General features: G+C 50.1%; 60 protein-coding genes and 1 pseudogene (2 of these 61 only partly in view). 46 read left to right on the forward strand and 15 right to left on the reverse strand.

Features of this window, described 5'->3' with window-relative positions; genetic code table 11:
* A protein-coding gene (locus tag WFO70_RS06655) for a hypothetical protein (protein ID WP_337015278.1) crosses the window boundary here: on the forward strand, positions 1-157 show its 3' portion. The gene continues 59 nt to the left of window position 1, outside the view; only the last 157 of its 216 coding nucleotides appear in the window; the start codon falls outside the window, past its left edge; it ends in the stop codon at positions 155-157.
* A 54-nt stretch (positions 158-211) separates the two neighbouring features.
* Here WFO70_RS06655 and WFO70_RS06660 read toward each other — a convergent pair whose 3' ends face one another.
* The 4 genes from WFO70_RS06660 to WFO70_RS06675 all read right to left on the reverse strand — a co-directional run bounded on the left by WFO70_RS06660 (position 212) and on the right by WFO70_RS06675 (position 2,565).
* On the reverse strand, positions 212-811 hold the full coding sequence (locus tag WFO70_RS06660; protein WP_337015279.1) for a hypothetical protein: 600 nt from the start codon (positions 809-811) through the stop codon (positions 212-214).
* Entirely contained in the window at positions 801-1,022 is a 222-nt protein-coding gene (locus WFO70_RS06665; protein WP_337015281.1) for a hypothetical protein, read from the reverse strand. The genes WFO70_RS06660 and WFO70_RS06665 overlap by 11 nt, the downstream gene beginning before the upstream one ends.
* Positions 1,022-1,579: a hypothetical protein gene (locus WFO70_RS06670; RefSeq protein ID WP_337015282.1), complete on the reverse strand. Its 558-nt coding sequence runs from the start codon at positions 1,577-1,579 to the stop codon at positions 1,022-1,024. The genes WFO70_RS06665 and WFO70_RS06670 overlap by 1 nt, the downstream gene beginning before the upstream one ends.
* A 116-nt stretch (positions 1,580-1,695) precedes the next feature.
* Positions 1,696-2,565 (reverse strand): phage antirepressor KilAC domain-containing protein, encoded by an 870-nt coding sequence (locus WFO70_RS06675; RefSeq protein WP_337015283.1) that lies wholly within the window; start codon positions 2,563-2,565, stop codon positions 1,696-1,698.
* A gap of 1,219 nt (positions 2,566-3,784) precedes the next feature.
* Here WFO70_RS06675 and WFO70_RS06680 point away from each other — a divergent pair.
* The 23 genes from WFO70_RS06680 (at position 3,785) to WFO70_RS06790 (ending at position 27,932) form a co-directional block, all read left to right on the forward strand.
* Positions 3,785-4,684: a hypothetical protein gene (locus WFO70_RS06680; RefSeq protein WP_337015285.1), complete on the forward strand. Its 900-nt coding sequence runs from the start codon at positions 3,785-3,787 to the stop codon at positions 4,682-4,684.
* A 36-nt stretch (positions 4,685-4,720) separates the two neighbouring features.
* Complete coding sequence (locus WFO70_RS06685) at positions 4,721-5,194, forward strand: endonuclease domain-containing protein (RefSeq protein ID WP_337015286.1); 474 nt, start codon at positions 4,721-4,723, stop codon at positions 5,192-5,194.
* A 15-nt stretch (positions 5,195-5,209) separates the two neighbouring features.
* Positions 5,210-7,123: a terminase gpA endonuclease subunit gene (locus WFO70_RS06690; protein ID WP_337015287.1), complete on the forward strand. Its 1,914-nt coding sequence runs from the start codon at positions 5,210-5,212 to the stop codon at positions 7,121-7,123.
* A 42-nt stretch (positions 7,124-7,165) separates the two neighbouring features.
* Positions 7,166-7,666, forward strand: coding sequence for a hypothetical protein (locus WFO70_RS06695; RefSeq protein WP_337015288.1), 501 nt, complete (start codon positions 7,166-7,168; stop codon positions 7,664-7,666).
* 2 nt (positions 7,667-7,668) lie between these two features.
* The gene (locus tag WFO70_RS06700; RefSeq protein WP_337015290.1) at positions 7,669-9,168 is read left to right on the forward strand and encodes a phage portal protein; all 1,500 of its coding nucleotides are present in this window, start codon (positions 7,669-7,671) and stop codon (positions 9,166-9,168) included.
* Positions 9,169-9,170: 2 nt separating this feature from the next.
* The gene (locus WFO70_RS06705) at positions 9,171-11,051 is read left to right on the forward strand and encodes a phage major capsid protein (RefSeq protein WP_337015291.1); all 1,881 of its coding nucleotides are present in this window, start codon (positions 9,171-9,173) and stop codon (positions 11,049-11,051) included.
* A gap of 75 nt (positions 11,052-11,126) precedes the next feature.
* Positions 11,127-11,420: a hypothetical protein gene (locus WFO70_RS06710; protein ID WP_337015292.1), complete on the forward strand. Its 294-nt coding sequence runs from the start codon at positions 11,127-11,129 to the stop codon at positions 11,418-11,420.
* A complete protein-coding gene (locus WFO70_RS06715; RefSeq protein ID WP_337015293.1) occupies positions 11,413-11,826 on the forward strand; it encodes a hypothetical protein in 414 nt (137 codons plus the stop codon). The genes WFO70_RS06710 and WFO70_RS06715 overlap by 8 nt, the downstream gene beginning before the upstream one ends.
* Before the next feature lie 3 nt (positions 11,827-11,829).
* A complete protein-coding gene (locus WFO70_RS06720) occupies positions 11,830-16,398 on the forward strand; it encodes a tail fiber domain-containing protein (RefSeq protein WP_337015294.1) in 4,569 nt (1,522 codons plus the stop codon).
* Between the two features lie 90 nt (positions 16,399-16,488).
* Positions 16,489-17,016, forward strand: coding sequence for a hypothetical protein (locus WFO70_RS06725; RefSeq protein ID WP_337015295.1), 528 nt, complete (start codon positions 16,489-16,491; stop codon positions 17,014-17,016).
* 96 nt (positions 17,017-17,112) lie between these two features.
* A complete protein-coding gene (locus tag WFO70_RS06730; RefSeq protein ID WP_337015296.1) occupies positions 17,113-17,421 on the forward strand; it encodes a cytochrome in 309 nt (102 codons plus the stop codon).
* 50 nt (positions 17,422-17,471) lie between these two features.
* A complete protein-coding gene (locus WFO70_RS06735; RefSeq protein ID WP_337015297.1) occupies positions 17,472-17,825 on the forward strand; it encodes a hypothetical protein in 354 nt (117 codons plus the stop codon).
* Positions 17,812-19,995, forward strand: a complete 2,184-nt coding sequence (locus tag WFO70_RS06740; RefSeq protein ID WP_337015298.1) for a hypothetical protein — start codon at positions 17,812-17,814, stop codon at positions 19,993-19,995. The genes WFO70_RS06735 and WFO70_RS06740 overlap by 14 nt, the downstream gene beginning before the upstream one ends.
* A gap of 51 nt (positions 19,996-20,046) precedes the next feature.
* Positions 20,047-20,616 carry a hypothetical protein gene (locus tag WFO70_RS06745; protein WP_337015299.1) on the forward strand — a complete coding sequence of 190 codons (570 nt, stop codon included), beginning with the start codon at positions 20,047-20,049 and terminating at the stop codon, positions 20,614-20,616.
* Positions 20,616-21,272 carry a hypothetical protein gene (locus WFO70_RS06750; protein ID WP_337015300.1) on the forward strand — a complete coding sequence of 219 codons (657 nt, stop codon included), beginning with the start codon at positions 20,616-20,618 and terminating at the stop codon, positions 21,270-21,272. Before WFO70_RS06745 ends, WFO70_RS06750 begins: the two co-directional genes overlap by 1 nt.
* On the forward strand, positions 21,251-21,685 hold the full coding sequence (locus tag WFO70_RS06755) for a DUF6950 family protein (RefSeq protein ID WP_337015301.1): 435 nt from the start codon (positions 21,251-21,253) through the stop codon (positions 21,683-21,685). The genes WFO70_RS06750 and WFO70_RS06755 overlap by 22 nt, the downstream gene beginning before the upstream one ends.
* On the forward strand, positions 21,685-25,116 hold the full coding sequence (locus WFO70_RS06760; RefSeq protein ID WP_337015303.1) for a fibronectin type III domain-containing protein: 3,432 nt from the start codon (positions 21,685-21,687) through the stop codon (positions 25,114-25,116). Before WFO70_RS06755 ends, WFO70_RS06760 begins: the two co-directional genes overlap by 1 nt.
* Before the next feature lies 1 nt (position 25,117).
* Positions 25,118-25,390 carry a hypothetical protein gene (locus WFO70_RS06765; protein WP_337015304.1) on the forward strand — a complete coding sequence of 91 codons (273 nt, stop codon included), beginning with the start codon at positions 25,118-25,120 and terminating at the stop codon, positions 25,388-25,390.
* Positions 25,390-26,022 carry a hypothetical protein gene (locus tag WFO70_RS06770; RefSeq protein WP_337015306.1) on the forward strand — a complete coding sequence of 211 codons (633 nt, stop codon included), beginning with the start codon at positions 25,390-25,392 and terminating at the stop codon, positions 26,020-26,022. Before WFO70_RS06765 ends, WFO70_RS06770 begins: the two co-directional genes overlap by 1 nt.
* Positions 26,023-26,070: 48 nt before the next feature.
* Positions 26,071-26,376 (forward strand): hypothetical protein, encoded by a 306-nt coding sequence (locus WFO70_RS06775; RefSeq protein WP_337015308.1) that lies wholly within the window; start codon positions 26,071-26,073, stop codon positions 26,374-26,376.
* Between the two features lie 135 nt (positions 26,377-26,511).
* Positions 26,512-27,072 carry a hypothetical protein gene (locus tag WFO70_RS06780; protein ID WP_337015309.1) on the forward strand — a complete coding sequence of 187 codons (561 nt, stop codon included), beginning with the start codon at positions 26,512-26,514 and terminating at the stop codon, positions 27,070-27,072.
* Entirely contained in the window at positions 27,069-27,386 is a 318-nt protein-coding gene (locus WFO70_RS06785) for a hypothetical protein (protein ID WP_337015311.1), read from the forward strand. Before WFO70_RS06780 ends, WFO70_RS06785 begins: the two co-directional genes overlap by 4 nt.
* Positions 27,387-27,566: 180 nt before the next feature.
* Complete coding sequence (locus WFO70_RS06790) at positions 27,567-27,932, forward strand: M15 family metallopeptidase (RefSeq protein WP_337015313.1); 366 nt, start codon at positions 27,567-27,569, stop codon at positions 27,930-27,932.
* Positions 27,933-28,041: 109 nt separating this feature from the next.
* Here the strand turns inward: WFO70_RS06790 and WFO70_RS06795 are convergent, their stop codons facing one another.
* Complete coding sequence (locus WFO70_RS06795) at positions 28,042-28,680, reverse strand: hypothetical protein (protein WP_337015315.1); 639 nt, start codon at positions 28,678-28,680, stop codon at positions 28,042-28,044.
* Positions 28,681-28,838: 158 nt separating this feature from the next.
* On the opposite strand from WFO70_RS06795, the pseudogene WFO70_RS06800 reads away from it, so the two are divergent.
* The 3 genes and pseudogenes from WFO70_RS06800 to add all read left to right on the forward strand — a co-directional run.
* Positions 28,839-29,306 (forward strand): annotated as a pseudogene (locus tag WFO70_RS06800) (glucose PTS transporter subunit EIIB); the annotation flags it as partial.
* Positions 29,307-29,355: 49 nt separating this feature from the next.
* On the forward strand, positions 29,356-30,528 hold the full coding sequence (locus WFO70_RS06805; protein WP_337015317.1) for a MalY/PatB family protein: 1,173 nt from the start codon (positions 29,356-29,358) through the stop codon (positions 30,526-30,528).
* 96 nt (positions 30,529-30,624) lie between these two features.
* Complete coding sequence (add, locus tag WFO70_RS06810) at positions 30,625-31,626, forward strand: adenosine deaminase (protein WP_337015319.1); 1,002 nt, start codon at positions 30,625-30,627, stop codon at positions 31,624-31,626.
* 30 nt (positions 31,627-31,656) lie between these two features.
* Here the strand turns inward: add and WFO70_RS06815 are convergent, their stop codons facing one another.
* On the reverse strand, positions 31,657-32,697 hold the full coding sequence (locus tag WFO70_RS06815) for an oxidoreductase (protein ID WP_337015321.1): 1,041 nt from the start codon (positions 32,695-32,697) through the stop codon (positions 31,657-31,659).
* A 245-nt stretch (positions 32,698-32,942) separates the two neighbouring features.
* Here WFO70_RS06815 and blr point away from each other — a divergent pair, with 245 nt between their 5' ends.
* The 12 genes from blr to gstA all read left to right on the forward strand — a co-directional run bounded on the left by blr (position 32,943) and on the right by gstA (position 43,136).
* Positions 32,943-33,101, forward strand: coding sequence for a division septum protein Blr (blr, locus tag WFO70_RS06820; RefSeq protein WP_337016633.1), 159 nt, complete (start codon positions 32,943-32,945; stop codon positions 33,099-33,101).
* Positions 33,102-33,302: 201 nt separating this feature from the next.
* Positions 33,303-33,518: a transcription modulator YdgT gene (gene ydgT / locus WFO70_RS06825; RefSeq protein ID WP_032617854.1), complete on the forward strand. Its 216-nt coding sequence runs from the start codon at positions 33,303-33,305 to the stop codon at positions 33,516-33,518.
* An 84-nt stretch (positions 33,519-33,602) separates the two neighbouring features.
* Positions 33,603-34,043: a DUF2569 domain-containing protein gene (locus WFO70_RS06830; RefSeq protein WP_337015323.1), complete on the forward strand. Its 441-nt coding sequence runs from the start codon at positions 33,603-33,605 to the stop codon at positions 34,041-34,043.
* Positions 34,044-34,119: 76 nt separating this feature from the next.
* Positions 34,120-34,701, forward strand: a complete 582-nt coding sequence (gene rsxA / locus WFO70_RS06835) for an electron transport complex subunit RsxA (protein WP_142489255.1) — start codon at positions 34,120-34,122, stop codon at positions 34,699-34,701.
* Complete coding sequence (gene rsxB / locus WFO70_RS06840; RefSeq protein ID WP_337015325.1) at positions 34,701-35,279, forward strand: electron transport complex subunit RsxB; 579 nt, start codon at positions 34,701-34,703, stop codon at positions 35,277-35,279. Before rsxA ends, rsxB begins: the two co-directional genes overlap by 1 nt.
* Entirely contained in the window at positions 35,272-37,293 is a 2,022-nt protein-coding gene (rsxC, locus tag WFO70_RS06845) for an electron transport complex subunit RsxC (RefSeq protein WP_337015327.1), read from the forward strand. The genes rsxB and rsxC overlap by 8 nt, the downstream gene beginning before the upstream one ends.
* Positions 37,294-38,346, forward strand: a complete 1,053-nt coding sequence (gene rsxD / locus WFO70_RS06850; RefSeq protein WP_337015329.1) for an electron transport complex subunit RsxD — start codon at positions 37,294-37,296, stop codon at positions 38,344-38,346.
* Between the two features lie 10 nt (positions 38,347-38,356).
* The gene (gene rsxG / locus WFO70_RS06855) at positions 38,357-38,977 is read left to right on the forward strand and encodes an electron transport complex subunit RsxG (RefSeq protein ID WP_337015330.1); all 621 of its coding nucleotides are present in this window, start codon (positions 38,357-38,359) and stop codon (positions 38,975-38,977) included.
* 2 nt (positions 38,978-38,979) lie between these two features.
* A complete protein-coding gene (locus WFO70_RS06860; protein ID WP_032617845.1) occupies positions 38,980-39,666 on the forward strand; it encodes an electron transport complex subunit E in 687 nt (228 codons plus the stop codon).
* Positions 39,663-40,298: an endonuclease III gene (gene nth, locus WFO70_RS06865; RefSeq protein WP_337015332.1), complete on the forward strand. Its 636-nt coding sequence runs from the start codon at positions 39,663-39,665 to the stop codon at positions 40,296-40,298. The genes WFO70_RS06860 and nth overlap by 4 nt, the downstream gene beginning before the upstream one ends.
* Positions 40,299-40,913: 615 nt before the next feature.
* Positions 40,914-42,422, forward strand: a complete 1,509-nt coding sequence (dtpA, locus tag WFO70_RS06870; protein ID WP_337015334.1) for a dipeptide/tripeptide permease DtpA — start codon at positions 40,914-40,916, stop codon at positions 42,420-42,422.
* A 108-nt stretch (positions 42,423-42,530) separates the two neighbouring features.
* Positions 42,531-43,136 (forward strand): glutathione transferase GstA, encoded by a 606-nt coding sequence (gene gstA, locus WFO70_RS06875; RefSeq protein WP_142489247.1) that lies wholly within the window; start codon positions 42,531-42,533, stop codon positions 43,134-43,136.
* A gap of 75 nt (positions 43,137-43,211) precedes the next feature.
* On the opposite strand, the gene pdxY is transcribed toward gstA, so the two are convergent.
* The 5 genes from pdxY to anmK form a co-directional block, all read right to left on the reverse strand.
* Positions 43,212-44,072, reverse strand: a complete 861-nt coding sequence (gene pdxY / locus WFO70_RS06880; protein ID WP_337015336.1) for a pyridoxal kinase PdxY — start codon at positions 44,070-44,072, stop codon at positions 43,212-43,214.
* Positions 44,073-44,135: 63 nt separating this feature from the next.
* A complete protein-coding gene (gene tyrS / locus WFO70_RS06885; protein ID WP_337015338.1) occupies positions 44,136-45,410 on the reverse strand; it encodes a tyrosine--tRNA ligase in 1,275 nt (424 codons plus the stop codon).
* A gap of 126 nt (positions 45,411-45,536) precedes the next feature.
* Positions 45,537-46,193, reverse strand: coding sequence for a pyridoxamine 5'-phosphate oxidase (gene pdxH, locus WFO70_RS06890; protein WP_337015339.1), 657 nt, complete (start codon positions 46,191-46,193; stop codon positions 45,537-45,539).
* A 57-nt stretch (positions 46,194-46,250) separates the two neighbouring features.
* Complete coding sequence (gene mliC / locus WFO70_RS06895) at positions 46,251-46,574, reverse strand: C-type lysozyme inhibitor (RefSeq protein WP_337015340.1); 324 nt, start codon at positions 46,572-46,574, stop codon at positions 46,251-46,253.
* 96 nt (positions 46,575-46,670) lie between these two features.
* Entirely contained in the window at positions 46,671-47,795 is a 1,125-nt protein-coding gene (gene anmK, locus WFO70_RS06900; RefSeq protein WP_337015342.1) for an anhydro-N-acetylmuramic acid kinase, read from the reverse strand.
* Between the two features lie 284 nt (positions 47,796-48,079).
* On the opposite strand from anmK, the gene slyB reads away from it, so the two are divergent.
* Together slyB and WFO70_RS06910 are read left to right on the forward strand one after the other, a co-directional pair.
* The gene (gene slyB / locus WFO70_RS06905; RefSeq protein ID WP_337015344.1) at positions 48,080-48,547 is read left to right on the forward strand and encodes an outer membrane lipoprotein SlyB; all 468 of its coding nucleotides are present in this window, start codon (positions 48,080-48,082) and stop codon (positions 48,545-48,547) included.
* Positions 48,548-48,741: 194 nt separating this feature from the next.
* On the forward strand, positions 48,742-50,103 hold the full coding sequence (locus WFO70_RS06910; RefSeq protein WP_337015345.1) for a GGDEF domain-containing protein: 1,362 nt from the start codon (positions 48,742-48,744) through the stop codon (positions 50,101-50,103).
* Positions 50,104-50,139: 36 nt separating this feature from the next.
* On the opposite strand, the gene slyA is transcribed toward WFO70_RS06910, so the two are convergent.
* Complete coding sequence (slyA, locus tag WFO70_RS06915) at positions 50,140-50,580, reverse strand: transcriptional regulator SlyA (RefSeq protein ID WP_337015347.1); 441 nt, start codon at positions 50,578-50,580, stop codon at positions 50,140-50,142.
* Positions 50,581-50,767: 187 nt separating this feature from the next.
* On the opposite strand from slyA, the gene WFO70_RS06920 reads away from it, so the two are divergent.
* The 3 genes from WFO70_RS06920 to WFO70_RS06930 are packed head-to-tail and all read left to right on the forward strand — an operon-like array spanning position 50,768 to position 53,885.
* The gene (locus tag WFO70_RS06920; RefSeq protein WP_333849897.1) at positions 50,768-51,004 is read left to right on the forward strand and encodes a DUF1656 domain-containing protein; all 237 of its coding nucleotides are present in this window, start codon (positions 50,768-50,770) and stop codon (positions 51,002-51,004) included.
* A gap of 8 nt (positions 51,005-51,012) precedes the next feature.
* Positions 51,013-51,870, forward strand: a complete 858-nt coding sequence (locus tag WFO70_RS06925) for an HlyD family secretion protein (RefSeq protein WP_337015349.1) — start codon at positions 51,013-51,015, stop codon at positions 51,868-51,870.
* The gene (locus WFO70_RS06930) at positions 51,867-53,885 is read left to right on the forward strand and encodes an FUSC family protein (protein WP_337015350.1); all 2,019 of its coding nucleotides are present in this window, start codon (positions 51,867-51,869) and stop codon (positions 53,883-53,885) included. The genes WFO70_RS06925 and WFO70_RS06930 overlap by 4 nt, the downstream gene beginning before the upstream one ends.
* Here WFO70_RS06930 and sodC read toward each other — a convergent pair.
* From sodC to WFO70_RS06945, 3 genes are all read right to left on the reverse strand, one after another.
* Positions 53,864-54,382 carry a superoxide dismutase [Cu-Zn] SodC gene (gene sodC, locus WFO70_RS06935; protein ID WP_337015352.1) on the reverse strand — a complete coding sequence of 173 codons (519 nt, stop codon included), beginning with the start codon at positions 54,380-54,382 and terminating at the stop codon, positions 53,864-53,866. The two genes, WFO70_RS06930 and sodC, sit on opposite strands and share 22 nt — an antisense overlap.
* Before the next feature lie 81 nt (positions 54,383-54,463).
* Positions 54,464-55,360 (reverse strand): aldo/keto reductase, encoded by an 897-nt coding sequence (locus WFO70_RS06940; RefSeq protein ID WP_337015354.1) that lies wholly within the window; start codon positions 55,358-55,360, stop codon positions 54,464-54,466.
* Positions 55,361-55,408: 48 nt separating this feature from the next.
* Positions 55,409-55,648, reverse strand: a complete 240-nt coding sequence (locus WFO70_RS06945) for a DUF1289 domain-containing protein (protein ID WP_337015356.1) — start codon at positions 55,646-55,648, stop codon at positions 55,409-55,411.
* A 148-nt stretch (positions 55,649-55,796) separates the two neighbouring features.
* Here WFO70_RS06945 and eptA point away from each other — a divergent pair, with 148 nt between their 5' ends.
* Positions 55,797-57,425, forward strand: a complete 1,629-nt coding sequence (gene eptA, locus WFO70_RS06950) for a phosphoethanolamine transferase EptA (protein WP_337016635.1) — start codon at positions 55,797-55,799, stop codon at positions 57,423-57,425.
* Between the two features lie 38 nt (positions 57,426-57,463).
* Positions 57,464-57,671 carry the 5' end (the start) of a TetR/AcrR family transcriptional regulator gene (locus tag WFO70_RS06955; protein WP_337015358.1) on the forward strand. It continues 392 nt past the right edge of the window, so only the first 208 of its 600 coding nucleotides appear in the window; its start codon is at positions 57,464-57,466; the stop codon falls past the right edge of the window.

A 57,671-nucleotide genomic window follows, 5' to 3' on the forward strand; every position in this document is an offset into this window, starting at 1 on the left:
ACAGGACAACAATAACCTTGTTTCGATGCTTGCCCGTGCTAATGCAACCAAGCAGTATTATCTGAACCTGGCTAACCAGTACGCTGAACAGCTAAACCAGATGCAGGCGAAAGCCCCTGAACCCGAATTCGAAGAAGTAACCGAACCAGTTAAATAAGAGCCTTAGACATCTCTTACCTTTAGCCCCTGCTTAACCGTAGGGGCTTTTTTATTACCATTGTACCTGATGAACGTTTTCATACTGGTTGCGTTGTTTGAGTTGGTTACGTTTCTTCTGTTCCCGTTCCTGAACCATGATCCGGGTGTTGTCTCCTTTTGAGATCCACTGGCACGTTTCCGGGCTGTACCGTTTACGTTCTCCTGACAAGATATCTTTATCCAGAGAGATTTCTTTCTCAGTCATGAACCGTTCATAGCCGGGTAATCTGATCACGTCGTTCGCGAAGTTGCTAAAGCAGTACCACGATGGATCCAGCTCAACGGTTGCATACGTTGGAAACTTTACCCGGTCGGTAAGTCTGATCAGCATGTTCCGCCATACATGGTACAGCTTCGCTCGTTCGTCTCCTTTGACCGTACACCCATCACCGATATAGCCAACTCCGCAAACGGTCTTTTTAAACTTATCCTTCACCTGTTTTGCTCTGATGTTGATCATCGTACAGAACGTGGTATACCCGGACTCACAGAAACGCACCAGAACCCGCTTGTTTGAGTTGTACTGGATAACCTCGATCATTCCATCGTTCACTTCAAAAAACGCGCCTACGAGCGATTCAGCGCGGTTCCGTTTGACATCTTCATTCGACATCGGCTTTAACCTTACGCTTGCGGATTTTCGCTGGATCCTTAACTGTTCCTTGCCTGATCCGGTAAACGGTACTCTTAACAAGAGAACCAGTATCTTTGAATTCAACAATCAGGTTTCGGGCATCAGCAATCATTACAACCTCAAATTCACCGTGTTTGCTCTGGTAGGTCTGCCCGATTCTTACAAAGATTTTCTTTTCTTCTGTCATCATTATTTCCCTCTGTACGCTAACGGTTTTTCGTATTCTCGTTTTGTACAATCAATGTTAATAAAATATTTGTCGTTATTACTTCTGTGATAGTTCCATTGCCCCTGGTAGTAATCGCAACGATTACCATGAACGAAGTGGTTCTCTTCGATTACGGAATCAACTGAACTGATGATTACCCTACCCTGTTCAATGCCTGTCATTGCGCCTGTATGAACTCCTAAGCACACGATCACCATCGGTTTACTCATTGCGTTATTGAAGTGGAAATAAACGCGGTAGATTGATTCTCCCGGCATCATCAGTTCGTTGATCTTCTTTTCAATTGCAGAGAAGCGAACTTTAAGCGCGGCGGTCATTTCTAATTGCGGGTTGTTTTCTTTCTTATATTCAGTACGGATGTTCTTTTTAACATCTTTGAAAGACTCGCCATAAATACATACAGGTGATAAAGAAGTTACCTGTTCAATTGAATCCTTATTTGTACTATTGATATAATAGTAACAAGGGCGGTCGTTGTAGTAGCTGTGACCGTCTTTAATACGTAAATTGAATTTCATTCGAATACCTTTGTTGTAATTATTAGTGGTACTCGTAATACCACTATCAGTTAGTAAGTTGTTTTGACATTATATTTTCCTCATGAAGCCCCTGTTGACGCAGTGGCTTTTTGTTTTTACATCGCGGCGGCTAATGCGGCATCAAGATCGTTTGAATATTTCGCTTTGATCTCTTCGATGCACCATTCTTTTTTAGATGCTGAAATTAGATTATCTTTAACCATTCGGGTTAATAACCATTTTGCACTTGAACACTTCAACAGTGGTGTATTGCGTACACCTCGAATCAAGAAATGTTTCATATATTGCTGGTATGGTTCGTTCCCGTTACTGTGCATCATCACGCCAGAATTACGCAGGTATTCGAACATTTGTTTTTCACCGAATACCCCGGTAATTTTTGCGAACGTTCTAATCTTGATGGCTTTATCTTCATCAAAGAACATATCCATAAAGGTTTCATGTTCTGTTTCCTGTTGGATTAGCAACTGTTCTTTTTCTTTGTTCTCTAATTCCAACTGAACCCGTTCCGCTTCCAGTTTAGCCGCTAACATTAGCGCTTCTCCGAAAGTCTGCGGGATTGCAAAAGCTGGTTTCTGTTGCGCTTCCAATTCTTCCAGACGTTCGATCACACCCATTCGGATCGCGGCGCTGTATCCACCAACCAGACATTGCGAATGTTTTTTGTCTAACAAATATTCTTGTTTGTATCCGCGATAGTCAGTTACAACAATGACGCCGGGTATTAATGTAAGTTGTTGATTTTTCTCATGACACAAATTTGTGTCATGGCCTAAGTTATTCAACATCGTGTCGATGGCACGAATAACTGTACCGTGTTTAATCTCATTCGGTACTTTCTCATGATCCTTGTACTGGTTGATCACTTCGGTTAATTCTTTGGAACTCATCATTACAGGCTGGTTGTTTGCCATTACTGCGGAAGTGTTAAAGCTGTTGTTTACTACTACGTTTAATGTGTTCATGTTTTGAACCCTTATAAATAAGATTGAAGTTTACTGTTTTCATTATATATACCTCACAAGGTTTACTACTCATTGCCCTAGCCTAACCGCTGGGGCTTTTTTACATCAGAATCAAGCCAACGATCTAGAAGTGGTAATGATTATGTTGTAGCGTCGAAAAGCGTTATATACAGTTTTTTCGGTAACACCATACTGTTTGAGCAATTCCATTTTTTCCGGTCGGGTTGCATTAATCCAAAGTGGTGCTAATTCTTTTGTCTTTTTGATATCAAGTTTCATTATTTCAGTTCTCAGTAAATTTTTATTTATGGATAAAAAAAGCCCGAAGGCTATCGGAACAAGATTAACTTTTTCTTGTTACGTATTATTTATAGAGTGATTTGTCAGTTTATGTAATTTTCGTACACATATTAAACAGTGATATATAAACTTTGATTTATATCAAAGAAATCGATATGTTTATTGATTCGTTCGAACATTTATTAATCAATCCTGAATAGAATCGATCTGATAACTGCAATCTTCAAGTTTTAATCTCGATACTATTTAGAACTACTCTGTACCGAACAAGATCCATGTTACCGAGTAGAAAAAAGAAATCAAATTTAAATGAGAAAAAACTTGCAAATTTATTTTTACTCAAAAACTTGAAATGAATTATGAAAAGGTTTAACACACACATCATTTGAACGGTTTACTAACTAAGAACATATCACTTCGAGATCACGAGCGTAGCGAGGGCATCAAGGCGAAGCCGCAGATGCTAACCTTTAACTACTATCAATACGTAAACTCACTAACCTTGATCACTTCGAAGTAATTAAATTTAGATCTCTTCATAGATTACGTAGTATTACGTTGCCGCTTCGCGGTCGGTGCTTCGCACCGTGATCTTTCTTTTTTATTATTCATTATATGAATAGTTATATTCAGTGAATTACTTATATATTATAGAGAGCAAACCCAGTGATACCGGGGTTCTCAGAGGATCTAACCTTACTTTTTTAACGAAGGAATGCGGGTTCCCAGCCATCTAACCTTACTTTTTGAATTTTGAAAATGCATAATCATTCAATATAAATGCATATCCTTTCAATCCCTCCCAGCCGGAACAAACAAACCACAAACCCCAAAACCAGCCGGGAGGGTGTTTAATGCTAACACTGGTGCGGAGAACAGCGTAAGGATAAAATCGAGGTAGCCAACTAAGGACACCATCATGAAACCATTTGACCCTTTCTCTATCGTAATTGCGATAAACCAGTTAACGGATGTTGTAAACCAAGCCAACCAACCGAATGTTTTCAAAGATTACATTATGCCTGTTTTCGTGGTCATACTTTCAGCTATCACGGCATATTTTATAGCGATCCGGGGTTATCAGTTTCAGGAGGCTGCGAAGAATGAACGGATGAAAGCAGATACTTTGAACTCAATTGTCCTTAAAATGCAAACTATGCAGGGTAATCTAATTGCCACAAAGAAAAACTACTTTGTAAAACTGGGTTCAAATCCTATGCAACGTGCCTTAAGTATTCCATCGATGCCGTCCAACTTAGAACCTGTTAGGATCCCAACTAATGAACTTGCGCAGTTGATCTATACAAAAAATACTGACATTGTAAAAAATCCATGGCTGGATTTTGCATCCTACGTATCAACATTCAATAATTTCAATTTGCTTGTTAATATTTTAAATATTAGGAACGGACTTGTTGATGAAATACATCGGCAGTTAGCGCCACTTATTTCAGGTTCGGGTGCTAAAGGTGAAGTAAGCATTGAAGATGCATATAACTTATTAGATGAAACCACAAAAATAAAATATATTGATTTGACTGAAAACCTTATAACTATGATTGATGATTTGTTGGAAACTTTGAATGATTTTATGATCAACTTCCCTCTACAAACAAACGGAATATTGAATAAAAAATATCTAAAGAACTATGTCATACTCAGAGGTTATAAAAACAATTCAGATGTTTTTTTGAAATTATTAGAAAGATCTCCCTCTGTTGACCTCCAGCAACTGGGTGCTTATATGAAGATAACCGAAGCAGAAGCAAAATCTAGATACGTTGACAACTCCGTCGTGATTACCACACCAAAACTCTGATCCTAAATACAGCCATCACAAAGAGGAAATTTCCTGATGGCTGTACTCACCCAAAAAACTGCACTCGATTTCAAACAGAAGCTATTCACCGACCAGCAAGGTAAATGCGCCATATGCCGTCTACCGCTCGAATCTGTGAACAAGGCTTGTTTGGATCATAACCACTTCACCGGGAACGTTCGGGGGCTGCTGTGCGCTTCTTGCAATACGTTCGAGGGAAGATGTCTAAACATCATGTACCGCGCCGGATACCGGAACAAAGTTGATTTCGCTGATGTACTCGAACAACTTTCCCGATATTGGCGCGAGGATCATTCGAACAACCCCATTCACCAGAACTATGTTAATGACCAATCTAAGAAGTTCGCCAAATTCACCAAAGAAAAAATGATCAAAGAACTCCTTTCCGCTGGCGCAGACGTAGACCGAACTTATAGCCGGGAACAATTGATTGATATCTTCAAGAAGAAATACCGCGAACACCTGAACGGATCCGCCTCTGATAAATAATTCAGAGGTAATACGATGAAGAATATCGACAAGCTAAAACTAATTTTCGAAAAAGGCGCGATGTTTATGATCCCGCCTCCTGTATTAAATCCGAGTGATTGGGCTGAACAAAATCTAATTCTTACCGATGGCCCCAATGCAGGGCAAAAAATGCGATTGTTCAGTTTTCAAAAACAGATGCTTGATGCAATCACCGAAGGTAGGAAAAAGATTGTTTTCAAGACTTCTGCACAGGTAGCAAAAACCACACTGCTGAACGCAACGATGTTTTACAAGATGGTTCACTCAGGCCACAACATAGGCGCTCTACAGTCAACCACACGCGAATTAAACCAGTGGATCGCGGGTAAGGTTAAACCCGCTATCGCCGCTTCTCCTGTCGTCGCTGAACTCGTTACAGACAAGAACGACCGAGACGCAGTAAACAACATGAGTCAGATCCAGCTACGTAATGGAACGTTCCTTTATCTGATGTCGTTAACCTCCCCTTCACACCTTCGTGGGAAAACCCTTGCAACCGCGTTACTCGATGAAATCGACGCAGCCGCAGAATCAGATGAAGGGGATCCGGTACTCCTGGCAGAACAGCGAACAACCACTTTTGGCGATGAAGCTTTGGTGATCCTCAGCTCAACCCCGACCACTAAAGAAGGTGCTATTTCGAAGCACTTCGAACAATCGGATAAACGGTTTTTCTGGGTTAGCTGTCCTCATTGCCAGCATAAGCAGATCATGAAATGGGAAAACGTTAAGTTCGAATGGGTTCACCGTGAAGGGAAAAAGACCCCGGATCCCGTTAGTGCTAAATACTGCTGTTCTGAATGTTCACAACCGTGGACAGAAGGCGACCGTTTACGCGCGGTAGCTGGTGGACAGTTCATCGCAAGCAATCCAGGCGCTAACAGTATCGGTTTTCATATAAGTCGCCTGTACAGCCCGTTAAGCACGATTAAACAGTGTGTTCAGGATTACGCAGACGCTTACAACAGTTTTTCATTAGGAACCTGGTATAACACCTGTCTGGGCGAAACGTTCGACGACTTAAACGCCGATATAGAAATTGACCAACTCGAAAAACTTAAATCTGATTCAGTATCGGTTACGAATATTCCTGATGATGTTCTATTCCTGGTAGCTGGTGGCGACCAACAGAAAGACCGATTAGAAAACACCCTGTTAGGGATTGCTGAAAAAACAATTTACGTTTTGGATCATCGTAGTTTCTATGACCTCGATTGTGAACGCCGTGACTCCCCCGCTTACACCAATCTGATCAATTTCCTCAGATCCGATTTCAGAACGGTATCCGGTGACAAAGTTCCTTTGCTATGGGCTAACCTGGACAGTTCAAACGGTAAAGCAACAACCACTGTGTACGCGAACTGTAACCGCTGGAATAAACTTCACGCGATCAAAGGTGCTTCCGCAGCCGATGCCCCGATGATCCCGCAGAAGGTTTCTAAGGTTGGCGGTCAGGAAGTTTATATTTTGGGTGTCAATAACGCTAAAGGTGTTGTTCGTGAAATGATCGCACGTAATTTAAAAGGTGATGCACCGACCAAACTCGTTATTTCAAGTTCTGTTCCTGATGATTATTCAGAACAGGTTCTATCCGAAGAATTGAAACGGGTTGGTAATGCAGTTCGATGGACACTCAAAAAAGGGAAAGAACGAAACGAAGGATTGGACTGTTTCGGGTATGGATTATGCGCAAGATTATTAGTGTTGAAGTCGGCTAAATGGGAACAGCTAAGAGCGTTTAAACAACGCCTGAACGCCGTTACCGATAAAACCAACCCAGACGTACCCCCTGAACAAAACCCCGCTGAAAACCCCATAGAGAAAGAATCTCGACCTATCTCAAAACCTACCCGAAGATCACCAGTTTCAAGACCCCGTAAAAAATCCGGTTGGATATCCGGTTTTTAAATCCACCATAAATACCCCATATAACATTATGGGGTTTTTACCATGCAACAATTAGAAGAAATCATTTTAAGGCAAGGACAATTATTGCCTGTCGAATGCGTCCAGGGCGATAAAATCCAGATTGGCAACGACCAAGAAATATTTTTCGAAACCGTCGCAGCAATCGACAACCCAGTATTACAACACACCGATAAATTCCCGCTAGGTTCATACACCATTGTGATCTTCAACCATAACGGTGTACTTCGTTCATTACAGCCTATCCGTGTTTTAAGTGTATTCGCACCAGAAAGCCGTATCGATACTTTACGCAGGCAAATAAACGCCGTTGATAAAGTCATCGAAGCAAAATTAAACGATGATAACGGTGCATTACAAAGCCTATCCATTAACAACAAAACACTGGTTTACACCTCCCTGAACGAATTAGTTCTTTTAGGCGATTCTTTGCGCTCACAGCTTAACGCGGCAATTCAAAAAGAAAATCGTAAAAAAGGTAAAGCACCATTCAAACAAATCAAACTTAAATTAAACAGGGGTTAAACATGGGATGGAATTTTAAAAACCTGTTTAAACGAAAACAGGCCAAACAAGAACCACGAAACCGCCATCTATTTTGGAAAAAGAAAGCGATCATTGATTCAGATGTTCGCAAATTCGAAGAAGATTTAAACAGTCGTTCAATGGGTTTATCTGAAAGTATCGGTGATCGGTTAGATGAAAACCGGGGAGTATTCCACGGCAACATTAACAAACAGATCCGTTCCGCACACCAGCGGTTAATTGATGTTTGTCGAAATCTGGCAATGGAAAACCCGTTCGGTGCCAGGTACGCACAAATGACCGTAGACAACGTTGTTGGTACTGGCTTATTCCCTCGTACACAAATGACCCTACCAACAGGCGAACTCGATAAACGAACCAACCTGATGCTGGATAAGCTCTTTTACCGTTGGTCAGAAAATAAAGAACGTGTATCACTCAACGGTCAGTTTGATTTCTATGAATTCTGTCAACTGGTCGAACGGCAACGAATTATCGACGGTGAAGTATTCATTATCATGCACCGTGAAGACGGCGATCTGAAACTCGAAATGATCCCGGCTAACCGTTGCGACATCACCCACGATGCCCGTTTAGACGATAACCGCGTAATTAAATCGGGTATCACCTACGACGAACGCACCATGAAGCCGTTAAGTTACTGGTTTAAAAGGGTTGACCTCATGACCCAAACGGAAACTTACGATTACGTTGAATACGACGCGGAAGAAGTGATCCACTATTTTGAACCGAAACAAATCGACCAGTTACGCGGTATTTCTGATTTCGTTCCAGTGATTAAAACCGTTTCCCAACTTGATGCATACGTTCACACCTCGATTATTCAGGCGCGTGTAGCTGCTAGTTCAATGGCGTTTATCACTCAGGATAAATCAAACGATCTTCTTGAAGACGACGAAGAAGATAAAGAGCTAATCGCGGAATATTCGCCGGGAACCATCAACCTTCTAAATCCAGGTCAGGATATCAAATCGGTTCAGGCTAATACCCAGGCGCAAGAGTTTACCGGATGGGTAAACAAAATTGAGTCGGTGATCGCTATGGGGCTGGGTTGCTTTAAACAGGCTCTAACAGGCGATATCACCGGGGTTAACTACTCAAGCGCCCGATTCGGTGACTTGATGCAACAATCCCGCTACCGCGCCTTACAGCGCCGTTTAATCAATACCGTTCTTACCCGTGTATACCGTGAATTCCTACAGAATCTTGTTGATGAACAAATTGCAGAAGTTCCGGTAAACAAAGCGATGTTTGATACGACCTGGATTAAACCAGAAGTTAAAAACGTTGACCCCGAAAAAGAAATCAAATCCAAAATCCTGATGATTGAAAACGGACTTGTTTCACGCCGTCAGGTAATCGAGGAAATGGGGCTGGATCCAGACAAGGTAGATTTAGCAATTGCCGAAGATGATTTTAAACCCGCTGAAAAAACCTCTCTAAATAACAGTGCCAATCAGGAAAATCCGCAAGAGGATTAAAAATGAAATTACGCCGTAATTTAAATATTGCGGCGCGAGATCTACAGGTTGAAACGGACAACGAAACAGGTGAATTAATTTTCAAAGTCCGTTTCAGTTCAGAATATCCAGTACCCCGCGAAATATACGACCAATACGGCGACCCCGCTGTATACGGTGAAGTTCTTTTACACGGATCCCAGGATAACGCTGATTTATCGCGCCTCAATGATGGCGTAGCAAGTCTTTTATTCAACCACGATTACGATCAGCACTTAGGGATAATTGTTCCTGGTTCTGCGTTTATCGATATTGATGAAAAAGCAGGTTACGCAAAAGTAAGATTTTCTAAAGTCGGGAATTTGGCAAATGAAATCGCCGCCAAAGTTCGCGAAGGAACCATTTCAAATATTAGTTTCGGGTACTCACTCGATTCTTATTCAATTGACGACGAAAACAAATTGATTCTGGTTGATCGATGGAGTGTTAACGAAATTTCTTTCGTAACAGTACCCGCCGACCCGAATGCATTTCTAGTCCGTTCCGAAAATGGCTCCCTAAATATATTCAAACGAGGCAATTCGCCCAAATCAATTAAACAAGAGATTAAAACCATGACCAAACGCCAGAAACGTCAGACCGAAGACGAAATTGAACTGCTGGAAAACGCAGAAGAAGAAATTGAAGAAGTAGTTGAGGAAGTTGAAGCCGAAATTACCGAAGAAGAAGAAGAACGCGACGAAGTAGACGAACAAGTTGTTGAAGCCGTCGATATTGCCGCAGTTGCGGAAGCCGTAATGGAAATTATCGAAGAACGCGGAAAACGTTCCATCAAAAAAAATAAGGTACGCAATGTAATGACAATTAAAAAAGATACCATCAAAACTCTGGAACAGCGCTTCGATCTGGGTAAAGCAATTCGCTCCCGCGTGGAAGGTACTCCGCTGACTGGTGCTGAACTCGAATACCATCAGGAAGGCGAACGTAAAGCCCGTGGCGCAGGTCGTTCTGCTTCCGCTATCCATATTCCGGTAAGTGCGCTCCGTGCGGCTCCGTCATACGCTCAGACTTCCGCAAGCGCTGATAAAATTCAGGTCGATGATATGCGTATGGATTCCTTCGTGGAACTCCTCATGCAGCAATCTCTGATCGGTAAACTGGGTGTTCAGACCCTGACCGGGCTACAGGATCGTTCCGTACTGGTTCCACGTCAGAAATCAACCGCTGTTGATAGCTTCGGTTTCATCGCGGAAGGTGAAGACGTTCCAGGCGGTAAAGGTGCATATGATAACGTTTCTCTGACCCCGAAAACCTTCGGTGGTGAAACCGTAATCAACCGTCGTACCCTGCTGACTACCCCAGGTATTCAGGCGCGTATTGCTTCTGATCTGGTTCGTAACTCCGCTATCGCTCTGGAAAAAGCTATGTTCGGCGCTACCGATCTGGCTAACGCTCCGAAATCCCTGATCACTCAGATTTCTGATCTGAAAACCGGTACTGCTAACTGGGATTACAAGAATTTCCTCGCGACTATCGCGGCGATGGTTGACCGTGGTGTACCAGAATCCGCTATCAGCTTCGCTATGAAAGGCGCAACCCTGGCAGAACTGAAAGGCATCCTGAAAGACGCTAACAGCCTGGGTATCTATCTGGTTGGTGATGATAACTTGCTGTGCGGTCGTCCGATTGCATCAAGCGGTATCTTCGACGGCGCTCACATGATCGCGGGTGACTTCTCCGGCATCACCATCGGTGAATGGGCTGGCCTGTCTCTGGACGTGGATCCATATACCGAAGCTCGAAACGGTGGCGTGTGTCTGCGTGTGTTCGCGGATCTGGATTGGGCTGTTACTGGTCAGGACGGCTCTCTGGTGAACCTGAAAAAAGGCACCGTGACCAAATAATCCTTTTTTAAATCAACCCCGGTTAATAGCCGGGGTTTTTTATTGCCTAAATAATGCAATAAACGAGGATTAATCATGCGCATTAAATTTAAAAAGCAACAGATTAAATCATTACTGTCATTAGGCGAATATTACCCGAAAGAAAACGGCGCTCCTGTTTTGGGAATTATTGACCAGACTCCAATTAGCGAAGGAGTACAGGCAACTAGTACGTTAATGATTACGGTCGAAAAAGGAACGTTGATCCCAAACGACGTTATCACATACGAAAATAAACAATATCGTGTTTCGAATGTTGTTGATGATCTTTCCGGTTTGGTTGACTGCCTGCTAACAACTAAAAATAAAGGATACCGTGACTATGACTGATCAATTACCACGATTAGCATTAAAACGAAGATTAGAAGACATTATTACGGATGAATTGGGATTCAACCTTGTACCCGCTTTCACTGTAGAAATTACAGAAGACGTTCAAGTAGTAATCGAGTCTACTTACGAAACCTTCCAAAAGATCGATCTAAATAGTTCAGCATTGAAAGCAACAGTAACGTTTGAAGTTATTGCCTTTTCAATGAACAAAGAAAAACAGGTACACGACGCAGTTTTGAAATTGCTAAACCTGAAACCCAGCGATTTTAGAAACGCTATCCCCTTTAAAGTAACCGCCGTTACACCAACCAACGCTATCACATCTTATCTGGATGAAGCGTCAAAAGGTCACATTGTCGCGGGGCTTACATTTGACCTTGATTACATTTACAGACGAGATTAACACATGGCAGATTTTCAAAATTTAAATGTGCCTACAGATATTTTTGTAGGTAATCATATTATTGTTTCTGTTTCGAATATTATTACTGATACCCCAAATTTCGATGCCCCTGATTTTCAAGTAATCGATAATTTAGCGGCAATGCCTGAATTAAGCGAATCCAGAGAGATCCGTAGATTTGGCACTTTTGATAGTGACTCAGAATCCGTTTTAGCTGGCGGTACTTCACTGGCTGAAACTGAACTGGTAGTTAACAAAGTGATCGGTGATCCGGTTCAACAGATGTTGTCCGATGCTATCAACAACAAGAACCAGCTCCGTTTCCGTATTTTTTACGTAATGGATGGTGTCGAAAGCAGCGCGAAAACAGGTTACTTCCGTATCTTCAACGCTAACGTAATTTCAGAACGTACATCAGGCGATCAAGATCAGGTTGTCATGACTACATACGGGCTGGCTCCTCAAGAAATCCTTTTAGAAGGTGTCGCTAAAATCGGTGAACCCCTCTATACAGGTGCATACGGTATTGGCGCGGGTACTGTTGATTATCCGGGTATTGTGGATGTTAACGCCCTTTCCGGTAACAGGTTCGTACAGTTACAGGGTACGTCAGTAACTAACCCGTTCGGTGTTGATACCGCAATGTTGGCGCTACAGGGGAACGAAACCCAGGGCTGGCAGATGGCTGTTAACGCTAACGGCAAACCGCTGATCCGTGTCCGTAACCTGGCCAACGGTGTTACTAACGGATGGGCTACCGTTTACACCAGCGAAGAAAAGCCAACCCCGGCAGCAATCAACGCTGTAGCGGTAGACGGTTCAAACCATATGACCGGAAACCTTCGCGCCCCAGAAGTACACGCGGCTAACTTCCGTTTCCGTCGCTTACCTGGTGTTGGGAACGTCGCAACAGCTACCCATAAGATCCAGGGTTCAAACGCTAACGATCAGGCGGTTGATCTGTTGTCTATGGTTCATAACGGTACTCTGGCAACGGTATCAACGGGTATCTTTAACGGAACCTCACAGGTACAGGAAGCTGGTCAACGGGTTTACTCCCCTCGCAACATTCCAACCCCGGCAGTAATTGGCGCTCTGGCGCTCACTGGTGGCGTTTTAACGGGTGATCTGGCTGTACAGGGTACGGGTAACTTTAGCGCCCCGCTAACGGTTACTGGTGGCGTATACAAGATTGATCTGACTCCGGGTGATGTCAGCACCCCGCGTATCAACTTCAAGAACGCATCGAACACGGTTACAAGCTACGTTCAAGGTACGAACCATCTTGATCTTGTTCCTCAGTCGTCCAGTTATCAGGTTCGTATTGCTAACGGTCAGTTAAACCTGAACGGAACAGCGGCGAAAGTATTCACCGCAACCAACCTTACGATGTCAGCTACCGCTGCAAACGGTGATTTTACCATTTCGGCTAACAGTACAACTGGTTCCCTGATTCTGGGTGCTAATACCGGTACTGCGGCAGGCAACCATAAAACGAAAAACGTTAAAGTTGCTTCTGATCTGGTTAACTCCAAAGACGAAGTAGTTATTAACGGTTCAACGGGTAAAATTAACGCTAAACTTTTAGACGTTGTTTATTCTACCCCGGCTGAAATCGCTAACCTGTATTATTCAAAAAGTCAGATTGATACAAGTTTAGCTCTGTATTACAAGAAAACTGATTCTGATACTCGTTATTATACTAAAACCCAAACTGATGCACTGTTTACCCCGTATTATACGAAAACTCAGATTGATGCAGGTTATTACACCAAAGCGCAAACTGATGCACTGTTTACACCGTATTATACTAAAACCCAAACTGATGCACTGTTTACCCCGTACTATACGAAAACCCAAATTGAAACCAGTTTCAAAAACTATTACAACAAAACCGAGTCGGACGCTCGTTATTTGGTGGCTAGTGCTGTTGGTGGGATGGTAACAGAAGCGGCGTTAACCGCTGGGTTAGATAAGAAATTAAATCTTACTGGTGGTTCGTTAACTGGTGCTTTAAGTTCAACGGCGGCTATTACTACAACCAACTCTATTACTGCGAATAGTCACATTAACACCCGTGGTTATTTCCGTGTTGTTCGTGGTGGCGCTCCACTGATGCAGATGGTGAACACTACCGAATCCGCATCCGGTGCTATTCCAACTGGTGCAGTTAATATTGGTGAAATCCAATTTAGGTTAGCTTCTGCAACCACGGACGAAGGCGCAGGTTTGCACATGGGATCAATCGGCGCTCAACGAAACGGTAATACAGGCGGTTCCCGTACCTATATGTGGGCTAGGTCATACGATGCCACTACGCAGACATCAGCCACAACCGCACAGCTTGATTGTAACGGTGATCTAGGTTTAACCCGTGTTACTACTGGCGGTTTCCAGGTAACAACCGCACAAGGTATTACCCCGCCGTCAAACAGTGTTAACTATCTTACTGGTGCGCGTACTGCGGCTGGTGTTTTACGTCCTAGCGCTGACGGTACGGCAAGCTATACGACCGCGTTAGCCCGTGCTTCTGGCCTTAACAATGATTTTGCTTTCGGCATGATCAACAACACCAACGGAACAGAAAACTTCGGTTTCTGGCGAGTGGTAAAGACTCGTACAGGTAACGGTTATGATGGTTACGGATGGTTGAACCAGAAAGGTGAATGGGAAGTACAACAGACCCTAGCAACTTATCGTATGGGTATTGCCCGTAACAGCACCACGGCGGCAGAAGCGGGAATGAACATCATTTCTAACCGTGGGTACATCGCGTTGGATAATCTTCCGGCGGCTCCTTCCGGTATGGGTTATCTTGCTTTCCGTGTCGCTAAAGTACACGCAACAGCTACCACTGATGATCCTTATGCTCAACAGGCTTTAGGTTTAGTAGGTTCTCAGATCAATACTACTGGTGACGGTCTGACTTTTATGGACGGTCGGAACAAAGCGGGAACCATGACCGCGCGTATTGCTTGCGATTCTGCTAATAACCGGGTTCAGGTTACACACGGTACGTTTATTTCAACAAATGGTATCGATTTAAACCCATCATTAGCGGGTGCTATTCGTGGTAAAAACGGCGCTGTAATTATCAGGGATCATAATAATGGTAACGTTACTATTTCCGCTGGTTTGAATACGGCTGGTACTACTACAGGCGGTATTCTTTACCTGGGTTATAATAACATCGGCACTTCATACAATAACTTCACCAGTTCCGTTGAAGTACCTGTACCGTTAAATGTTAAAGCTGCTTCTGCGTTTACCGGGTTATTAACTGCAAGTGGTGGTTTAACTGTTTCCGCTGGTGCAACTTCATTAGCTGGTACTCTGGCTGTTGGTGGTACTTCTACGTTTACAGGTGCTTCTACCTTTACTGGTGCTGCAACGTTTAACGGTACGATCACAACCAAAGAGATCATTGCTAACGGTAGTATTTCATCAAGAACAGGCAGCATTGCAACAAGAGCATCTACCGCAGATAACAGCGCTCATATGTGGTTCCAGAACCTTGACGGTGTTGAACGTGCATTAATTTGGGCTGATAAAAACGGCACGTTATTAATAAGGTCGAAAGGTGCTAAGGTTGATTTCCAAAACTCAAGCTTAGTAACAACCGCTGGTTTAACTTTAGGTGGTACAGCAACGTTAAACGGGAATACAGTTGCTAAAGCAGTAACCGCAACCAGTTTGTCTGTTTCAGGTGCAGTAACCGCAACTAGTTTAACTGTTTCCGGTGCAGTAACTTCGGATACTATTTCTACTGCTAGTAATATTGTGGCAAGAACTGGTTCTATTACAGCGGCAGGCGGATCACTTTATTCAAATGGTGATGGTAACTCACACGTTTGGTTTATGGATAATTCTGGTAAAGAAAAAACAGTTCTTTATTCTAGCGGTGATAGACAGTTTAGTATTCGCACAATGTATGGCGGTGTTGGTCGTGAATGGAAATTCGGCGGCAACGGTATGATCAATGCTAGACAAGCTGTGTATGGCGAAGACCAAGCATTGATACGAGGCGAAATTGAAGGCGGCGGTCATGATCGTTGGCAATCAAGAGCATCGGCTATACAGATGGATTGTCCTTCTGGTGACACTAGCGCATATAATGTTTTCAAAGCGACGGGGTGGAGTAAATCACATATTGCGGCTATGGATGTTCATATGCCTCAATGGAACGGTCAACATGCTATCTGTAGATTGATGATCGGCAATTACGCTTATAAATTCCACGGTAACGGTAGTTTTCATTGTGGTGATGTTCAACAAACATCAGATGTCAGATTAAAACGGAATCTTGTTCAGATTGATTCCGCACTGGATAAAGTTGATCAACTTACTGGTTATTCTTACGAGAAGAAATCGAATCTTGATTCAACTGAATTCGATAACAAAGAAGATGGTTTAATCGCGCAGGAATTACAGAAAGTATTGCCTAATTCTGTAAATGATAAAAATGACGTTCTGACTGTTAATTATTCCGGCGTTACCGCGTTACTGGTGGAAGCTGTTAAAGAACTCACCGCAAAAGTAAAAAACCTCGAAGCACAACTCAAAGGGGCTTAATGCCCCTCTGAAACTCAATTAATATCCTCACTAAATAGAACAACAGGCCGGATCCTTTTTCGGCTCCCCTCTCTTAATAAGGCTTATAACATGGCTCAAGATATCTTTAGCGGAAATTACGTCTCCGCTTTTATTTCCGACGACGTAGACAATGCAACAATTAACGGCACCGCTTTTACTCAAGTTGCTGAACTGGCTAACTTCCCTGAAATCGGTGTAGATCGAAACATCATCGAAGCTATTAACATGGGCGCTTCGAGTAACCGTAAACTGGTAGGTCGTGCAACCCTCCCGGATATTCCACTGATCATTAACTATATCCCGCAGGATACTACCCACGAGAAAATGAAACATCTTGCGACCACTGGTAAGAAGTTCCAGCTTAAACTGGTGTACTGGGTAGATGAAACTAAAACGTTTGGCCTTGCTCAGGTTTATAACGTTTATGTTGCGAACATGAGTATCACTGGCGGTACTGATGCTGTTGTTCAGCTAAGTTTCACCCTGGCATGTGACAAACTGATCGTGTCCGGTATTGTTGATACAACTGGCATTACCACACTTTCCGATGAAGTACCGGAATATACTCCGATTGTTATTCCCGAAGCGGCAAAGTGATTTGACCTCTGGTAATACCGAATAATTCAAGCCCCTGTTACGGGGCTTTTTTATTTCATAAATACAACAATAAATCCCAACTACAAAGGCTTTAACATGAAAGATATCTTTAAAGATTTGATCGCACCCCGCCACGCTTTAAAAATTAGTTTTCCAAGCGGCGACGTTACTGTATACGCACGACCTATGACCGTATCCGAATACAGCGAACACATCAACAACCCTGATAAACAAGACCGTGATGAATTGTCTATTCTTCGTTGTATCGTGGATGAAAACGGCGTACCCGTGTTCGATTCAGTTGACGAAGTAAAGAAAATCTATACGAACGTCCGTAAACAGATGATTGGTTTGATCAGCCTAACCTCTTTCACTCTGGATCCGGTTGAATTCGAAAAAAAGTAAGAAATAACCCGGCGTTAACTTTTATGTATCGCCAACAGCTACGAAAAGGAATGAGTATTCAGGAATCGTTAGCGTTGCCTATTACTACCTTCAACGAACTGATGGTATTTGATGAATACATAGAACCACAAGGGCCGATTATTGATGATGTCAGACATGCTATTACCCAGGCGAATATTTGCCGTAATAGTCCAAATATGAAAATTGAAGGCATCAAGAAAATAAAGGCTAGTGATCATCGCATGATCAAAGACAAAGTTTTCAAATCTCAGGAAGAAATGAAAAAACAAGCCGAGATAAGACGACAAAACCAGCTTAACGCTATTATGTCAAAACTTCCCCCAGATCAAGCGGCCAGGGTTAAACAAAAAATAAAAACAGGGGTTAATAATGGCAGCAAATAACGACAACAGACACGGTATTATCATTGATGGTGATATTACCGGGTTAGCAACAGCAACAGAACGCGCGGAACGTATATTAGATGGCCTCAGTAATCAGGCTATGTCCGTAAACGGTATTTTAGGCACTATCGGCAATCAGTTACGTGGCGGTGGCGGTATCAATCCGGCAATGCTGGCATTAGGCGCTGCTGCTGGCGTAGCTGCTTCTGGTATCGGTCTGGTAATGAAATCCGCAGAAACCGCTAACAAGCTGGATCAGCTCGCTCAGGGTTCACAAATGAACGTTGAGTACCTGCAACAGTTAGGTCATGCGTTTGGTGAAATGGGTATGACCGTTGAACAGTTCGGCGGTATGAACCGAGACGCATTAAAGAACCTGGGGCAAGCTGTTGCCACGGGTGGCGGTCTAGCCGATGACCTCAAGAAGTACGGGCAAGACCTGAAAGACTATACGCAGTTCTTAGGCGCTTCTAACGGCGGTGTTAAAGCCGCGATCCATTTGTTCTATCAGTTACGTGATGCTGGCGCTTCAATGGCTGAAATCACATCAGCTATGGAAAAAATGAGCGGCGGATCCTCTCAGATGATCGGACGACTCCAGGAACAGCAATCCGAACAGGAAGCACTGAATTCAATCCAGGATCAGAACGTCGATATCACAGAAGATGCAATAGCCGCGTATCGTCGGTTCTCTTCTCAGATGGGTGATTTCCAGCAAAAAACCGAAGGTGCATTAGCGAACGGGTTAGCCCCTTTCGTTACCAAGATTTCCGATCTGTATGATTGGTTCGAGAAGGATTGGAAACAAACCAGCCTGTACACGATGCTTTCGGATATCGAAGGCAAGATTGAAACATCTACCGGGTTCGGTGCTGGTGCTTTCCGTTCGTCTGGAATGGGTAATGAGCAACGTAACAACCTGGGCAAATCAGCGGAACAGGTTGCTGATGAAAAGTTTAAAAAGGATCTTGAAGCCGCTAAAAAACGCGCCGAAGAAACCTATAAACAACAGCAAAAGAACATCGCTGAACTACAACGGATCAAAGAAGAGGAAGCCCGTGCTAACGCCATCATTGCCGAACGTGAACGGGAAAAGGCAGCACAGGAAGCCGAGAAAGCGCGTAAGCAGGCAGAAGCCGAAGCTAAACGTTTAGCCGCAGAAGCCGAAAGGAACCGTAAAGAGCAAGCCCGGTTAGAAAAAGAAAAAGCCGCCGAAGCCGAACGTATTCGTAAAGAAAACGTTGATATGCTCAACCGGATCACTATTGAAGGTTACGCACAAGAAGCGGCTGCTATGTCTTCCCAGACTAGTAAACTCGCTAACAACTTTAATGATTTGGAAACTCTGTTAAACCGCCAAGTAATAACAGAAGATGAATATCATAAAAAACGTTCTGCACTTATCGAAGCTAATAAAGATAATTTTGCTAAATCTATTCTGGGTGCTTCATTAGAAGATTTTCAGACTATTGAAGAAGCCAGCAAAGAAGTATATGAACGTGACCTGCAAAACTTACAGACTCAATATGATCAGAAACTTGTTCAGTTTGAAGAATTCCAGGCGCGTAAAAAAGCTATTGAGGAAGCGTATTCCGGCAGATCCGAACAATTAGACAAAGAACGGACGAAGGTACAGCAACGTTCAATGTTGGATCAGCTTGATAGTTACCAGCAAATGACCGCCGGGATGTCAGCGGCGTTAGCTGCTTTCGGTGGCGAAAACTCCAAAGCCGCTCAAGCTGCGTTTGCTATGGAAAAGGGTTTAGCTATCAGCAAGGCCACAATCGACGCATACACCGCTTTCACCGATGGTATGTCTACGGGCGGGGTTGCTGGTTACGCGCTCGCAGCGGCTAAAATGGGCGCTGTATTCCAACAGATAGCAAGTATCAAAGCGGTTAAAGGTCAGTTCCACTCAGGGATCGATAACGTACCGTCTACTGGTACTTACCTGTTAGAAGCTGGTGAACGTGTCGTAGATAAACGACTGAACCAGGATCTTAAAGATTATATGTCCGGGAACGATTCAGGCGGTTCTATCACCGTTCATGCTCCACTAACCGTACAAGGTAACGTAAGGGCATCACGGGAAGAATGGTTAGAAATGCTCAAGATGTATAAAGAACACGTTAAATCAGCGGTTCAGGACGCACAACGGCGCAGTATGTAACCCGATTAAGCCCCGATAAATATAGTTATTAACTATTATCGGGGCTTTTTTATGGCTATTGATTTATTTTCACATCCAGATTTAAAAGTAGGCGTAACCATAAAAGATGTTGCGCCGTTTTTTAATAACAGATACGTGAGTGGCAATATCACCCGTCGATCAACTGGCGTACAGTATTTCGAATTAGACGCTAACGTTAGTTTTGAAGCAGAAAAACATTATCTTTTTGATCAATGGATGGCTGTTTATCGTTTCGGAAAACCGTTCACCTTCCCTTTATCCAAAACTATTAACTATCAGTATCGTGGAAATAAGACCGCTTTATGTCAGGTTTCTATTGCGGCCATTGCTGGACAACGGGGAGTAAAGGCGACTGTAGATCTTGAACCGGGTACACGTTTTACTTTCGCTAATCACGCGAAGGTTTACACCGTTGAAGCATGGGATGCTTCAACAGGAACATTGAACATCTTCCCTAATCTCAGAACGGCGGTTCCATCTGGAACAATTATTAACTACCGAAACCCGGTTATGTCTTTAATCGTTACCAACGGCACCATTGAAAGCCAGCTTGATCAAATCGTGACAATGAAAGTAACAGCAAGCGAGGCGATTATCTGATGGCAGATTTCAGCACAGTATTAAACTCATTAACTCAACACCCTGACTTTTTGAAAGTCTATAACGACCGTAACGGAACCAACCTTACCAAGTTAAAACAATCCCAACTGTTCACCGTGGGCGACCGATTCCAGCTAGTTACAATTACTTTTGCTGATGGATCCGGGGAACTGCGTTTATGCGACGGCTTTTATGATATTTCATTCAACAGTAAGACTTATCTGGCTGTTGGTGATTTCATCGATATTAAAAACCCTACCAGAACCAAAGACATCAATAACAACGGTATGTCAATTCGAGTATCAAACGTTAGACCTGAATACATTACGCTGATTCAGGCGGGTAAATTTGATCGGGCAATTGTTAACGTTGAACTGGTCTTTACTAATCCACAATCCGGGGTAATTGAAGCGAACTATGGAACGTTCAGGGGTGAAATAGACTCCGCAATAGTTACGCTCGATTATTCGAATAAAGAAGCCGTAACTAACGAAACCGAATTCGTACTAAATAGTTTCTGGGCGGTATTAGAAAAAAACGGACGATCTCACGCATCCGACGGGGTTCACCGTTCTCACGTAGGAAATGAAAACGATACATTTTTTGCGAAGATTGGCAAATGGAACTCTGAACAATGGAAGATGAAAAAGAAATGACAGACGAACAAAGAACAACTATTACAGATTTTATCAACAGTGTTTACGGGAAACCTGTTGTTTTTGGTGAACGGGATTGTAATTTAACCGTTATGTTCATTATTGACGTAATGACAGGTTCCAATTACTACAGCACCATGAAAGGCACATACACCACTATTGAAGAAGGGATCGCGAAAGCAAAAGATCTTATCGGTATGACCCCTTCCGCTTTCATGAAAAAACATTTTAATAAAACAGATTCGTTAGAAGATGGCGTTATTACCTCTTCGATTAAAAAGAATAAAACAACTAACGTCTACCATACTGGCGTTTATTTCTCCGGGGTAATTTTGGTTGCAGACGAAAACAATATTTTCACAACGGTGCATCCAATCGATACCGAGTACCAGGACTTATGGAGGGTTAAATAATGCCTGCTGTTGCTTTAGTCGCAGCGATTGCTGCGGCATCCACTTCTGCGGCGTTGATCGCTGCTAGTGTTGCGGTTACTACCGCGTTGATGGTTGGTGTTGCTGTAGCGGCATCGATGGCGATTATGACCCTTGCTATGCAACCATCCATCCCGAAATACCAGGTTCCTGATCAGGCATCGACCCTATCAACCACGTCCGACCCTAAAGCGGTTTTACCCGTGTGTTACGGTAGTACCCGAACAGGTACAATCCTGGCTTATAAGGACGTGGATAAATCCCGGCATTATCTGGTTCAGATTTTTGCAGTTGCCGAAGGTGAAATTGATTGTTTCAAACAGATCTACATGGATAACAAGCCTGTTCTGTATGACGGTCAGGAAATCCGAGACGGCATTTTAGCCAAAAACCAAATCAAAGATATCTACCAGAAAAACCTACAGATCGAAGTTTCAACAGGTAAAAAAGACGGCAGATTTTTAGCCCTTGCGAATAAGTACCTTCCCGAAAAATGGAAACAGGACGGTTTATTAGCTCCCCTGGGTAAAGGCGTTGCCACCATGTGTATTGTGATGTTCAAGAATCAGGACGGCATGAACAACGGTGTGGATATCCTTCAGGAGAACTCACAGGTATCTGTAGACATTAACGGCTTACTGATTACGGATCTGACCGATGGGGTTCGTAAATGCTCGCACAATGGACCTTCTCAATTATTCCATTATCTGACCCAGAGTAAGTACGGGCAGAAAGTACAACCGGATCAGCTCGATTTAGATTCGTTCAAAGCAGCAGCGCGAAATGCTCAATTTTCCAGTGACGGTTCTACGGATCCGAACGCTACTGTTAAGCAAAACATCATCAACCTTTGTGCTAGTTTTGCGGGTGTTACGTTTGAATCTTTCGGGAAACTGACCTGTCAGATTGATCAGGCAGACATCATCAGTCAATCGTTCGATGAATCCAGTATTGAAGGTTCAACTATCCGTTTCGAAACAGGCGGCAGTGATGGCTATTTTAATACGTTAAACGTTCAGTATTTCGATCCTGAAATGTCGTATTCGCCTAACATTTTGCGCTACCCTTCTCAACCGGAAAAAGACCCAACGATCATTAAAGACGGTCGAGAAATCACGAAAGATATCACTTATCATTTCGTAAAAAATACTCAGGCGCTTGATGCACTGGCATCAGTCGAACGTAATAAATGTAAACTGCGTAAAAAACTTAGTTTCTCTACACTCGAAGCTTTCGGTTTAAAAGTCTGGTCGGTGATCAAAGTTAATTTCAGCGAACTGAAACTTACAGATTCTTTATGGCGAGTAATGAGTATTACCCCTAATTTTGAATCTGGGATGATCGGAATGGTAACTATCGACTGTGTTGAATACGATAGCCGCGTTTATACCGATAAAGATTTTGCAGCAAAACCAGATTACACCGGAACTACTATTAGTTCGGATATCTATACCCCGTTCAACCTTAAAGCAATTTCTGTTGATGAAAATGTTTACGGTCGAAATGTATTAGTAACCTGGGATTGTACAGACGACTTTAACCGTTATTCGTTCTGCTTACAGTACAAACCAAGTGATCAGGACAAATGGATCGACGGCGCTATTATTCTCAAAAAGGAATATCTGTTAACCGGGCTTAATAAGAATACAAAATATGATTTCCGTGTTTGTGCTGCTGGTATCTGGTATCAATCCCCGTGGGTAGTTATCAGTAATATGGATATCGATTTTCAATACGGGTTGCCTAAACCATCGGTTCGCTTACGCAACGCTAAAACCCCGAACGGGAACGAAACCTTGTTCCAGGATTTCCATATTGAATGGGATGATCAGACAACGGCAGAAGTCACTATAAACGGTCAGAAACGGCTCTTTGGTGATTTGTTTGATCGGTATGATGTCCGGGTTACTCATAAGAACGGCAAAACGGTAACGTATCCTGTTAAAGACCTTCACTGGATTTATACACTTTCGATGAACCAACAGAACGGTCTAAGTCGAAATGTTGAATTCGGTGTAACTGCTGTGGGATACAACGGAATCAAATCAGAAGAGGCTGTACTAAGTTGCTTTAACGCGCAGGTTCCCGGCTTGAACGGATTCACGGCTAACCCTGGTTTTGGTACGATTTTTACAACCTGGATTGACCCAGATCGTAACCTAGTACCAGATTTCGCAGGCGTAGTTATTCAGGTTGCTGATCAGAACGACGCTGGATTTAAAAACCCGAAATCATTCGTTAGCCCGAACGCCTTTGAAATCCATTCGGTTCCGTTAAAAGACGGTAGTTATTATGTGCGTATCGGTGGTTTTGATGTTTTCGGTGAAGATAATATTATTTTTACGAATGGTGTTTACGTCACCCTTACGTCAATCAACTGGACGGACGCAGATCAGGCCGCACTGGATCAGGTGTTGAACATGGAAGGTCGTTTAGACGCTGCTGTAGAAGCTGCTTTTGAACGCTCCAAAGACGCGCTACAGCAAGAGATCGCGAACGTACAGGTAAACATTGCGAACAACACCAACAACGCAATTAAGGTAAGCGAGAACTCGCTTAAACAAATCATTTCGGCAGGTGATAAGACCGTTACAGATCTGGTCACTAAAACCCGTAATGAAATCACCCTTGATACTGCAACCAAACTAGCCGCACAGGTCACTAAACTCGAAAACACTATTACTTCTGCTTCCGGTGCTTCTGCAATCAGTATGCAGCAAGTAAAAGCCGAACTACAAACCAACATTGATAAAACTAATAATTCTATCGCTTCTTTGGGTAATACAGTTTCGGGTAACAAAGCTGACGCTGAAAAGAAAATCGCCACGGTAACGCAGGAAGCAAAAGCCGAGGTTGATAATCTGAAAGGATCATTAATGGCAAGCTTTACGTTTAAAGCTACCGCTGACGGCATTTTCGCGGGTATCTCTGCTGTTGCTGATACCTCAACTGGTAAAGGTTCGATGTACATCACCGCTGATGATTTCATGATTATCACGTCTAAATCTGCGGGTACGCAAAACGCTGTTATTCCTTTTGCGGTTCAGAACGGTAGGGTTTACATCAATAGCGCAATGATTGCTAACGCAAGTATTGGATCTGCGCAAATCAACAACGCCGCTATTGGTTCTGCACATATCCAGGATGGCTCTATTTCCGCTGCTAAAATTGGATCTGCTCAAATCAACAATGCTCACATTGCTAACGGTTCAATTAACCGGGCGAAAATTACCAGTTGGTTAGCGTCTGATAACTACGTTTATAACTCTTCTGGTATGGCATTAGATTTTGCTGGCGGTGCAATTTACATCAACGGCAATACACCGGGTGAAGGCAGAATGGAGATAAATAATAACCAGATTAACGTATATGATAACTACGGGCGGTTACGTGTCCGTTTAGGAAGGTTATAAAATGGCTTATGGTGCGCAGGTACTAACGGCAGATGGTAAAGGTTGGATCGATGTGATCCAACCAACTTATGTATTAGATATGCATTACGGGTTATCGGGTTCCGGCTCGTTAGCCTACTCTTTCGATACGAATTTATTCTATCTGAAAGTGGTGGTATTAAATTACACGGTTGAACGCAAACAAAACCCGCCAACTATTACAGTAAACAACAACGTGATTAACTATAGTTTGCCGTCCTCATGTACTTTTTTAGTAATGATGGAGGCGCGTTAATGGCTTACGGAATTGGTTTATACAATACGAACGGAAAAGTATTTGCTTCACCTGATACCCCTTGTATGCATTTTTCGCATAAGGTTCCGTTTAGTGTGTCCGGGGCAACAACGAATCACCTTGTTAGCCTGGGGTTGTCTGTTAATTCGCGGGTTGTTGCTTACTGTCGGACAGATCGCGGGGTATCCGTTTACGGTGGGATAACCAACGTTAACGGGATATGGCATCAATCAATTACAGCTCAAGCTGCTGTGAACGGTACGTTGTACGTTTTTACTAACGATGTTCCGCCGAGTGATTCCAAGTACGGGCTTGAAATGTATGGTGCAGACGGTAGGAGAACGTATTCTACCGCTTGCAGGCCGCTGGCTAACCTTACTGGTTCGCTCTCCCGTAACGGAACGATCATCTATACACGTTCCCCCGCTGTTATCCCTGTTCCTTGCGAATACTGGGTACAGAAAATTCAACAAGGGCAAAACGTACAACTTTGGGTAGGCGCTCCGGTTGCGTATGGTGATCACGTTCAGTTTATTGCCAGGGGATCCGCGATCATGCCTTCTGAAACAGGTTTCGGTTTCCAGGTGTTCGGCGGTACTGTTAATTATATTGACACTACACATTACGATTAAATAAAGCCTGTTAAATAATAGTAACTATTAAATAAAGAGGCTTTTACCATGCTAATGTTAGAAATCGCGGTAGGCGCTGCAACTGCTGGCGCTGCTGTTATTGGTGCAATATGGCGTATTCATACCGCTGTAGTTAGAAAAACAACCGAACACGAAAAGCGTTTAAACGCTATCGAAAATAAAAACGAAATCCAAGAAATCAAAATTAGAAACATTGAATCCAATCATTCAGCAATTGATTACCGTGTTCAACGGGTTGAAGATTCGTTAAATGATATCCGGGTAACAATTGCCGAAATTTTGCAAATCCTCAAAGGGGGCAATCATGGCAAGAATTCAACACTGGATCAATAAAACAAAGCTACGTAAAGCACTAATGATTATTGCTTTACTGGCGGTTGGATACAATTTCCTTGCTTATATGTTCGGATGGTTGGTGATCCCTGAATCGTTCGTTTATTTCTTACGTGCTGTGATGGGGATCTTTTGATGTCCACTAACGCAAACGAACGCAATAAACGCGAGTTAGAGAAGACTTTAAAACGGCTAAGGCGTTTCCAGTCTGATGCTGGGGATTCGTTTCAGGATAAGCTCTATAAAGCGTGTGGGCTGGCTGCTGAACACCTTCGAAAAGAAATCGTCCGTAATATTAATTCCCCTGTTCCGTTTTCACAGAAACCGATTTACTTCGTTACTCAGAAGAAAACGAAGTTTACCAGAATCTACAAGATCGGGATTTATGATAAACAGGACATCTATTTGTCTGCTTTAATCGACAGGAGAAAGGATACAGATAAACTTGTTCCAGTCGCCCAAAAATTTAAGGATAAATACGGTAACATTAAAGGATTAAGTAGAAACGTTAAGAACGGTTCATACGTGAAAGTTGACCAACCCGGTCAGCAAATCCTTATTAACTTAAAAGCCAAAAAACGCGAGGATCGTTTAATAGCGATTCGCAGAAAATCTAAACGTAAACACGTTTTGAATTGGGATAAGTTAACAACCGATTTATTAAAAATGATAAATAGAAAAGTAGGCATCAAATGAATGATTTTGCATCCGTTCCCGCTGAACAGCTTCATCAAGTAACTTTAGACGGCATCAGCCCGGAATCTATTAATTACTCGTTTAGCTATAAAAACGTAACCAACAAAAAATTAAAGAAACTGATCGTTAACGAAAACAACGTGTTCTTTGCTTGTACTCAGGCGAAGAAACCAGTTTTCCGTTTTGCTTCTGGTCAACGTGTCCATATGGTTAATCCGTTTGAGTACGCAGGTAATGAAGTAATTTGTTTAGGCCGGATGGATTTTCTAATGAGAGGCATCCACTTACACGGCTATCTTTTTCAGTTCGCATAAATAAACGTAGCAGGGGAAATAATAAAACTTGTCCACTCAGGCAAACACAAACCCTACTTTAACCCCTGCTACACCCTCTTTAACCTCCCTCTGGTTCCGTTCCTCTGGCTGGTGATTTCTCTCCACTGGTTACGAACGTTATAGCCCCCGCAACGGGGGCTTTTTTACAGGTATACGCACATGACCAAATTCCGATTCAGTACCCGTTCCATTAACAATCTTAAAGGGATTCATCCTGATCTGGTTCGTGTGGTACATCGAGCGCTTGAGATCAGTTCAGTTGATTTCATCGTGATCGAAGGACTACGAACCCCAGAACGCCAACGCGAACTTGTTCAGCAAGGCAAATCGAAGACACTGAACAGTTACCATCTTACAGGCCACGCGGTAGACATCATTCCGGTCGGTTGTAAGTGGACACGCGCGGATTTCGTTCCGGTAGTTCAGGCGATGGAAACCGCAGCCAAAGAACTAAACGTAAAACTTGAGTGTGGTCACTGGTGGAAGTCATTCCCCGACTCTCCTCACTACCAGATCCCTCGATAACACAAAGCCCCTTTCCTTATGGTTAGGGGCTTTTTTATTTTGCTAATTGCAAATTTTACAATCAAAAATGACTAAGGTGTGTTGCACTTTGGTGGACTGCTTTCAATCATCAGAAAGGCAAGCGCATTTTATTTTTCGCTTTTCTTTCCATCCTTCGTAATGCCCCTCTAGATTTGATACGCCAGATGTGGGCTTTACTTCTGAGTAAACTCTCTTTAGGACTCCACCCATGATCTACGTCGATCTTCAGTTTTGCACGGATATCTGCTGACAATTGCACAACCGTTAAGCCAACATCAGCGTATAGTTCGCGTCTAAGTAAGATGTACTTATCCATGAACTCCACACCGAAGTTTGGATTACTGGTCATTTCACGAAGTCGCTGTTTAACTTTCAACAACTCCACATCAATCGATTGCAACCTATAGATCAATGAGGGTTCTAGGTACTTGTATTCACCTTTAACAGCGCTCATATCAAACTCAGGCGGTTGAACCTGTACTTTAATGTATTCGGGTGAATCCGGTTCCGGTCCACTTTCATCGAATCCCCTATCCCATGAAACCTCCGCACAATCCGCCGCGAACTTATCCAACAAGAACACAAGCTGAACACTGATGTATGCGCGTTCGGCATTACGTTTTTTTAGATCAAAGCAAAACTCTTTTATCGCGTTAAAAACTAGCGGTGTGCCTACAACAGCAACAGCGCCATAAAACGCAGCCTCTTCAGAAGTCAGACCGAACATTTCAAAACCCAAAGCGAACAAGATAACTGATTCTATCCGCAGGTAAGCAATTGTTGAAACGTGTTCTCACGAGCGGTTCGGAAAAGATGTGCTTCTTTGATTGAAATCATTTAGTAACATCAACTAAAAAAATCACTAAGGTTCATTGACATTAAGTGAATACCGACGGCAACGTGATTGACTTTGTGGTGTTCGGCATCCTGCACGGCCTGTCCACCAAGTGGTATCTGGTCCCGGTGGTGGCGGCGATCTGGTTCGCGGTCTACTACGGTATTTTCCGCTTCGCCATCACCCGCTTTAACCTCAAAACACCGGGTCGTGATACCGATGCGGCCACCAGCGTCGAACAGGCCGTGGCGGGGACGATCGGTAAATCCGGCTATAACACCCCGGCCATTCTGGCGGCGCTGGGCGGGGCGGATAACATTACCTCGCTGGATAACTGCATCACCCGCCTGCGCCTGTCGGTGGCAGATATGTCTAAAGTGGATACCAACGCCCTGAAGGCCAACCGCGCCATCGGCGTGGTACAGTTGAATCAGCATAATTTGCAGGTGGTCATCGGCCCGCAGGTGCAGTCAGTGAAAGACGAGCTGGCGACCCTGATGCGAACAGTAGAAGCCTGATGCCTCAGCCCCCTCGCCATGAGGGGGTTTTATTTTAAGGACCAACGTCATGTTTGATTTCTCGACCGTCGTGGATCGTCACGGCACCTGGTGCACCCAGTGGGATTACGTCGCCGACCGTTTTGGTGCGGCCGATCTGCTGCCCTTTATCATCTCGGATATGGATTTTGCCACCGCCCCCTGCATCATCGATGCCCTGCAAACCCGCATCGGCCACGGGGTGTTTGGCTACAGCCGCTGGAAAAACGACGAGTTCCTCGCCGCGGTGGCCCACTGGTTCCACCAGCGCTTTGACAGTGCCATCGATACCGGCGCCATCGTCTATGGCCCGTCGGTGATCTATATGGTGTCAGAGCTGATCCGCCAGTGGTCAGACGCTGGTGATGGCGTGGTGATCCACACCCCGGCGTACGACGCGTTTTACAATGCTATTGCCGGGAATAGCCGTCAGGTGGTCTCCGTCGGTCTGCACAACACGACGCAAGGCTGGCAGTGCGATATGGCCGCGCTGGAGGCGGTGCTGGCCCAGCCGCAGAACAAAATTTTATTACTCTGTAGCCCGCACAACCCGACCGGTAAGGTCTGGACCCGGGACGAGTTGGCGACCATGGCTGAACTCTGCTCGCGGCACGGGGTGGCGGTGATCAGCGACGAGATCCACATGGATATGGTGTGGGGCAACCATAAACATACCCCATGGTGTGACGTGGCGCAGGGCAAATGGGCGCTGCTGACCTCCGGCTCCAAGAGCTTTAATATTCCGGCTCTTACCGGGGCGTACGGTCTGATCGGCGATGAAGTCAGCCGCACGGGCTATTTGCAGGCGCTGAAGGGGCGCGACGGACTCTCCTCGCCGTCGGTGCTGGCGCTGGTGGCGCACATCGCCGCCTACCAGCAGGGCGAGGCCTGGCTGGATGCGCTGCGCGGCTATCTGGAGGCGAATTTACAGTATGTGGCCGGGAGGCTGAATGCGGCCTTCCCGGAGTTAAACTGGCAGCCGCCGGAAGCGACCTATCTGGCGTGGATCGATCTGCGCCCGCTCAACATTGATGACAAGGCGCTGCAAAAGGCGCTGATTGAGCAGCAAAAGGTGGCGATTATGCCGGGATATACCTACGGCGAAGAGGGCAACGGCTTTATCCGGCTTAACGCCGGCTGCCCGCGCAGCAAGCTGGAAAAGGGTGTGGAGCGCCTGATTGCGGGCATCAACGCTGTGCTGTAATTTATTTGCGCAACGGAATTATCCATTGCGCAAATAGCTTTTTACTCCGTTTTGTTTTTATAATGAGCCGCACTTCTACTAATAAAGAGTGCGACCATGATTGATACCACCCTCCCGTTAACTGACGTTCATCGCCACCTTGATGGCAACATCCGTGCCCAGACCATCCTTGACCTGGGTCGTCAGTATAATTTAACCCTGCCCGCACAAACCCTTGAGACACTGATCCCACACGTGCAGGTGACGGAAAACGAGCCGGATCTGGTCAGCTTCCTGAGCAAGCTGGACTGGGGGGTAAAAGTTCTCGCCTCGCTGGACGCCTGCCGTCGCGTCGCCTTTGAAAACATTGAAGATGCCGCGCGCAACGGTCTGCACTACGTAGAGCTGCGTTTCTCCCCGGGCTATATGGCGATGACCCATCAGCTGCCGGTCGCGGGTGTGGTAGAAGCCGTGATTGCTGGCGTGCGTGAAGGCTGCAAGACCTTTAACGTGGAAGCGCGTCTGATCGGCATTATGAGCCGCACCTTCGGGGAAGATGCCTGTCTGCAGGAGCTTGAGGCCCTGCTGGCGCACCGGGATAAGATCACCGCGGTGGATCTGGCGGGCGATGAGCTGGGCTTCCCGGGCAGCCTGTTCCTCTCCCACTTCAACCGCGCCCGTGATGCTGGCTGGCACATCACCGTTCATGCCGGTGAAGCAGCAGGCCCGGAGAGCATCTGGCAGGCGATCCGCGAGCTGGGTGCCGAGCGTATCGGCCATGGGGTAAAGGCGGTGGAAGATCGCGCCCTGATGGACTTCCTGGCGGAGCAGCGCATCGGGATTGAATCCTGCCTGACCTCCAACATTCAGACCAGCACCGTGGCGACCCTGGCGCAGCATCCGCTGAAGACCTTCCTGGAGCACGGGGTGATGGCCTCGCTGAACACCGACGATCCGGCGGTTCAGGGAGTAGACATTATTCACGAATATACGGTTGCCGCCTCGCTGGCTGGACTCAGCCAGGAGCAGATTCGTCAGGCGCAGATCAACGGGCTGGAGATGGCTTTCTTAACCCCTGCAGAGAAGCAGGCGTTGCGCGACAAGGTCGCACGCGGATAAGAAAAAGCCCGGCGCTGCCGGGCTTATTTTTTAAGCGAGACAGAGGGTCGCGCGATGCTTCGCGGACTCAATCCCCAGCTCGATCAGCTCCATTATCTGGATCGCCTGGCTTGCCGGAACCGGGTTTTCCCCGTCGCCGTTCAGCGCATCGCGGATCCCGGCATAATAGGCCGGATAGTTACCCGGCAGCGTCAGCCAGGTTTCTTCCACCCGCTCTTCCCCTTCAACGCGGGTCAGCACGCCGTCACGCATGTCGTAGCCCCAGTCTTCCTGCGGCAGACGTTCGCCGTTTTTCAGGCGATCTTCCTGCGGGTCGAGACCATACTTCACGTAGCTGCCGCGGGAGCCATGCACGATATAGCGCGCGGATTCCGCCGCGGCCATCATGGTGCCATGCAGCACCACTCGACGCTGCGGATAGCTCAGCACGGCGTGGAAGTAGTCGGTGGCCTGCGCGCCAGGACGCAGCTGGGCCAGATCGACGTTCAGGCTCACCGGCAGACCGAACAGGTTAACGGCCTGGTCGAGGAGATGCGGAGCCAGATCGTACCAGATGCCGCTGCCCGGGCCCGCCTGCTCACGCCAGCGGTTACGCACCTGCGGACGGAAGCGGTCAAAATGGGATTCGAAGAAGGCCACTTCCCCGAGGGCACCGTCGGCAATCAGCGCCTTCACCGTCAGGAAATCGCTGTCCCAGCGGCGGTTATGGAACACCGAGAGCAGCTTACCAAGGCTTTTCGCCAGCGCGTCCAGCTCCCGGGCCTGTGACAGTGTCACGGTAAAGGGTTTATCCACCACCACATGCTTTCCGGCTTCGAGGGCCGCTTTTGCCAGCGGGAAGTGGGTGTCGTTCGGGGTGGGGATGACGATCAAATCGATAGTGGGATCGTTAAACAGATGCTTCGGCTCAGAAACCACCGGGACCGTCGGCCAGTCGACATGCACTTTCGTGGCATCGCTGCTGGAAATTGCTGCCAGCTCCATCCCCGGGGTGCCATCAATCAGCGGAGCATGAAACGTTTTGCTCGCATAACCATAACCTATTAATCCAACACGGATTTTATCGCTCATGAAGTCGCCTCTCATCTTTTGACACGCATATTTCACACTATCTCTTCACTGCTCACAATAGATTAATCCGGGGTTTCGTGCCTAATGACAGGACAAGCAATCAGTAATTTCTGATTAACAATTATAACTCGCTGAATACAATCGCAAAACATCAATGCAAAGCGCTTGCCCCAGGGCATTCCGCGCTGTAAAATTCTTAATCTGTATTTATGGATAAAACAAAATAACGAATCATGACGACAATTATTAATCGAATTATCGAGTTAGCCGGGTGGATTGTGTTGGGCGTATCGGTGATATTGCTGGGGGTCGCCAGCCATATCGATAACTACCAGCCGCCAGAGCCGGTCAATAGCGTTACGCAAGCCAAGCCGCATGCACTGACCAAAAATAGTGACATATGATGTCAGTTGCATATTGCCAGCCGTCATGAACAGCGTTAACCTTCATCGCCAGGCGTCGACCGACGCCTGATTTCGCCAGTAAAGAATATTCTTATTTTTGCCGATGCGCGTCGGTAAATGTTTACGTCATTTATGTTCCGTTTAGTATTCGACCGAATTACTTCTTTGGTATCACTCCTTCTTATATGGAAAATTATTAATATGACCGTCCAGGACTATTTATTAAAATTTCGCAAGATTAATTCCCTCGAAAGTCTGGAAAAACTCTTTGATCATCTCAACTACAGTCTGAGCGATAACCAGGAGATTATCAGCATGTACCGCGCCGCAGATCATCGTCGCGCAGAGCTGGTCTCTGGCGGGCGTTTGTTCAACATCGGCGAAGTGCCTAAGTCCGTGTGGCGTTACGTGCTCTAAGAGGGTAGCCATTCCCCGGAAATGTTATATACTCTCGCCCCTGCTAATTTGCAGATTGCGCTTATATTAACTTCGGGAGAGAACATGACCACAACGGCTGGAGAAAAAATTGGCGGCTGGTTACTGGCTCCGCTTGCCTGGCTGCTGGTGGCTTTATTAAGCGCCTCGCTGGCTCTGGTGCTTTACTCTACGGCGTTAATTACGCCCCACGCGTTAAAAACGCTGGGCGCGCAAAATACCAGTAATATTGTCATGTGGTTTATTTCTTTCGCCTTTGCGATTGCCATGTGGTACTACACGCTCTGGCTGACCATCGCGTTTTTTAAACGCCGTCGGATGGTCCCTAAACACTATATTATCTGGCTGCTTGTCTCTGTATTACTGGCCGTTAAAGCCTTCGCGTTTTCGCCGGTCTCCGATGCGCTGGCGGTACGTCAGTTACTCTTCCCCCTGCTGGTGACCGCACTGTTTGTGCCCTACTTCAAGCGCTCGACGCGGGTGAAGAACACCTTTGTGAACCCGTAATAACCTTACAGTTAACCTGTTGTCGCCTGCCGCGGTTTGTCCGATAATAGGCGGCTTTTTTATTTCAGGCTGAATAATGACCGATTACTTACTGCTCTTCGTCGGCACGGTGCTGGTAAACAACTTCGTCCTCGTGAAGTTTCTTGGCCTGTGCCCGTTTATGGGTGTGTCCAAAAAGCTGGAAACCGCGATGGGGATGGGGCTGGCAACCACCTTCGTGATGACCCTTGCCTCGATTTGCGCCTGGTGGATTGACACCTGGATCCTGATCCCCCTCGGTCTGACCTATCTGCGCACGCTGGCCTTTATTCTGGTTATCGCGGTGGTAGTGCAGTTCACCGAAATGGTGGTGCGTAAAACCAGCCCGGCGTTATACCGTCTGCTCGGCATTTTCCTGCCGCTGATCACCACCAACTGCGCGGTGCTCGGCGTGGCGCTGCTCAACATTAACCTTGGGCACAATTTCCTGCAGTCGGCGCTGTACGGCTTTTCGGCTGCGGTCGGCTTCTCGCTGGTGATGGTGCTGTTTGCGGCGATCCGCGAACGCCTCGTTGCCGCCGATATTCCGGCACCGTTTCGCGGTAACGCCATCGCGCTGGTTACCGCCGGTCTCATGTCTCTGGCCTTTATGGGCTTTAGTGGTCTGGTGAAGTTGTAATGAATGCAATCTGGGTAGCCATCGCAGCCATCAGCGTACTGGGGCTGCTTTTTGGCATCATTCTCGGTTACGCCTCGCGCCGCTTCGCGGTGGAAGACGATCCGATCGTTGAAAAAATTGATGAGCTGCTGCCGCAGAGCCAGTGCGGGCAGTGCGGCTTTCCTGGCTGTCGCCCTTACGCCGAGGCGGTGGGCAACGGCGGAGAGAAAATTAACCGCTGTGCCCCCGGTGGCGAAGCGGTGATGCTGAAGATTGCCGCGCTGCTGAACGTAGACCCGCAGCCGGTCGATGGCGATGAGAGCGCGCAGGAGCCGGTTCGCATGCTGGCAGTGATCGATGAACCTAACTGCATCGGCTGTACCAAATGTATTCAGGCCTGCCCGGTGGATGCCATCGTCGGCGCGACGCGCGCCATGCACACCGTGATTGAGGATCTGTGTACCGGCTGTAATCTCTGCGTCGCCCCCTGCCCGACCCAGTGCATTGAGTTACGCCCGGTAGCGACAACGACCGACAGCTGGAAATGGGATCTTCAGTCCATTCCGGTGCGCAATATTCCAGTGGAACAACATGCTTAAGTTATTTTCTGCCTTCAGAAAAGAGAAGATCTGGGATTTCGACGGCGGTATTCATCCGCCGGAGATGAAAACCCAGTCCAGCGGCACGCCGCTGCGCCAGATCCCGCTGGCCAACCGTTTTGTTATCCCGCTAAAACAGCACATTGGTGCTGAGGGCGAGCTGTGCGTGAAGGTCGGGGATCGCGTGTTGCGCGGTCAGCCGCTGACCTTTGGCCGTGGCCGTATGCTGCCGGTTCATGCCCCAACCTCCGGCACCGTGACGGCGATTGCCCCCCACACGGTGGCCCACCCTTCTGCCCTCTCCGAGCTGTGCGTGGTGATTGACGCCGACGGGGAAGATCGCTGGATAGAGCGCGACGGCTGGAGCGATTTCCGCAGCCGCAGCCGGGAAGAGCTGATTACCCGTATTCATCAGTCCGGCGTCGCCGGTCTGGGCGGGGCGGGCTTCCCGACCGGCAACAAATTGCAGGGCGGTGGCGACAAGATCCAGACCCTGATTATCAACGCCGCCGAGTGCGAGCCGTACATTACCGCAGACGACCGTCTGATGCAGGACTGCGCCGCGCAGATCGTCGAAGGCATTCGCATTCTCGCCCATGTTCTGCAGCCAAAAGAGGTGCTGATCGGCATTGAAGACAACAAGCCGCAGGCCATCTCCATGCTGCGGGCGGTGCTGGCGGGCAGCCACGATATCAGCCTGCGGGTGATCCCGACTAAATATCCGTCCGGCGGCGCGAAGCAGCTGACCCAGATCTTAACCGGCAAGCAGGTCCCGCACGGCGGTCGCTCCTCCGATATCGGCGTGCTGATGCAGAACGTCGGCACCGCCTATGCGGTAAAACGCGCGGTCGTGGACGGCGAGCCGCTCACCGAGCGCGTTGTTACCCTGACCGGTGAAGCCGTTAGCCGCCCAGGCAACGTCTGGGCGCGTCTGGGTACCCCGGTACGTCATCTGCTGGACCAGGCCGGGTTCTGCCCGAGCGCGGAGCAGATGGTGATCATGGGCGGCCCGCTGATGGGCTTTACCCTGCCGTGGCTGGAAGTGCCGGTGGTAAAAATCACTAACTGTCTGCTGGCCCCGTCCGTCAGCGAGATGGGCGAAGAGCAGGAAGAGAAAGGCTGCATTCGCTGCAGCGCCTGCGCCGACGCCTGTCCGGCGGATCTGCTGCCCCAGCAGCTCTACTGGTTCAGCAAAGGGCAGATCCACGATAAAGCGCAAGCCCATAACTTGGCCGACTGCATCGAGTGCGGTGCCTGCGCCTGGGTTTGTCCGAGCAATATTCCGCTGGTGCAATACTTCCGCGTTGAGAAGGCCGAAATTTACGCCATCGCCCAGGAAGAGAAACGCGCAGCCGAGGCCAAAGCGCGCTTTGAAGCGCGCCAGCAGCGTCTGGAGCGCGAGAAAGCCGCCCGGGAAGAGCGTCATAAGAAAGCAGCGGTACAGCCTGCGGCGAAAGATCAGGACGCCATCAATGCGGCTCTGGCCCGCGTGCGCGAGAAGAAAGCCACCGTCGGGCAGGATGTGGTGATCCCGGCGGGGCAACGCCCGGATAACAGCGAAGCCATTGCGGCCCGCGAAGCACGTAAAGCCGAGGCCCGCGCCCGTCAGGGGGAAAAAGCCCAGACCAGCACCGCGCAGCCAGAGGTCGATCCGCGCAAAGCCGCGGTCGAGGCCGCCATTGCCCGGGCCAAAGCCCGCAAAGCGGCCCAGCCGGACGATATTCAGATCGAGCAGACCCCGGCCGACCCGCGCAAAGCGGCAGTCGAAGCGGCCATCGCCCGGGCAAAAGCCCGCAAAGCGGCCCAGACCGGGGAAACCCAGGCAGAACCAACACCTGTCGATCCGCGTAAAGCCGCGGTCGAAGCCGCCATCGCCCGTGCGAAGTCACGCAAGGCGGCGCAACAGGAAGAAGAACCGGCAGCCAATGACGATCCACGCAAAGCGGCAGTTGCTGCCGCTATTGCGCGCGTTCAGGCGAAGAAAGCCGCACAGCAGGCAGTTAACGAGGATTAAATGGTTTTCAGAATCGCAAGCTCCCCTTATACCCACAACCAGCGCCAGACATCGCGCATTATGATGCTGGTCTGTCTGGCCGCGCTGCCGGGCATTGCCGTTCAGGTCTGGTTCTTCGGCTGGGGTACGCTGCTGCAGATCCTTCTCGGCTGTGCGAGCGCGCTGGCGGCTGAAGCCCTGGTCCTCAAACTGCGTAAAATGGCCGTCAGCACGATCCTGGCGGATAACTCTGCCCTGCTGACCGGCCTGCTGCTGGCGATCAGTATTCCGCCCTTCGCCCCCTGGTGGATGGTGGTGCTCGGCACCGTGTTCGCGGTGATCATCGCCAAACAGCTGTATGGTGGCCTGGGGCATAACCCCTTTAACCCGGCGATGATTGGCTACGTGGTGCTGCTGATCTCCTTCCCGGTGCAGATGACCAGCTGGCTGCCGCCGCATGAGATCGCGGCGACCGTACCGGGCTTTATGGATGCTTTACAGGTTATTTTCTCCGGCCACACCGCCAGCGGCGCAGATATGAACACCCTGCGCATGGGCGTGGACGGTATCAGCCAGGCAACCCCGCTCGATACCTTTAAAACCTCCCTGCATGCCGGTCACAGCGTGGAGCAGATCCTGCAATACCCGATTTACAGCGGCGTGCTGGCGGGTGCGGGCTGGCAGTGGGTGAACCTGGCGTATCTGGCCGGGGGGGCGTTTATGCTGTGGCAGAAAGCGATCCGCTGGCATATCCCGGTGAGCTTCCTGGTGACTCTGGCGGTCTGTTCCGGTCTGGGCTGGATTTTCTCGCCGGAATCGCTGGCCTCGCCGCAAATCCATCTGCTGTCCGGCGCGACCATGCTGGGGGCGTTCTTTATTCTGACCGATCCGGTAACCGCCTCCACCACCAACCGGGGACGCCTGATTTTCGGCGCGCTGGCCGGTCTGCTGGTGTGGCTGATCCGCAGCTTTGGCGGCTATCCGGACGGCGTGGCCTTTGCGGTTCTGCTGGCAAACATCACCGTACCGTTAATTGATTACTACACGCGTCCGCGCGTGTACGGCCATCGCTAAGGGACTCGCCATGTTAAAAACGATGCAAAAACACGGCGTGACGCTGGCGGTCTTTGCCGCGGTGCTGACCGGCCTGACCGCGCTGGTCAACGGCCTGACCAAATCCACCATCGACGAACAGGCAGCCCGTCAGCAAAAGGCGCTGTTCGACCAGGTGATCCCGGCAACGCTCTACGATAACGATCTGCAAAAAAGCTGTTATCTTGTCGAGGCAGCGCCGTTAGGCAAAGGCACCCGCCGCATCTTTATCGCCCGTAAAGAGGATGCCCCGGTGGGAGCGGTAATGGAAGTTACCGCGCCAGACGGCTATTCTGGTGCCATCCAGCTGCTGGTCGGGACTGATTTCTCCGGCACCGTGCTGGGCACGCGCGTCACCGAGCACCACGAAACGCCCGGCCTCGGGGATAAAATTGAAACCCGCTTAAGCGACTGGATTTTACACTTTGCCGGTAAAACCATTCACGGTAGCGACGATCCGGCCTTCGCGGTGAAGAAAGACGGCGGTGAATTCGATCAGTTTACCGGGGCGACCATCACCCCCCGCGCGGTGGTGAATGCCGTTAAACGGGCGGGTGTCTACGCTCAAACGCTGCCTGCGCAACTTAACAATCTGCCCGCCTGTGAGGAGTGATCATGAGCCAGGTTAAAGAGGTTATCGTCCAGGGTCTGTGGAAAAACAACTCCGCTCTGGTACAGCTGCTGGGGATGTGTCCGCTGCTGGCCGTCACCTCGACCGCCACTAACGCGCTGGGTCTGGGTCTGGCTACCACTCTGGTGCTGACCCTGACCAACCTGTCGATCTCTGCCCTGCGTCGCTGGACGCCGTCAGAAATTCGTATTCCCATCTACGTGATGATCATCGCCTCGGTGGTGAGCGTCGTGCAGATGCTGATCAACGCATACGCCTTTGGCCTCTATCAGTCGCTGGGGATCTTTATCCCGCTGATCGTGACCAACTGTATCGTGGTGGGGCGCGCCGAAGCCTTTGCGGTGAAAAACGATCCGCTGATTTCAGCCCTTGATGGTTTTGCCATCGGTATGGGGGCGACCGGAGCAATGTTCGTGCTGGGCTCAATGCGTGAAATCCTCGGCAACGGCACTCTGTTCGACGGCGCAGACGCGCTGCTGGGCGGCTGGGCGAAATCGCTGCGCATTGAGGTTTTCCACACCGATACGCCGTTCCTGCTGGCGATGCTGCCGCCGGGAGCGTTTATTGGCCTCGGCATGATGCTGGCGGTCAAATACCTGATTGATGAGAAACGTAAGCGCCGCGCTGCTGCCCGCAGCGTAGAGGAAGGGATCCCTGAGAAGGCCTCATGAACAAAGAGAAGCGTTTAACCATTTTGCAGCGCCTGCGGGATAACAACCCGCACCCGACGACCGAGCTGAACTTTACCTCACCGTTTGAACTGCTGATTGCCGTCCTGCTCTCCGCACAGGCCACCGACGTGAGCGTGAATAAAGCCACCGCGAAACTCTACCCGGTTGCCAACACGCCCCAGGCGATGCTGGCGCTGGGCGTCGAGGGTGTGAAATCGTACATCAAGACCATCGGGCTGTTTAACAGCAAAGCCGAGAACGTGATCAAGACCTGCCGTATGCTGCTTGAGCTGCACGGTGGCGAGGTGCCGGAAGATCGCGCCGCGCTGGAAGCCCTGCCCGGCGTCGGGCGGAAAACCGCCAACGTGGTGCTCAATACCGTCTTTGGCTGGCCGACCATCGCCGTGGATACCCATATCTTCCGCGTCTGCAACCGCACCCAATTCGCCCCCGGCATGAACGTCGAGCTGGTGGAAGAGAAGCTGCTGAAGGTGGTGCCAGCAGAGTTTAAGGTCGACTGCCATCACTGGCTGATCCTGCACGGGCGCTACACCTGCATTGCCCGTAAGCCGCGCTGCGGCTCCTGCATTATCGAAGATCTCTGTGAATATAAAGAGAAAACCGACCTCTGAAACCGTCAGCCGACGGTTTTTCCATAATGTGATTTTCTTACAGAAAGCATCTCTTCCTGCTGACAGCCACTTTTACAGCCATTCCGCCTGAGCCAAAGTTTGTCCTTCGTTGAATGTGCGGCTATATAACAATCAAACAGGTTAATTGTTTTTTCGTCAGCGAAATTTTCTATACAAATGTGATGAGGATCACTCTGTTCACATGGTGTTAATTTTATGTGTCGAAAATCCCGATAACGCCTTATTGCATCGAGAAATCGACCCTGATAACCGGAAGATATGACCGGATATATTTCAGAACTTAGCCCATATCACTGCATTATCCCTTTTACAGCAGAACATATCGCCACCTGCGCACTTTTTCGGCTAACGGATAGTGGAAAAAACCAGTTTCAACGCAACGGTAAAATTTAACGCTAAATAACATTTAGGTTTCTGGCGCATTATAGCGTCAGGGTTATATGTAACAGAGTATTACAAACGCCTTGCCAGATGGGTCAGGATAGTGAACATTACCCGCCGTTTCCCCTCCCACTATAACTATAAAGCGGATGGACTACGGTCTTCACGCTATGAACACCCCCGTTAATATGGGATGTAAAAAAAGAGGTATATGTGTCTACTGCAAACAATAAACCAGCTGAGGAAAGCGTAAGTCTTAACGCTTTCAAACAACCGAAATCGTTCTATCTCATTTTCTCCATTGAGCTGTGGGAACGTTTTGGTTACTACGGTCTGCAAGGGATCATGGCGGTTTACCTGGTTAAACAACTGGGTATGTCCGAAGCTGATTCCATCACGCTGTTCTCTTCTTTCAGTGCTCTGGTGTACGGCCTGGTCGCAATTGGCGGCTGGCTGGGTGATAAAGTTCTGGGTACCAAACGTGTGATTCTGCTGGGCGCCATCGTTCTGGCGATCGGTTACGGTCTGGTTGCCTGGTCTGGTCACGATGCTGCTGTGGTGTACATGGGTATGGCGACCATCGCGGTCGGTAACGGCCTGTTCAAGGCGAACCCATCTTCCCTGCTCTCGACCTGCTATAAGAAAGATGACCCGCGTCTGGACGGTGCATTCACCATGTACTACATGTCCATCAACATCGGTTCTTTCTTCTCTATGCTGGCAACGCCGTGGCTGGCCGCGCAGTTCGGCTGGAGCGTGGCGTTTGCCCTGAGCTTCGTCGGGATGCTGATCACCGTGGTGAACTTCCTGTTCTGCCGCAGCTGGGTCAAGGACTACGGTTCCAAGCCTGACTTCGCGCCGGTACAGATGGGCAAACTGCTGGCGACTATCGTTGGCGTGGTGATTCTGGTTGCCGTTGCGACCTGGCTGCTGCACAACCAGGGTATCGCGCGTGCGGTGCTGGGCGTGGTTGCGCTGGGTATTATCTGCATCTTCGCCAAAGAAGCTTTCTCTATGCAGGGTGCTGCCCGTCGTAAGATGATCGTGGCCTTCATCCTGATGGTTGAAGCAATTTGCTTCTTCGTGCTCTACAGCCAGATGCCAACGTCCCTGAACTTCTTCGCGATTCGTAACGTTGAGCACTCTATCCTCGGTATCGCGTTCGAACCTGAGCAGTTCCAGGCCCTGAACCCGTTCTGGATCATGGTGGGTAGCCCGATTCTGGCCGCTATCTACAACAAGATGGGCGACCGCCTGCCAATGCCGCACAAGTTCGCGGTAGGTATGGTGCTGTGCTCCGGTGCCTTCCTGGTACTGCCGCTGGGCGCGAAATTCGCCAGCGACGCCGGTATCGTCTCCGTTAACTGGCTGATCCTGAGCTACGCCCTGCAGTCTATCGGTGAGCTGATGATCTCCGGTCTGGGCCTGGCAATGGTTGCTCAGCTGGTGCCACAGCGTCTGATGGGCTTCATCATGGGTAGCTGGTTCCTGACCACTGCCGGTGCTGCAATCATCGCCGGTAAGATTGCTAACCTGATGGCCGTGCCATCTGACGTTACCGATCCGCTGCAGTCTCTGCATGTCTACGGCGACGTATTCCTGCAGATCGGTATCGCCACCGCGGTTATCGCCGTGCTGATGCTGCTGACCGCACCGAAACTGAATCGCATGACTCAGGACGACGACACGACCGCCAAAGCGAGCAAAACCGCGACCGCGTAATGTCATCGGGAAACGACTGAATTGAAGCCGCTAACTGTGCGTTAGCGGCTTTTTTTTTATCCTGGGCCGCACTACCATAGGGTAAACCTACGTAAACAGGAGTGACCGATGAAACTGTTCTATAAACCAGGCGCCTGCTCTCTTGCCTCCCATATTACCCTGCGCGAGAGCGGTAAAGATTTCACCCTTAACGGTGTGGATCTGATGAAGAAGCGTCTGGAAAACGGCGATGATTTTTTCGCGGTGAATCCTAAAGGCCAGGTCCCGGCGCTACTGCTGGAAGACGGTACTCTGCTGACCGAAGGGGTTGCGATCATGCAATACCTGGCGGATGGCGTTGCGGATCGCCAACTGCTGGCCCCGACCGGCAGCATCGCCCGCTATAAGACCCTCGAATGGATGAACTACATCGCCACCGAGCTGCACAAAGGCTTTACCCCGCTGTTCCGCCCGGATACCCCGGAAGAGTACAAACCGACCGTACGCGCTCTGCTGGAGAAAAAACTGCAGTACGTGAACGAGTCGCTGAAAGACGAGCAGTGGATCTGCGGTCAGCGCTTTACGATTGCCGATGCCTATCTATTTACCGTTCTGCGCTGGGCGCGGGCCGTGAAGCTGAATATGGAAGGGTTGAGCCATATTGACGCGTATATGCAGCGTATGGCGGAGCGTCCTGCCGTGGCGGCAGCGCTGGAAGCGGAAGGGTTGAAGTAAGTCTGTTGCCGGGTGGCGCTGGCGCTTACCCGGCCTACGGTTTTGTAGGCCCGAGCAAGCGCAGCGCCGCCGGTGTTATAGCTGTGTCGCGCTGAAAAGGTGCTCCGGATTCGCAATCCGATCCTGAGCGGCCACCACCTGCAGCTCATACTCCTGCATATCTTTGGTGGCAATCATGATTTCATACACCGCCGCCGTGACGTGCTCGAGTGCATCGCGCACCGTTGCCCCCTGCAGCAGTTTCACCAGCAGCAGACCGCTGGTGACATCCCCCACCCCCACCGGCTGACGGCTGCCGAAATCCACCAGCGGACGACTGATGTGCCAGGCTTCGTCTTTGGTCACCAGCAGCATCTCAAAGCGGTCCGGGCTGATCCCGGCGCGCGCCAGGTGCTTCACCAGCACGATCTCCGGCCCCTGCGCAATCAGTTCCCGGGATGCGGCAATCGCCTCTTCCACACTGTTGACCGGATGTTCGCAGAGGATCTCCAGCTCGATAAGGTTAGGGGCGATAATGTCGCTGGCCGGTAAGGCATGACGGACATGGAATTCCGCGACGCCAGGTGCCACGATGCAGCCCTTCTCCGGGTGACCCATCACCGGATCGCAGAAGTATTTCGCCGCCGGGTTGGCCGCCTTGACCTGACGGACAATCCCCAGAATATGCTCGCCCTGCTCGGCAGACCCCAGATAGCCGCTCAGCACGGCGTCACAGGTTTTAAGTTTGTCGATCTCCGCGATGCCCTGGACAATCTCTGTCAGATGAGCAGGCGGCATCACGCAACCGGTCCACTTGCCGTATTGCGTATGATTGGAAAACTGAACGGTATTTAGCGGCCAGACGTTGGCCCCGAGACGACGCATCGGAAATTCAGCGGCGCTGTTGCCAGCATGCCCAAACACGACGTGGGACTGGATGGCGAGGATATTCTTCATTTTCTTACCACAACCCTGAAAAAATAAAGGGGCATGGTTTCCCATGCCCCTGCGCTTTTATGATTACTTCCAGCAGATCAGACAGTAATTCTTTTTGCCGCGACGCAGTAAGGTGTAGCGGCCAAACAGGCGATCGCTGTCCACGAAGGTATACTCCTCGTTGGACTGTTTTTCGCCGTTAATGGTGATGGCGTTTGAGGCGATAGTTTTACGCGCCTGACCACGGGATGGTTGCAGCTCGGAGTCTACCAGCGCCTGCATCAGGTCAGCCCCTTTCTCCATCTCCACCATCGGCACGCCATCCTGCGCCAGCTGTTCGAAGTCAGCTTCGCTCAGATCGCTCAGGGTACCGTTGAACAGGCTGGCAGTAATACGCTTCGCAGCCGCCAGGCCCTCTTCGCCGTGAACCAGCTTCGTGACCTGCTCCGCCAGCACGTACTGGGCGCGCGGGGCTTTGCCGCTGTTCTTGTCTTCTTCTTCCAGGGCGTTGATCTCTTCCAGATCCATAAAGGTGAAGAACTTCAGGAAGCGATAAACGTCAGCATCCGCGGTGTTGATCCAGAACTGGTAGAACTTGTACGGGCTGGTTTTCTTCGGATCGAGCCATACTGCGCCGCCCTCGGTTTTACCGAACTTGGTGCCGTCGGCTTTGGTGATCAGCGGCACGGTCAGACCAAAGACCTGGTTCTGGTGCAGACGACGGGTCAGATCGATACCGGAGGTGATGTTGCCCCACTGATCGGAGCCGCCAATTTGCAGGGATACGCCGTGCAGATTGTTCAGGCAGGCGAAGTCATAACCCTGCAGCAGGTTATAAGAGAACTCGGTGAACGAGATGCCCTGGTCGTCACGGTTCAGACGCTGCTTCACCGCTTCTTTGTTGATCATCTGATTAACGGAGAAGTGCTTGCCGATATCACGCAGGAAGGTCAGCACGTTCATGCCGCCAAACCAGTCGTAGTTGTTAGCGGCGATCGCTGAGTTTTCACCACAGTCGAAATCGAGGAACGGGGCGACCTGTTTGCGGATCTTATCCACCCACTCCTGCACGGTGTCTGCCGTATTCAGTTTACGCTCGGCGGCTTTGAAGCTCGGATCGCCAATCAGACCCGTTGCGCCACCGACCAGCGCCACAGGCTTATGGCCTGCCAGCTGGAAGCGTTTCAGGCATAACAATGGAACCAGATGCCCCAAATGCAAGCTGTCGGCGGTAGGATCGAAGCCGCAATAGAGCGCGATCGGGCCTTGCGCCAGTCGCTCTGCTAACGCTTCCTCGTCCGTCACCTGGGCTACCAGCCCCCGCTCTTGCAATTGTTTAATCAAGTTACTGCTTGCCATCAAATTCTCCATGTATAAAACGACTGCACCTCTGCCGGTACACGACTTTTCGCCAGACGCGAAAGGTACATAGAATAAAGCGCTGACACCCGTTGTACCAGCGCTTAAGAGAACAAATTTCGGGGATTAGGGTGCGAGACGATCGATTTTCCAGGCACCGTTATCGCGCTGGTATAAAAAGCGGTCGTGCAGACGATGTTCACCGCCCTGCCAGAACTCCATCTGCTGAACGGAGACGCGGAAACCGCCCCAGAAACTCGGCAGAGGGACTTCGCCCTGCTGGAACTTCTGTTTCAGCTCGAGGAATTTGCTCTCCAGCACGCCGCGGGCAGAGATGCGGCTCGACTGTTTCGAGACCCAGGCGCCAATCTGGCTGTCGCGCGGACGGCTGTGGAAATACTTCACCACTTCGAGGGTGGAGAGACGCTCGACGGTGCCAGTGACCATCACCTGGCGCTCCAGCATATGCCAGGGGAAGAGCAGGCTGATGCGCGGGTTGTTTTCGAGGTGGTGCGCCTTGCGGCTGCCGAGGTTGGTGTAGAACACCAGCCCTTTCTCATCGTAATGCTTGAGCAGCACAATGCGCTGGTAAGGTTGACCCTGTTCGTCGACCGTAGCGACGACCATCGCGGTGGGATCGGCCAGGCGGGCATCGCAGGCCTGTTTCAGCCAGTGCTCAAACAGCGCTAGCGGCTCGGCGGGGAGATCCTGGCGACGCAGGCCGCCTTTGGTGTATTCGCGCCGGAGGTGCGCGATGTTCTGCAATTCGTCGTTATCTGACATGGCGTTAGCTGACATTGACAATGGGTGACGCTATTGTGCGCCGCCCCCTGCAAAATCTCAACGCTTCGGATTTTCGATCTGACAATTGTTCAGCACGATGCGATCGCGCTTGTAGACCGTCGCGCTGTCGCCTTTCGACCAGAACACATACACCCCATCGCTGTAACGGGTGCCGGAGGCAGACATCCCCTGCTTGAGCGTCAGCAGCTTGTTGTCGTAGACAAAACTGACTTCCTGACGAGGATTATTGAGCTTCACGGTGAGCGGTTTCTCTTCGCACTGGTACGCCAGGGTGTCGGTTTGCATACGTTCGACAAACTGGTTGTAGACGCTACAGCTCGCCAGCAGGAAGGGGGATAAAGCAAGAAGCAGTTTTTTCATGGGTGTGTTCCGAAGACTTTCCTGGTCCCGGAGGGCGCGAACGCCCTCCCGTTTTTCCGTGTCATTCTACCCATCACGCCTTTAAGCGAAATTCGGTTAACTCTGATTTTGCCGCGGATTGGCTGGAAAAACAGCGCCTAACACGCTGGCTTCACGTGCCCCGGTGACGGAAGGCAGGTTCCCCGGCAGACCCGCCACTGTTCGCCACGCCAGCCAGGCAAAGGCCAGGGCTTCCATATCATCGCCGCTGATCCCGGCCTTATCGGTTGTACTCACCTCCGTACCCGGCAGCAGACCGGCAAGTCGCGCCATCAGCAGCGGGTTACGGCTGCCGCCGCCGCACACCAGCAGACGATCGCAGCCGCCGCTCAGCAACACCTGTTCCGACACCGAGACGGCGGTGAGCTCGGCCAGCGTGGCCTGCACGTCCTGGGCTGCCAGGCCCGGGAAGTTCGCCAGCTGGCGCTCCAGCCAGCCGTAGTTGAAATACTCCCGGCCGGTGCTCTTCGGTGCCGGGGCGGCGAAATAGGGATCGCACAGCATATTCTGCAGCAGCGGGATGATGACCTTACCGCTACACGCCCACTCGGCGTCTTTATCGTAAGGTTTGCCCGCCTGACGCCAGATCCAGGCGTCCATCAACATATTCCCCGGCCCGGTGTCGAAACCGCGTACCGGCTGCCCCGGGATCAATAAGGAGAGATTGGCGATGCCGCCAATATTGAGCACCATGCGGCGCTCCGTCGGGTGGGCAAGCAGCGCGTGGTGGAAGGCCGGGACCAGCGGCGCGCCCTGCCCGCCGAGCGCCATATCCCGACGGCGGAAATCGCCCACCACCGTCACGCCGGTTTTGGCCACAATCTGGTTGTTATCGCCAATCTGCAGGGTATGCGGTGCTTCCCCGCCCGGCTCATGCCAGACCGTCTGGCCATGACAGCCGATCGCCACGACATCCTGAGGGCGCAGATCTTCCTGTTTCATCAGCGCCAGTACCGCGTCACCGAACAGACGGCCCAGTTGGGTATCCAGCTGCCCCAGCTGAGAGAGGGTCAGCTGTTGCCCCTGACAGATATTCAGGATCGCTTGTTTTGTTTCCGGGGGAATGGGCCAGCTCAGGCTTGCCTGCTGTGCCACCATATTCTCGTCGATTGCCGCGAGAACGACATCCACGCCATCCAGACTGGTTCCTGACATTACGCCAATATAGCGACCCGATTTCATCCGTTTTCCTTACTCCGCAGGGTTGATGGCTCACTCCACCATAAACCCGACCTCAATTCCATGACGCGATAATACTTTTTAACAATACCCGGGCGTGGCGGCCATTCCAGGAATTATCCTTAACGGATGTGGGGTGAAGTCAGGGCCTGTTTATGTCTGGTTAAGCCAGAATCAAGTACTATTCTCCTATTGTTTAGGCGAAAATAGGATCTATGGCACCTGATGCCATATAATTTAGCCATAACGGATGCTCACAGAGCGTTTTTGGTGAACAGGAGATTCAAATGATTTTACGTGTACTGGCCGTTTCGCTGGTTGGATTCACACTGGCTGGCTGTGTTAATGATAGCTCCCTCTCCGGGGATGTTTACAGTGCCTCTGAGGCGAAACAGGTACAGCAAGTCACCTACGGCACCATTGTGAACGCGCGCCCGGTGCAGATTCAGGGTGGTGACGAGAACAACGTTATCGGTGCCCTCGGCGGTGCGGTACTGGGTGGTTTCCTCGGTAATACCGTGGGTGGCGGCACGGGTCGTTCGCTGGCGACTGCGGCAGGTGCTGTAGCTGGTGGCGTAGCCGGTCAGGGCGTTCAGGGTTCTATGAACAAATCCCAGGGCGTTGAGTTAGAGATCCGCAAAGATGATGGCAGCACCATCATGGTAGTGCAGAAACAGGGCAACACCCGCTTTGCCGCAGGCCAACGCGTTGTACTGGCCAGCAATGGCAGCCAGGTGACCGTTTCCCCGCGCTAATGACATTATGGGCGTGGTCTGTTGGCCACGTCCATTTACAATAAACAATACTTTGATGAATATATTTACCAAATACATTCACTCTATGAATATTTAATATTCACTTATCTTGTTCCTGCGCAAAGTATTCCCCTCGCGCGCATGAGATTATTCGCAAACCCCCTTTACCTGTTTCTTATTTTCTAACAACACCAATGGTTGCGATGAGTCGTCATATTAAAAATAATTATGTTCAGTTCTTTCTGGGATGCTTTATTGTCATCGGGGTTTTACACGCGTTAACTGTCGGGCTTGAAGAAAAAGTCACCTCCTTTTCACCCCTTTTATTTCCGATGCTGACCATTTTTTTACTGGTCTTTCATCTCTTTATTGCCTGTTTCATGGTGATGAAATACTGGTGTGACAGACAGCGTTTATATCTGCTCGCCTTTGCCTTCGCCTACATCGGCTCTGCGATGCTAATGATGGGGACGCTTTCCAGCTTCCCGGCGTGGCTGGACATGTACCAGTTCAACGTGGTGAACTACAACGACGCGATGATCTTCTTCACGTTCCGTCACCTGCTGATGTCTGTGCTGTTTATCGCCTCGGCCCTGCTGTACTTTATTCGTAACAGACCCCTTTCAAAGACATTTCATCTCTTATTTATAGCCGGGGCGACAATCTTTACTGCTGCGATGGTGTGGCTGGCATGGATATATTCGAGCTATTCACCGTTACTATCATTAGATTTGGTTGATAATGAAACCCGGCAATATATGTTGCTGTGGAAACAAGAAATAAACACTGTTTTAATCCTGTGTTGGGTTGTTTCATTAGCAACACTGATGATTATTACCCGCGTGCGCAATATGTTTTGGGTCGGCGGTAATTTTTTGTGCGTCTGTTATATCGCGACCCTTGCTATGCTTTTTTTGGGCGGTCACGCCGAAGACATTACCTGGTATCGCGCGCGGTTATTTGAAACCGTCGCTACCCTGCTGATTATTTTCGTCCTGCTGTATGACGTATTTAATCTGTACCGTGATTCGCATCTGAAGTATCAACAGTCGTACCAGAATTCGATTCGCGATCCTCTTACCCGTCTCTACAATCGCAGCTATTTTTACGACGCGCTGAACCAGTCGCTTCGCAAGGCAAATGAGATCCACCCGGTCTCGGTTATCGTCAGCGATCTGGATCGTTTTAAGCGGATTAACGATAACTACGGACACCTGCAGGGGGATAAAGTATTACAGTTCGTCGCTCAACTGCTGATGGATTCAGTACGGCCCCAGGATATTGCAGCGCGCATTGGCGGGGAAGAGTTTGTGCTGATGTTAACCCATACCTCTTCCGACGCTGCACGGCAGGTTGCCGAGCGGGTACGGTTAAAACTGAGCGGCTTTGACAGAACCAGCTCCGGGGGGCAACTTCCCGAGCCGATTACCATCAGTATGGGCGTGTTTACCGCCACCTCGTCGAAAACCAGCGCGGAAGAGTGCGTCGAATGCGCCGATAAGGCGATGTACGAGGCAAAAGAGACCGGGCGCAACCGGGTAGTGGTGTTCCGGTAAAGAAAAAGCCTTGCATTCGCAAGGCTTTTTTAACGGTCAGTCACGGGACTGCAACTCGTGGATATTACTTTCCAGCCGGGCGACCAGCGAGATCAGCAGTTCCAGTTCAGCGGGGCTGATCCCGGAGAGAATTTCACCGCGCGTTTTGCTGATTACGGCTTCCATCTCAGTGATAATCGGTGTGGCTTTCTCGGTAAGTTTAATCCGCTTGGCACGACGATCGCTGGCACAGGTCTGACGTGAAATCAGGCCCTTCTCTTCCAGTTGATCGAGCGTTCGTACCAGTGATGGCTGCTCGATGCCAATCGCTTTTGCCAGTTGGATCTGTGACTGGTCGGGCGGCAGCTGATGGATATTATGCAGCGTAACCCAATGCGTCTGTGTCAACTCCAGAGGTTTCAGGCGATGGTCAATCAGAGCACGCCAGATGCGTACTAACCTTGCCAGATCAGAACCTAATGGCGATTCCAATTTCATCTCCTTATAATTAGCTTGCTAAGTTATTATACTGATTTTAGAATAGTGTGCAGCATTTATATTGCCAAAACAAATGCAATACTGGATAAAAACTTGATGGCTCTCTGCTTTACATGGAGTGAAAACGCCGCCAGGCGTTATGCGGCTGCTTTTTTAGTCACTTTTCCCTTTGCAAAGGAACCGGCTCGTGAATTTCACGTTTAATGCCACGGGGTTACCGCTTCAGGATTTGATTGTCGGCGCCTCGGTGTACTTTCCCCCCTTATTCAAGGCGGTAATGCTGGGTTTTATTATCTGGCTTGTCACCCACCGCTTGCTGCGTGACTGGATGTATTCCGGTGAAATCTGGCACCCAATGTTGATGGATCTGTCGCTGTTTGTGTTGGCGGTGTGCCTGAGTCTGACTCTGTTGATTGTGTGGTGACGAGACCTGTGAAAACAATTAAATATTTTTCATCATTACTTGTGCTGGCCCTGGCGCTGATCGCCGGCTGGTGGCTATGGAATTATTACATGCAGTCGCCATGGACCCGTGACGGCAAGGTGCGCGCCGAGCAGGTGAGCGTTACCCCGCAGGTCTCCGGCACCATCACCCGGCTGCAGGTTAAAGATAACCAGTTTGTCCACGCGGGTGAGGTCCTGTTTCAGATCGATGAGACCCCTTATCACATCGCAGTCCTCAACGCGGAAGCCCAGCTGGCGAAGTCCCAGTCCGATCTGGCGAAAGCCAATAACGAGGCCAACCGTCGCCGCCATCTGTCGCAGAACTATATCTCCGCCGAAGATCTGGATACCGCCAATATCAACGTCAAAGCGATGCAGGCCAGCGTCGCGGTAGCTGAAGCCACGCTCAAGCAGGCCCAGTGGCAGCTGACCCAGACGGTGGTCAAAGCCCCGGTTGATGGCTGGGTCACCAATCTCTCCACCCGTCCAGGCGATTACGCCACCACCGGCCAGCCGGTCTTCGCCCTGGTCGACAGCCATTCGTTTTACGTGGTGGGCTATTTTGAGGAGACCAAACTGCGGCATATCCGCGAGGGTGCCCCGGCGCAGATCGTCCTCTACAGCGGATCGAGAACCTTGCAGGGGCATGTCTCCAGTATCGGACGCGCCATCTACGATCAGAGCGTAGAGACCGATTCCGGCCTGGTACCCGACGTGAAACCGAATATTCCCTGGGTGCGGCTGGCGCAGCGCATTCCGGTGCGTATCGCCTTTGATCAGCTGCCGACGGACCTGACGCTGGTCTCCGGCACCACCTGCACCGTCTCCATCGGAACCGCCCGGTGAACTGGCGCAACCTGCCGTGGCTCAGGGCAACCCCGGCGCAGTGGCGCTATGCCCTGCGCAACGGCATTGCCATGTGCCTGGCACTCACCGTCGCCTATTGCCTCAACCTGGATGAACCCTACTGGGCGATGACCTCAGCGGCGGTGGTCAGCTTCCCCACTGTCGGGGGCGTGATCAGCAAAAGCCTGGGGCGCGTAGCGGGCAGCCTGATGGGTGCCACCGCGGCGCTGATCATCGCTGGCCACACCCTTAACGACCCGTGGCTGTTTCTGTTGAGCATGGCGGCCTGGCTCGGGGTCTGTACCTGGGCCTGCGCCCATTTCACCAATAATGTGGCCTATGCCTTCCAGCTGGCGGGTTACACCGCGGCGATCATCGCTTTCCCGGTAATCGATATTCTCGACACTACCCAGCTGTGGGATATTGCCCAGGCAAGGGTGTGTGAAGTCATCATCGGCATCCTGAGCGGCGGGGTGATGATGATGATCCTGCCCAGCACCTCCGACGGCACGGCCCTCATCAACGCCCTGAAAGCGATGCACGCCCGGCTGCTGGAGCACGCCAGCCTGCTGTGGCAGCCCGACACTAACGATGCCATTCGTCTGGCCCATGAAAAGGTGATTGCCCAGATCCTGACCATGAACCTGCTGCGCATTCAGGCCTTCTGGAGCCACTACCGCTTCCGTCGACAAAACGCCCTGCTCAACTATCTACTCCATCAGCAGCTGCGCATGACCAGCGCCATCTCCAGCCTGCGCCGTATGCTGCTGAACTGGCCCAACCCGCCCGCCCATACCCGGGAGGTCATCGACCAGCTGCTCGCCGCCCTCGCCCGGCCCGACGCCGATTTCTATACCGTGGCCCGCATCATTGCGCCGCTCAAACCGGCCAATGACGGCGATTACCGGCACCGCGCCGTCTGGCAGCGGCTGCGCTATTTTTGCCGCCTCTATCTGCGCAGCAGCCGCTGGATCGCGGCGGTAGAAACGGCCACGCCAGTGACGGAGTTTACCGTCCCGCGCAGCCCGGCGCTGGCCCGGCATACCGATAACCTGGAGGCCCTGTGGAGCGGCTTTCGCACCTTTTGCGCCCTCAGTCTGGTGGGAGCCTGGACCATTACCGCCCAGTGGGACGCCGGTGGCGCAGCCCTGACGCTGGCGGCGATCAGCAGCGTCCTCTACTCGGTGTCGGCCTCGCCCTTTAACTCCCTCACGCTGCTGCTGCGTACCCTGATCCTGCTCTCGCTGTTCAGTTTTGTGGTGAAGTTTGGCCTGATGGTGCAGATCTCCGATCTGTGGCTGTTCCTGCTGTTCCTGTTCCCACTGCTGACCACCATGCAGCTGCTGAAGCAGCAGATGCCCGCCCTCGCCGGTCTCTGGGGGCAGCTGATCGTCTTTATGGGTTCGTTTATTTCGGTGACCAACCCGCCGGTGTATGACTTTGCCGATTTTCTCAATGACGACCTGGCGAAAATTCTGGGCGTAGGGCTGACCTGGCTGGCCTTTGCGGTGCTGCGACCGGGCTCGGATGCGCGGAAAAGCCGACGTCACATTCGGGAGCTACGACGGGGGTTTGTCGATCAGCTCAGCCGTAAACCGCGGTTGAGTGAAAATGGTTACGAATCGCTGGTGTATCACCACGTGAGCCAGCTCAACAGCAGTCAGGATGCGCTCTCCCGCCGCTGGCTGCTGCGCTGGGGCGTGGTGTTGCTCAACTGCAGCCATGTGGTGTGGCAGCTCCGCGACTGGGAAACCCGCTCCGATCCGCTGGCGCAGGTACGGGATGTCGCCGTCTCGCTGCTGCGGGATATCATGAGCGAGCGCGGGGTACAGCAGCGGCCGCTGGCCGCCACTCTGGATGAGCTTCAGCGCATCTGCGACGCCCTGGGGCATCATCCGCAACCCGCCGGGCAGGAGCTGGCAGCCCTGATCTGGCGACTGCACTGCTCCTTGTCACAGCTGGAACAGGCGCCCGCGCCGGGCACCTTAAGCGATCAAATCACGCCGCAGGCGTAACGCGCCCCGCCACCGCCAAGCGGTTTGGGTTGATCGGACATATTATCGCCGCCAACGTGGATCATCAGCGCTTTTCCTTTGACCTCATCCAGTTTTTTCAGGCGCGGCGCAACCACCGGGTCGGTGGCTTTTCCGTCGTTATTGACCACCAGCGCAGGCAGATCGCCGAGGTGGCCCATGCCCTCTGGCCCTTCATGTTTACCGGTATTCTGGGGATCGAGGTGTCCGCCCGCGGCCTCAGCGGCGGAAGCTTTACCCTCTTTCATGGCCGGTTCGCAGGAACCTTTGGCGTGGACGTGATAACCGTGTTCGCCCGGTGGTAAGGCTTTGAGGTCGGGGGAGAACTCCAGCCCTTTGTCGGTTTCGGTAATTTTTACCGTCCCGATGGACTGGCCTATCCCCTGCGAGGTGACGAGGTTCATCTTGACTTCTTCACTGGCAGCCTGCGCCCCTGCACAGACCACCAGCGTTAACACTGCCAGAGTAAATCGCTTCATATGACCTCCTTCGGTTATTTTTTGCCCCTTAAGCTTATACCAGAGGCAGAGATTTCACCGGGAAGTCAGATAAATACGGAATTACGGCACGTCATAACCCAGCGCGGCTTTACGGATGCGGAACCACTGCTGGCGCGTCATCTGAAGCTGCTCTGCCGCCAGGGCCGAACGCACGCGCTCGATCTTGCCGGACCCGATGATTGGCAGCGGCTGCGATGGCAGGCGTAAAATCCAGGCATAAACCACCTGCTCGATGGTTTCGGCATTCAGCTCCTGCGCCACCTGAGCGAGTTCATCGCGCAGGGGCTGGAACGCCTCATCATTGAACAGACGACCGCCGCCGAGGCAGGACCAGGCCATCGGACGGATCCGCAGCTGCTGGAGCTGGTCGAGGGTGCCGTCCAGCAGCAGGGGCTGGTAAACCGGGGAAATCTCGACCTGGTTGGTCGCCAGGGTAAACGGCAGGCGCGACTGCAGCAGGGCAAACTGCGCCGGGGTAAAGTTGGACACGCCGAAATGGCGCACCTTGCCGCTCTGATGCAGGGCGAGGAAAGCCTCAGCAACGTCATCGGCATCCATCAGCGGATCGGGACGGTGGATCAGCAGCAGGTCAAGAGAGTCGGTCGCCAGGTTGGTGAGGGACTGTTCCGCACTGCGGATAATATGATCCCGGTCGGTGATGTAGTGACCGAGGGCATGTTCTGCTTTGGCCGTGGTGGCAATGCCGCATTTGGTGACGATCTCCATCCGCTGGCGCAGCGCCGGGGCGAGCTTCATCGCCTCACCGAACGCCGCTTCACACTGGTAGCCGCCGTAAATATCGGCGTGGTCGACGGTGGTGATCCCCAGATCAAGATGTTCTTCAATAAAGCTGACCAGCTGTTGCGCGGACATGTTCCAGTCCATCAGACGCCAGTAACCCATCACAAAACGAGAGAATTCCGGGCCCTGCGGGGCAAGGGTAATACGCTGAACCATAGCAATTTCCTTTAAAAAAGTCTGGAGGGAGTATACGCGTTTGCGGGGCTAAAACAGTGAGGGTTGCTGCGGTTCTTCGGTTTCGGGGGCTTTGTTTGCGCGCAATTTGCGCAAAAGACGCTGACGGCACAGGCGCAGGACTTCCTGCTTCTGGCCATCGCTAAAGGATTGCCAGTTAAAACGCTCATCCCGGGTGCGCATGCAGCCGCGACAAAATCCCCGTTCGTCAGACTGGCAAATACCCCGGCACGGGCTCTGGACAGGAAAGAACTCCAGTTGTTCAGCCACATGTACCTCCCTTAACCCCTCGATTACCGTCAAGTGAAGACCTTAAGCGCCGGTAATGCAAGACGGGAATCACAGAATTGTGGCATTAAGGTTTCACTAATCTTCGCTCCCTATACTCGCCTCATCAATACAATCTGGTTGAACGATGATGCTGACCCTTAAAAAGTTACAGTGTAACGATACGAAATTTACGCTGGGCTGTGCGCTCTTATTTACGCTGTTAAATGCCCTGTTTATTCATCGCAGCTGGCAGGTGATCTCGCCCGCCCGGCTGCACGACTTTATTTTTGCCCTCACGGTGCCGCTGGTGCTGTTCTGCGGCTGGGTGATCGTTTTCAGCATCCTCAATATCCCGCTGATCCGCAAACCGCTGCTGGTGCTGCTTACCCTTGGCTGCGCGGCGGCGACCTGGTTTATGTTTACCTATGGGGCGGTGATTGACCAGAACATGATGGTCAACGTCTTCGAGACCAACTCCCAGGAGGCGACGGCGCTGCTTACCCCGCAGCTGGTGATGTGGCTGGTTGTCGCCGGGCTGGTGCCGTCCGTGGTGCTGGCGATGATCCGCATTCGCCCGGGCAAGTGGTGGCAGACGCTGTTGATGCGCCTCATGGCGATTCTCGCCAGCACAGTGGTGATTGTTCTGGTGGCAGCGGTCTTTTATAAGGACTACGCCTCGCTGTTCCGCAACAACAAAGGCATCGTCAAGATGGTAACTCCGGCGAACTACGTCAGCGCCATCGCCAAATACAGCAAAGCGCGCTGGTTCGCGGGGGATCAGACCTTAATTCGTCTCGGTGAAGATGCCCGTAAAGGGCCGGTGCTGGTGGCGCAGCAGAAAAAGACCGTACTGGTCCTGGTCATTGGGGAAGCCTCCCGGGCGGAAAACTACTCGCTCAACGGCTACAATCGCGAAACCAACCCCGAGCTGGCAAAACAGAATGTAATCAACTTCCCGCAGGCCTCCTCCTGCGGCACCGAAACCGCCGTCTCCGTGCCGTGCATGTTCTCCGGGATGCCGCGCAAAAAATACGATGCCGATCTGGCGCATCACCAGGAAGGGTTAATGGATGTGCTGGGCCACGCCGGGATCAATATGCTGTGGCGGGATAACGACGGCGGGTGTAAAGGCGCCTGCGATCGCATCCCCCACACCGACATGACCCAGTGGAAACTGGATCAGTTCTGTAAGGACAAATCCTGCATTGATGATGCGGATCTGTATCGCCTGAATGACACCCTGGATGGGCTGAAACAGGATACGGTTCTGGTGATCCACCTAATGGGCAGCCACGGTCCGGCCTACTATCAACGTTACCCTGAGCAGTACCGTCGCTTTACCCCAACCTGCGACACCAATCAGATTCAGGACTGCGACCATCAGGCGCTGATGAATACCTATGACAATACCATTCTGTATACCGACAGCGTGGTGAGTCGCACCATTGATGCCCTGAAAGCGCGCCAGGCGACGATGAACACCGCGCTGGTCTACCTCTCGGATCACGGGGAGTCGCTGGGGGAAAACGGCCTGTACCTGCACGGCACGCCGTACCTGTTGGCCCCTGAGCAGCAGACGCATATTCCGTTTATGTTCTGGCTCTCAAAGGACTACCAGCAAAACTTTGGCATTAACGAGCAGTGCCTGCGTGACCAGGCGGCGAAAGAGCCCGTCTCCCAGGACAATTTGTTCTCCACCGTCCTTGGGATGATGAACATCCAGACGTCGGTCTATCAGCCGCAAATGGATCTGCTCACCCACTGCCGTCGTACATAAGGCTTGCATTAGACCGATTGGTCTATTACATTGACGAGATGAATAAGCATACTGAACACGATACACGCGAACATCTTCTGGCGACCGGCGAGCGGCTCTGCATGCACCGCGGGTTTACCGGGATGGGGCTGAGCGAGCTGCTGAAAACCGCCGATGTGCCGAAGGGGTCGTTCTATCACTACTTCCGCTCTAAAGAGGCGTTTGGCGTAGCTCTGCTGGAGCGCCACTATGCGGGTTACCATCAGC

This window comes from Leclercia sp. AS011 (genome assembly GCF_037152535.1).
Classification (GTDB): domain Bacteria; phylum Pseudomonadota; class Gammaproteobacteria; order Enterobacterales; family Enterobacteriaceae; genus Enterobacter.

Coding starts and splice junctions, on each gene's coding strand:
- pdxH (WP_337015339.1), bottom strand. CDS start 46,193: ATGTCAGATAACGACGAATTGCAGAACATCGCGCACCTCCGGCGCGAA.
- WFO70_RS06940 (WP_337015354.1), bottom strand. CDS start 55,360: ATGGTTCAGCGTATTACCCTTGCCCCGCAGGGCCCGGAATTCTCTCGT.
- WFO70_RS06725 (WP_337015295.1), top strand. CDS start 16,489: ATGGCTCAAGATATCTTTAGCGGAAATTACGTCTCCGCTTTTATTTCC.
- WFO70_RS06775 (WP_337015308.1), top strand. CDS start 26,071: ATGCTAATGTTAGAAATCGCGGTAGGCGCTGCAACTGCTGGCGCTGCT.
- WFO70_RS06780 (WP_337015309.1), top strand. CDS start 26,512: ATGTCCACTAACGCAAACGAACGCAATAAACGCGAGTTAGAGAAGACT.
- rsxC (WP_337015327.1), top strand. CDS start 35,272: ATGCTTAAGTTATTTTCTGCCTTCAGAAAAGAGAAGATCTGGGATTTC.
- sodC (WP_337015352.1), bottom strand. CDS start 54,382: ATGAAGCGATTTACTCTGGCAGTGTTAACGCTGGTGGTCTGTGCAGGG.
- rsxG (WP_337015330.1), top strand. CDS start 38,357: ATGTTAAAAACGATGCAAAAACACGGCGTGACGCTGGCGGTCTTTGCC.
- gstA (WP_142489247.1), top strand. CDS start 42,531: ATGAAACTGTTCTATAAACCAGGCGCCTGCTCTCTTGCCTCCCATATT.
- WFO70_RS06750 (WP_337015300.1), top strand. CDS start 20,616: ATGGCAGATTTCAGCACAGTATTAAACTCATTAACTCAACACCCTGAC.
- WFO70_RS06680 (WP_337015285.1), top strand. CDS start 3,785: ATGAAACCATTTGACCCTTTCTCTATCGTAATTGCGATAAACCAGTTA.
- WFO70_RS06760 (WP_337015303.1), top strand. CDS start 21,685: ATGCCTGCTGTTGCTTTAGTCGCAGCGATTGCTGCGGCATCCACTTCT.
- WFO70_RS06740 (WP_337015298.1), top strand. CDS start 17,812: ATGGCAGCAAATAACGACAACAGACACGGTATTATCATTGATGGTGAT.
- WFO70_RS06770 (WP_337015306.1), top strand. CDS start 25,390: ATGGCTTACGGAATTGGTTTATACAATACGAACGGAAAAGTATTTGCT.
- WFO70_RS06910 (WP_337015345.1), top strand. CDS start 48,742: ATGGTTGCGATGAGTCGTCATATTAAAAATAATTATGTTCAGTTCTTT.
- WFO70_RS06785 (WP_337015311.1), top strand. CDS start 27,069: ATGAATGATTTTGCATCCGTTCCCGCTGAACAGCTTCATCAAGTAACT.
- WFO70_RS06860 (WP_032617845.1), top strand. CDS start 38,980: ATGAGCCAGGTTAAAGAGGTTATCGTCCAGGGTCTGTGGAAAAACAAC.
- tyrS (WP_337015338.1), bottom strand. CDS start 45,410: ATGGCAAGCAGTAACTTGATTAAACAATTGCAAGAGCGGGGGCTGGTA.
- slyB (WP_337015344.1), top strand. CDS start 48,080: ATGATTTTACGTGTACTGGCCGTTTCGCTGGTTGGATTCACACTGGCT.
- mliC (WP_337015340.1), bottom strand. CDS start 46,574: ATGAAAAAACTGCTTCTTGCTTTATCCCCCTTCCTGCTGGCGAGCTGT.
- WFO70_RS06715 (WP_337015293.1), top strand. CDS start 11,413: ATGACTGATCAATTACCACGATTAGCATTAAAACGAAGATTAGAAGAC.
- rsxD (WP_337015329.1), top strand. CDS start 37,294: ATGGTTTTCAGAATCGCAAGCTCCCCTTATACCCACAACCAGCGCCAG.
- WFO70_RS06695 (WP_337015288.1), top strand. CDS start 7,166: ATGCAACAATTAGAAGAAATCATTTTAAGGCAAGGACAATTATTGCCT.
- WFO70_RS06685 (WP_337015286.1), top strand. CDS start 4,721: ATGGCTGTACTCACCCAAAAAACTGCACTCGATTTCAAACAGAAGCTA.
- WFO70_RS06710 (WP_337015292.1), top strand. CDS start 11,127: ATGCGCATTAAATTTAAAAAGCAACAGATTAAATCATTACTGTCATTA.
- slyA (WP_337015347.1), bottom strand. CDS start 50,580: ATGAAATTGGAATCGCCATTAGGTTCTGATCTGGCAAGGTTAGTACGC.
- WFO70_RS06735 (WP_337015297.1), top strand. CDS start 17,472: ATGAGTATTCAGGAATCGTTAGCGTTGCCTATTACTACCTTCAACGAA.
- anmK (WP_337015342.1), bottom strand. CDS start 47,795: ATGAAATCGGGTCGCTATATTGGCGTAATGTCAGGAACCAGTCTGGAT.
- WFO70_RS06790 (WP_337015313.1), top strand. CDS start 27,567: ATGACCAAATTCCGATTCAGTACCCGTTCCATTAACAATCTTAAAGGG.
- rsxA (WP_142489255.1), top strand. CDS start 34,120: ATGACCGATTACTTACTGCTCTTCGTCGGCACGGTGCTGGTAAACAAC.
- WFO70_RS06745 (WP_337015299.1), top strand. CDS start 20,047: ATGGCTATTGATTTATTTTCACATCCAGATTTAAAAGTAGGCGTAACC.
- WFO70_RS06830 (WP_337015323.1), top strand. CDS start 33,603: ATGACCACAACGGCTGGAGAAAAAATTGGCGGCTGGTTACTGGCTCCG.
- WFO70_RS06815 (WP_337015321.1), bottom strand. CDS start 32,697: ATGAGCGATAAAATCCGTGTTGGATTAATAGGTTATGGTTATGCGAGC.
- WFO70_RS06700 (WP_337015290.1), top strand. CDS start 7,669: ATGGGATGGAATTTTAAAAACCTGTTTAAACGAAAACAGGCCAAACAA.
- add (WP_337015319.1), top strand. CDS start 30,625: ATGATTGATACCACCCTCCCGTTAACTGACGTTCATCGCCACCTTGAT.
- WFO70_RS06665 (WP_337015281.1), bottom strand. CDS start 1,022: ATGATGACAGAAGAAAAGAAAATCTTTGTAAGAATCGGGCAGACCTAC.
- WFO70_RS06660 (WP_337015279.1), bottom strand. CDS start 811: ATGTCGAATGAAGATGTCAAACGGAACCGCGCTGAATCGCTCGTAGGC.
- ydgT (WP_032617854.1), top strand. CDS start 33,303: ATGACCGTCCAGGACTATTTATTAAAATTTCGCAAGATTAATTCCCTC.
- WFO70_RS06795 (WP_337015315.1), bottom strand. CDS start 28,680: ATGTTCGGTCTGACTTCTGAAGAGGCTGCGTTTTATGGCGCTGTTGCT.
- WFO70_RS06720 (WP_337015294.1), top strand. CDS start 11,830: ATGGCAGATTTTCAAAATTTAAATGTGCCTACAGATATTTTTGTAGGT.
- WFO70_RS06765 (WP_337015304.1), top strand. CDS start 25,118: ATGGCTTATGGTGCGCAGGTACTAACGGCAGATGGTAAAGGTTGGATC.
- WFO70_RS06755 (WP_337015301.1), top strand. CDS start 21,251: ATGGAAGATGAAAAAGAAATGACAGACGAACAAAGAACAACTATTACA.
- WFO70_RS06705 (WP_337015291.1), top strand. CDS start 9,171: ATGAAATTACGCCGTAATTTAAATATTGCGGCGCGAGATCTACAGGTT.
- WFO70_RS06670 (WP_337015282.1), bottom strand. CDS start 1,579: ATGAAATTCAATTTACGTATTAAAGACGGTCACAGCTACTACAACGAC.
- WFO70_RS06675 (WP_337015283.1), bottom strand. CDS start 2,565: ATGAACACATTAAACGTAGTAGTAAACAACAGCTTTAACACTTCCGCA.
- WFO70_RS06805 (WP_337015317.1), top strand. CDS start 29,356: ATGTTTGATTTCTCGACCGTCGTGGATCGTCACGGCACCTGGTGCACC.
- pdxY (WP_337015336.1), bottom strand. CDS start 44,072: ATGAAGAATATCCTCGCCATCCAGTCCCACGTCGTGTTTGGGCATGCT.
- eptA (WP_337016635.1), top strand. CDS start 55,797: ATGCTGACCCTTAAAAAGTTACAGTGTAACGATACGAAATTTACGCTG.
- WFO70_RS06690 (WP_337015287.1), top strand. CDS start 5,210: ATGAAGAATATCGACAAGCTAAAACTAATTTTCGAAAAAGGCGCGATG.
- nth (WP_337015332.1), top strand. CDS start 39,663: ATGAACAAAGAGAAGCGTTTAACCATTTTGCAGCGCCTGCGGGATAAC.
- rsxB (WP_337015325.1), top strand. CDS start 34,701: ATGAATGCAATCTGGGTAGCCATCGCAGCCATCAGCGTACTGGGGCTG.
- WFO70_RS06730 (WP_337015296.1), top strand. CDS start 17,113: ATGAAAGATATCTTTAAAGATTTGATCGCACCCCGCCACGCTTTAAAA.